Here is a 57,671-nt window from a genome sequence, read left to right on the forward strand (position 1 = left end):
CAAATAGACATCATAACCCTGGTATACCTTAAACGCGTTTGAATCAAAAGCTAATGGCGCATAAATCCCATTAATACTCCAACTCACAATACTCGGCGGATCACTGTTAATACTAACTTGATACGGATCGGTTTTCGTTCCAGTTCCTTTAAAATAGAGTGGGTCAAAAAATAATTTGCCGTCCTCATTCTGCGGACTGAACAAGCCATCCTGTTCCAGAGTCAGTGCATTTCCCGCTTTTTTCGACATACTCAAATGGATGACATGTTCATCTACCTCAAAGCCTGGCGTATTAAAAGATAATGGCGCATAAAGTCCATCATCATTCATACCCAAAATGTTTGCCCCCCCCGATTTAATTTTAACTTGATACGGTTCGTCTTTCGTTCCTGTTCCGGCAAATGCTTTCTTGTCAAAGAAAAGTTGTCCACCCGTATTCATGGGACTAAACAACCCATCATTTTCTAAAGTCAGTGTATTTTCTTTTTTACTGGATAATTGCACTCCAATTGCCATTGTCTTATGTGTCTTATCAACAATGGTTTCCGTAGTGATAATTGATTGGTCTTTTGCACGGATTTTATCCTCTACGGAAATGCCATCTTTTCCTTTCATCGAATCTGCAAAGGCTTGCTCTGATGTATCGCTTCCAGGAGGCTGTCTCGACTTCCAGAATTCATACGCAGATTCGCCAGGCTTACCTTCCATGAATTTTTCAAATGCACACTCCGACGTATCCGTGCCCAGAGGCTGATGTTCTTTCCAAAATTCATAAGCCGATTCGCCTGGTGCACCACGGCGCATAGGACGATTACCTAATGTGCGATCATTTTCACAACAGCTCATTTTTTCACCCTCAAAAGACCTATTTTTTAACAGTATATATCTTAACCAATGACTTTTATATTGTCTTTCCAATCCCCATAACATCTCAATTTTAGTCAGAGAAAGACGCATTTATTGTTATCTTAACGCGTCAATATGCGTCAAACAGCGTTAACGCATATTGACGCACATTAACATTAACGTTTTATAATGCGTATTGATGTACTATAATGCTTTGACATTCATTAAAGTCTGGGGGAGCTATGCCAGTTATTACCGTTGCAAATCCTAAAGGTGGTGCAGGAAAATCAACAACAACTTTGATTTTGGCAACAACACTTGCAGCAGCGGGTGCCAGTGTGACGATTCTCGACTGTGATCCAAATAAGCCGATTAAAGATTGGCGTGAAGGTCTTTCCAAAAATCCTGTACATGTGGATTTTGAAGTCACTGAGAGTAACGTAACAACTAAACTTGATAAGTATCGCAAAGAGAGGCAGTTTGTATTTGTTGATCTTGAGGGAACGGCAAGTCGTTTAATGTCCCGCGCATTCGCACGTTCCAATCTGGTATTGATACCCATACAGGCAAGTCCACCGGATGCCCTAATGGCCGCTAAAGCAATTCATCTCATTCAGGAAGAAGAGCAGGCGTTTGAAAAAGAAATTCCCTATCGTGTTTTATTCACGCGAACATCGCCAATCATTACAACACGCCTGGAAAAAGCGATTGTCAAACAGCTTATTGAAGGGGGAATTCCTCAATTCACCGCACATCTTAATGAACGTGCCGCTTTCAAATCATTATTCTTTAATCGATTGGATTTAACTGAGCTTGATGAAAAAGAAGTCAATGGTCTTGATCAGGCACGAAATAATGCAACATGCGTAGTTGAAGAACTTATTACCTATATCATTGAGCGACAGGAAAACGTAGCATGACGACTAAAAATTTTGGGTTTAAAAATTTATCGACAATTAAACCGGACGATACACCAAGTTCTGATATCGCTGATCATGAAATTGATGTTGTAGGTGACCGTAGCGGTTTTGTAAGCCGAGAAGCTGTACAAAAAGTGGTTCGTAGAGCGGTAACAGAGCCTTCTGCAAATCTCAATATTCGCCCACCCGTTTCAACGTATAACAGGTTTGTTCTTTGGGCTATGGAAAATCGCATGAGTTACCCGGAGGCATTGAAAGCCCTGATGGACAAAGCCGGTATTTAACTTGCGTTAACGCAAGTTGACGCATCTTAATATTTTATAATTTAACTGGATGCGTTATTTTCATGTTTTCGATGATTTATCACCCGAAAATGGTGTCGAAACGATATAATCAGATAAGCCTGTTTTGCCTGCTCCACGATATGTTGTGGTATCTCAGCTCCCGCATGAGCGCCCCCAGGTGCACAACAGGCATAGAACACACTAACGCCTAATAATTTTCCTAAATCCGTCACTGATATGTTGAGTTTTTGCCACTCATGAAAAAGTTGATCACCCTCGTCATAAGGAGTGATGTCTAATGCTTCAAAATAAATATCCTGCATCGTGGTTTGGAATTCGCCGCGACAAAACTGAATACATTGTCTCGTGTCATCTTTATTTCCTATAACAACAATATCCTTTTTACGGGCCTCAAAAATAAGTTTATCCCAGTCGTTATCCTTCAGGTGTTTCACCTTACCAAGCGGATAATAAAGTTCCAATCCCAGTGTTCCCTCATACATTTCTATGGGAAGAGGAATGGGAGAATACGTCACCTTTGGTACAGAAGACAATGCTTTTTCCATGTCGGTCAGAATGGTTTCAACAGTATAGTGTCTCATCTCTATTCCTTAATACGTTTATTATTGGAACAAGTATAGCAGCCTGCATTCTCATCGGACACGTTGGCTTTTTATTATAAATAAGAGGGGGCTTCTTTTGACATCAGGAGATAGTATTTGACATAGGGGGCATAGGTATATTTTAAAAAATGATGAGAATCTTGTGAGGTTACCCCACCGGCCGCCATGCGTCACGGCCACCGAATTTCCCATAAGGGGGACTTCCCTGACAGCTAAAACGTATTTCTTTCACCAGATGAAACACATTTTAAGTAGTTGATAATTAAACTAAATTTAGTTGGCGAATGACAACACAGCGCAGTGTGACGGGCTTTATTATCTATGTAGTAATGAAAAGTTCCCTTTTTTATTCAGTTGATCAGACACAAAAAAACCCCGCATAGCGCGAGGCAGTTAATAACTGATACATTTTCAACCTATCAAAAAGTATACTTTTTGATAGCTCCTAAGAAGTGCTCTCAAAAGTCCTACTATAAATGATTTATCAAATACCCTAAAAGATAATGATAGCCTATTCCCTTTCTGTCCTGCATTTTAGACACAAAAAAGCCCCGCGTAGCGCGAGGCATCTAATACTGATTACTTATGATTACTTTATATCCTCAATCTCAGGAATAGGCTTATCTTTCATCGCATCTAGTTCTAGTAACAAGTCGAGGCGTTTGGTCGGGTCAAGCTGTAAGAATAGCGATTTTATTAATTTATATTGCCTTGCATGATGTAACAGGGTGAATCCTTCCGCTATATCACTCATTTTAGTTACTTCTAGAAACGTTTTCGCCTTGATCTCGTCCTCGTCGTCGCGTGTATCCGTACCTTTATCGCCGCTTTTCGCTTTATCATAGCGACTTTTCGCTGCGTTAAACATACGCCTTATATTGTTGAAGACAACTTCAGCATCGACGCGCTCATCTATATTATTGTTATCAATCGCCGTTTCTTCCAGTTCGCCCGTATCAAACATGTCTTTAATTTCTTGCTTAAAGAATGGCAAAACTGTTTCTAATACTGAGCCTTTCTGTACAATTTGGGTAACATAGAAGATGAAAACTTGTGCTTTTAAAGTATGATCGGCTTTGGTAACTCTATAGACTTCATTAATCAGCGTCTTACGATCACTTAATCCGTTAAGTTTCTGTTCATCGTGTTTCGTCATGGCTTCCTTTTCTTTTTTCATTTCAGCAATAGCAGCGGCGGCAATACTGGCGTTAACAGTATTTTTCTTCTGAGTCTTAACGGTATTATTTAACATAATAAGTCCTCTCTATAAATGGCAACATCGCCTATATGTAATCAATATAGGTCAATTATTAACCTATGTCAAATTCTCGATACTAACAAACAAAATAAAGATACTGTACTAAAACACAGCTTTCGCTTCTCATAGTCGTCTGTGTGAGGAAAAACGATTTCATTATTCAGAAAAATAAATTCCAAAAATACAATCATTTCACTCGGTTAATGGGGTATTTTTCTTTTTTTGCGATCACATATGTAAGGTGCCGTTATTTTGCCGAGGAGAATTAGATGTTTTTCACACACCGTGAAAATGAATAATAATTCTTTTCAAATGAATTAAAATTCAAACGTATTATTGTGATATGCTAATACACACAAAAGATTTTTTGTTTGATCTCTGTGTGCGTGTCATAGAGCGCGTATGTCATATAGCATAGATGAATTCCCACCGTGTACAGAAACGCGCTGTACGCTATTTATAGAGTGATTCTTTCTGTACGTCTCAAGTAGCAAGGCGCGCTGTGGGAGCCGGAAGCAACCGAAACATTTAATTAGCAATTAATAACAAAATATTAACAATTTTCATTATTTATTTCCTTTTTTATCAAATAGTTACTAATTAGACATACTAGGTCTATTTTGTATTTTGATGTGGCGTCGCTTGTAACTTGTTGTTATTAAAGCGTGCGTAGGAAATAAAATCTGTGTAGACGTTTGCTAAACGTATCGGAGCATACTATGTCACGTAATACTTCTCTCTGCGTCTCTGACACAGATATTTTTATTTGAAAAAACTGCAATATAAATAGCATGAGGAAAGAAAAAAGAAGTATGTATATAATATTATTAATTAATTATAAATATATATATAAACGTCTTATTCAGCACTTCAAATATCGTGCTATTTTTTTACTGTTTTTTGCAAAAAACATCTATGAAAATATGAGAACTTAAAAAATCACTTTTTACACTTCCGCCAACTTTTACCCTTTTAATTTTGGGAGGATAATTTTTCGATTTTTAGCAAGTGTTATATTCTGTGCAATTTTTTAATACAAGACCATGATTTAAGACAATAAAAAAATGCTGCGACGCTTAAGGGGACCCATATAACACACTGATTTTATTAGGTAAAATATGACTGTGTTAGAGCAAAAATTTAATAATACACTCTAATTTTTCACGTAATTTTTATGCAAAACTTAAATAACAACCACGTCAATTGACATACCTCTATTTCTTGGAAAAATCGATTATTCCTGTTGACTAGCCACAAGGTTGAATCCATGAAATTCAGTGAACTCGATGTACAAATCCCCGAATCGCTTATCATCGAATTAAAGGACGCACCACTCAATAGATTTTTTTAAATACCATCAAAGATAAAATCCATTGCTGCCTTAATCCGGTCGCGGTACTGAGTAGCATCACAAAATTCAGTACCCAAGACACGAACAGGTATACTTGCCAGCTCATGAGTCATTACAGCATATTCTTTATCGTCTATAAGTCTGACAAGTGGGATCATTCGATCTGGGCGACTGTTATCTGGGTATTTTTCAATAGGCAGTAATGGAATAACAATTCTGCGGTTTAACTGCCCTATAATGTCGCTTGTTACATCCAGTAACAGAGGATAAACAGAGGTTCTTCCAGTATTACGATAAACGGTGAATTGCATAATTAAAATGTCCTGTATTCATTACTGAAACAACCATGCTCATCATGAAAACGGTTTAATGCCTCTAGAGCTTCTGCGTTATCTTCTTGCCATTTCCTCGCCTCATAATGACGTAATTCTGCATCCAGAGCAGCGGAAAGTGTTGCGCTAAAATTGATGCCGGCTTCACGCGCTCGACTCAGTAAGCCTCGTTCTATGGTCATTGTTATACTCTGGGTGTTTCTTTGTTTTGCTGTCATGATTGACCTCCGTCATTAACATAACGTGTAGCATACACGGAAATATACACGAATTACAATTCTAAAATTTTTTATTTTTTGTTGTGCAAATTACAATTAGTTGCAATACTTCTTTTTGTAACTTGCACAGCAATTCCTAGAGGTGACTCATGACAACAGAAACTATAGATCATTCAACCCTGTATCGTTTAGTTGAAGCGGGTGTGGTTCGAGAAGCTCAGGTTGTTAGTACGTTTGGTGGCTGGGTGGTGACAGTGAAATATGGCATGACAGAGTGTTCATTAGCTGCCCAGCGCAGTCGTCAGGTACGGCTGTTTAAAAAACTGGAAACGTTAGTCAATTACCTGAAAAGTTTAGGTATTGCACAGTTTAATGTTGATGCGTCCAACTACAGCTCGGAAAGCCAGAGCAAGAATGCGCGTCCAGACAGAGCCGTGGCGTTAAAACGGGCGCATGAAGCGGTTGCCTATGATGAATGGTTTAGGACGCAGGTACAAACGTCCATTGACGATCCGCGCTCAGCGGTAGTGCATGAGGATGCCAAACGTTATTTTGCGTCCCTAAAAGACAGTCTACGTAAGGGGTTATGATGCGCCTTGAGTGGAAACCTATGGCTTTGGCTGACAGGGAGCAGATTATGGATTATATCGCCCACGATAATCCACAGGCGGCTATTGCGCTCGATGATGAGTTTGAAGCTTCCGCAGAACGAGCTTGTCTGCAACCTGAAATGTATAGGCCTGGCAGGGTAAAAGATACACGGGAAATTGTGGTCAGGCCACATTATATTCTAGTATACCGTGTTAAACGGGATATATTGATGGTTTTACGCGTTCTCCATGCTGCGCAACAATGGCCGTCAGCGAAATAACCGAATTTTGGACGGTTCAGACATAAAATTTCAGAACAGTGATGAGACATAACGGTCTAAAAGGGGGGCTAATGTCACAAGGGGCGAGATTCGTAGAGAACAGTTATTTAAAAGAAACCACAGAGGATGTGCAGGCGCAGCTAAAAGAAACGCTGTGGTTTTATATGCAGGGCAATCTGGCGGAAACACGGGAACTATTACGTTGGGGGCCGACGAATCCCGCTTGTCCGCGTGTGTCGGATATTCGGGCATGGATGAAAATACTGGGGCTGAATACCGTCGGTATTGCGCGTCTATTGGGCGTCCAGCGAACAACCGTGGCAACGAACTATCTGGGGCCGCAATTGGATCGGCAGGTGGGGATAACTGCGCCGCGCCTTCTGCGTGCCGCGTTGCTGACAGGATACTTTAAACACAATCCTGATGCACCCCAGTATTATACGGCGATGAGCTTATTGGATGAGATAATCAAAAACGATGAGCTGAACACCATATGGTGCAAAATTGTGCAGGCTAAACGACAAGGCGCAAAACCCGAAGTCATTGATAAGCTGAGACAGACAGCCATTGCGACAATGTGTCCGCAATATCCCGTCAGTTTATCAGATGCAAGCAGTATGGCAGCACCGGATACGAAAATTCCGTCCAAAAAAGTGCGGCCATCACGGGAAGTTTATCGGATGGAGGCAGCGGATAAACGACGCCTGAATAAAGATTACTCACGTCATGTGATTGTTGATGAGAATTTTACGGGCGCGACATTAGATGGGATGTACAATGAAACCGTGTTCGTGAATTGTATCTTTAATAAAACCACGTTTGTGGGACAATTCTATGATGCAGAGTTTTATCAGTGTCAGGGCACAGAAATCTTACTCAACGGCCTGTTTGACCGAGCACAGTTCTACGAAGCACGCTTTGATGTGCTAGAGCTGAAAGGATCATTCACATTTAGTCGCTTGATATCCTCCTTTTTTGGTAATCCCAACGGTATAGAGGCAAAACCTGAGCAATTTGCAGGTGCTGAGGGCATTCTATCCTATGTAGACATTCCCCTGCCAGAGCACCGCACGATACAAGGCCGCGAAACGCTGTCAAAATGGGTACAGATTTTTCCGGCGGCAAAAGCATGGTCACGAACGACTCAGCCAGGCACACCAATGGGTGACGTCTTGCATGAGGCATACTTTACCGTGTGATTTAGAGGGATCGCACTGTGTAGCTATTAGCTACACAACCTGCTATACTGTTTGTATATCCATTTGCTACACAGGTGATTTATGAGAACACAACCGAAAGAAACCCCGATTAATATACGGGCAAAAGCGTTTCAGCGGGAGCTTATTGACCACGCAGCAAGCCTGAGTTCAAAGACGCGAACGGATTTTATCTTGGATGCCGCTTGTCGCGCAGCCGAAGAGTCCATACTAGAGCAGCGCCACTTTTTCGTTGACGACGAAAAATATCAAGCGTTCATGCAGATGTTGGAGAAACCCCTTGCTGAGAATGCGGGCTTTAAAAAACTGATGGAGTATAAAGCACCGTGGGAATAAGCGCACCGGAATTACTAACGGCTGAACATAATATCAATGATTTTTATTGTCAGCACGAAACATTAAATGAATGGCTTTCACGTCGGGCTTTAAAAAATAATAAGCTCGGTGCGAGCCGTACATTTGTTATTTGTAAGGAGGGTACAAAAGACGTTATCGGTTATTACTGTCTAAGCGCGGGTTCAATTAATCATATTGAATCGATACCCGCGCTTAAACGTAATATGCCTAATCCTATTCCTGTCGTGCTTCTCGGTCGTCTGGCGGTCGATGTGAAGTATCAAGGAAAAAAGTTAGGCGCATTACTTCTTCAGGATGCGTGGAAACGTGTTGCTAGCACAGCAGAACAAGTAGGCATTTCAGCAATAATCGTCCACGCACTTGATGAGAACGCCCGAACGTTTTATACCCGTCTTGGTTTTACCCAATCACCGTTAGAACCCTATACGTTGATGCTACCGCTAGGCAAACAAAAATAACGTATATTCTTTGGAAGAGAATATTACAATCCCCCTTTTCATTTCCCTAACTTAAACTAAAAATATAATGATAAAGTTTTAATATAATTTAATATTCTTAGATAAGAATTGATTATAAGAATTATTGAATACTGCGATAACTCGATGATAAAGTGATAAATAGTATCTATAATGCCTTATGTTAAATATGCTTATTATCCATAGAAATATAAAAAGGAGTTTTGAATGGCTTGGATTTATCATCAATATTCTGGCGACTTATATCATAATGATAAATTAGTTTATCGAGGTGGCTACAGTGGTAAAGGGTCACATAAAAATAACCCTATGTCAGAATCAGTCAGAGGCAAAGGCCCTATTCCCAGAGGACGATATACGATTGGGGGCTATACCAGCAGTAAAGGGCCAATGACTATCATTCTAGAACCGCATAACAGTAATAATATGTATGGAAGAAACCTTTTCCGTATTCATGGGGATAGCCGAGAAAATCCGGGACAAGCGTCGGAAGGTTGTATTATTGTCGGGCCAGACGCAAGACGGGAAATTATCAGTTCTGTCGATAGAGAATTAATTGTGGAATAAGTATGAAAAAATTCATTTTGTTAGTATTGTTATGCGTTCCGGGTCTGGCAGTATCTGCAACCAAAGAGACCTCTCAAAAAGCGTTAGATTATTGTGCGACCGTTGAATCCTGGGCGGCGCAAAAAGTGATTGATGCGGAATGGAAGAAAAACAAACAACTGGATCGTGCGAAAGCATCCTCCTCTCTGCTTAACAGAACAAAATTAGTCAGAGGAAAGAATGCAATTCAATTAGGTGAGTGGGGACAATTGTATACTCAAACCATTGAAGTCTCTATTCCCTATATTGGTAATCAAAAAAAATCGACTCAGTTTCTTGTTTCGTCAATTATCTCAGCTGAGGAATGTTCCCTCACCGAACCTGCTTATATAGATATCACACCAGGCCGTTATATTTTCAATTAAAAAATAATAGATAGCCCATGTTAATTATCATATGGGCTATTTTTATCTACTCTATTTGACATACACACCCTACCTGAGAAAATAACCTGACTGAATTAGATCAAACGATTATCGTTTGATTATCATCTACTTATCTTTAATAAATCAATTAATTGAGGAGTTACTTATGCGCTCAGGTATAGAACCCATCACGAAAAAGAAAATCAGAGATGACAGAATGCTGGCTTTTTTACCACATCATTTTGGTCATTATTTTATGAACGCAGAGACATATCTTTATAATTGGATGGATAGATATGCAGAGGATTATAACGGTGATTCTTATTCATATTATGAACTATCCAACAGCTCAATATTAATTTGTCCTGATAGTGGCTATTCGTTATGGTCAGAAAATGGTTCATCTTTTGAAGATTTATCACCAGAACAAGTTGGTATTACGGCAACACTATTTTTACTGAATCATTTCATTTTTAAGACCTACCAACAGGAACCGAAAATGTCAGAGCAATTTAGTCAAAAATACGAGGGTTTAATGGATTATGGTGCAGGATTAGGGCAAGAAATCTGGGTACCGATACGCAGTTTAATTGATTGATTGATCGTCCTGTCTGACAAAATATTCCTTTCATAAAATAAAAACAGCACCTATCTCATTAATTTTATGGGCGATATCACGCGTTCATTTGACATAGGTGCATATAAAAAGAGCATTGTACTCATCGAGAAAGAAATATTATTTATCTGTGAGGTATAGATATGACACCTTCTATTTTTGTAACGACAAAAAAATGTTTCGCGCAAGATCCAGCTAATGGTTTATGGTTTGATTTACTGGATTATTCGGATGAAGAAGACTTTTTAGAGAACGTTAAGGTTCTTTATAGGGAGCTGGATGAGGACGATACCTATTTTTTTTCCGATTGGACAGATATTCCCGAAGAAGTACTTAAAAAAGAGGGACATGTGAATTGGGAATATATAGATGTATTATCTGAATTAAGTGGCGATAGCCAAGACGCCTATTATGAATACTGTAAGAATCTTTTTTATATTTTTGATAAAGATACATTTGAAGACGCATATATTACCACGCTTGCGCCATCTGAATCTGAGTGCGATTTTATTATGCAGTATGCAAGTGATTTTTTAGATGATGAGGATATCCCCCAGGTATGCAGGTTATATTTTAATTGGGATTCCTATACACAGGATCGGTTTATAGATACCTACACATGCTATGATCAACACGTTTTTTATCAAATATAATTAACGTATGCTGATAATAGGAGAAAAGCGATGGCAAAATTTATTACTTTGCCAGCCGGTCAGGTTGTGAATACGGCAAATATTGTTTATATAACGAATGTAATGAAAGTACAGCGTGATGTATCAGGTAATATTGTCACGATGACCCTAAAAGAAATTGAGAATGCCCCAGAGCAGCACTGGTATGCGTTTCGCGTAAATATGATCGATTATCATATCTGGGTATTCGGACAAAATGTTACCTCTGAACTTTCCGCTCAGAACGTTCGGAATAGTATCACCACGCAATTAATCACCGTCTAGGAATAATGCCTATGTCAGAGCTTCAATTTGAAACGAGAACGTCGGCTGTTGTCTCTACCGCACACTTATCACAGTCAGACATAGAATTACTCACACAGTACAGTCAGAATGCCCCCGACGAAGGGGATATGGTTGTACGTATCCATAAGGAGGGAGTAGAAATCTGTCTGGCAACAGACGTACATTTAGAGTGTATGGAGAATATAGCGAGTACGCTGGACTTATCTGATGGTTTTCTCAATAATCTCCAACGAGTAAAAGAGACGTTGCCAGACCTTTATTCTATCGTGTTTGATCAAGATGCTTTCTTAGTTTCCGGTTTAATCGAATTTGAGTGGTAGTCCAAAAGTTGGGTGATGAATTACTCATTCCTATTCAGACTTTTTTAGCTCCATCACAATGGGGCTATTTTTTTGTCCTTCATTTGACATACAAACCGTACTTGAGAAAATAGAGATATCTTTTCAAGAGGAGAAAACTATGTCAGTTTCCTATAAAGAATCGAAACCTCGCTGTCTTGTCTGTAAAGGGCACGGATGTTTTATTTGTGATGAAACGGGTTTAATATCCGAATTAAGTTACTATAACGGATCAGTGTTGGCGAAAACTGTATTCAGTACATCTGATGTAGATGGCTTTATTATGGCTATCTGTGCAAAAATTGATGAGGTTATACAAAGTGGGATAAAGGTATGTTCCTTAGAAAAACAGCCACTTGATCAATTTATATGGCAATTAAAAAAGGAAATTATTGAGGATATCAATGACGACAATGTATCACATTCCGATATCGCTGCATGGTGGATGCTGAATAAAGAAGCATTACCCACAAAAGAAGCAATAGAAGAATGTTACCTTTTAATTGAACTACGCACAGAGTGTGATATGGGTGAAGCGTGGTGTGAGGAGCGTAGATTTATTAGAGATGATTATTTTGACGATTATTGCATTGAAGAATTATATGATGTGGGGTATCTCACCTATCAGAATGCAAATATTAACAAACCTTCATGGTTGGAACAGTTTATCGACCAGAAAAAATTAACGGATGCTATACAAAACGATTATCGTTTTATTCTTTTATCAAACGGAAAGGAATATTGGATTTATAATCAGTAGATATTTACAAACTCAAAACTGGAGATTCATATCATGAAAACACAAGATAAACATTCCCGCCGTAAGCAGTGGGGTATTCAGATATGAAATCACCCGCTTCGCATCGTTCAATTCTTATTTTCTCGTCGCAAGCGACGGGGAATTAAACCCTGAGAGATTAAAAAGAGAATTAAAATATGAAAATGAAACTGGAGCATTATCAAGAATTAAAACGGCTATATGTTGATACAATAAAATCCGTTACTTCACCTGATGAAATCAATTTATCTGATACTTATGATCGTTATTTAGAACAGGTAGATGCACCGAATGAACAGTGTAAGAATATTCGTTTACGTTGGCATTTTTATTTCATCGCAATAAATAAACCAGGAATTTATTCTGACTATTATCAAAACGGACGAAGTGGATTTAGAGGAATATTGTATTCTTATTTGAATGACGATAACATTGATACTGCACTGAAAAAAATAGTAACAGAACTGAATTTTGAACAGAGTTAATAATATTTAACGTCCGTTTATTTTACATACAAATCCTATTGATCAATAATAAAAAGGAAACAAAAAGAAAACACAAGGAAAATATATGGCAATTAAAACCTTTGTAGAAGTCACACAAGAGCAGGTTGTAAATTGGCATCAATATTTCCAGAGCATATTCTGTTCAGATCGGCATATGTAAAGGCATACCGTTATGCAACACACATTAAAAGAAGCTTATACTACACAGGAAAAGGCACGTCATGTTGCACAAAGAATGGCAAGTACAGCAGGCGTACCTATTTGGATTTATCATCGAAAGCACAAATGGTTTGTCAGTGGTATGGTGAATTTGCACGGACACAATCCGATCATTCCAACGATCAAAGAATTCAGGCGCAAACACCCGATTTATACTTACTGGAAACGAACCGATATCCCTACAGTCCATTACGTCAGCTTATATGCCGGAAAGTATTATATGCTTGTGGATAATGTGATTACCACAGTCCCGTTTTATACGCTAGTCTATTTATTATCACAAGGAAGTATGTTAGTGATATCACGGACAGATGAGGATAATACAGCAAAAGAAGTGACGTATTATTTGCGCCGTTATCTGACAGATCAGGTCTTATACCGTTCTGTCGGTTTTCGTGTCTTTATCGTTCTTGCTGATAAGGATTGGGATATTCTGAAAACAAAGATGTATAACGCTGCGTTGATTTATGACGCGCTATGGAAGCCACCGGTTGGTATAACACAGGAGGAATCATGGCACGTACCCCCGAATCAAAAGTTAAGAAACAGGTCGATAGTTTACTAGCTCGTGTGGGTGCGTATGTTCTTACACCCACAACAGGCGGCTTTGGTCGCAGTGGTCATGCAGACAGAATATGTTGTGTGCCTGATGTGCAGGGCGGTCTAGGGTCATTTTTAGCTGTTGAAGTCAAAGCGGGAAAAAATAAACCCACGGCACTTCAATGCCGACGATTACTCTCGACACTCGATGCAGGCGGTTATGCCGCTGTCGTGAATGAAACCAACCTGCCTGTATTTCATACGTGGCTGCGTGCCATTCATAACGGAACCCTTGATGGGCCACGATACCTGTTGCCGAATGGGGTCACATTGTCTATTAATACAAAAGTTGGAAAATGAAAAACAACACGTTATGAATATGGTGTACGTCAGCAAATAGAACCGCTAAAAAGAGAATTGATAATGCACTTTGGTTCGGTCTGTTCAGGTATAGAGGCTACGAGTGTTGCATGGGAGCCATTAGGAATAATACCCGCATGGTTTAGTGAGACAGATGCCTTTCCTAGTGCCGTATTGCAGTATCGTTGGCCGCACATAACTAATCTTGGTGATATGATCTGTGTGGCGGATAAGATCATGAATCAAAGTATAAATGCACCCGATATTCTTGTCGGAGGTACACCCTGTCAGGCATTCAGTATTGCCGGATTACGGGGCGGCCTCATTGATAAACGGGGGCAATTAACCTTATCCTTTGTGGAGATAGCTAATGTCCTTGATCACGTCAGAGCGTCAAATACAGAATCCCCAGTTATCATTGTCTGGGAAAATGTTCCTGGCGTATTATCCAGCAAAGATAATGCTTTTGGATACTTTCTTGCTGGACTTGCCGGAGAAAACGTCCCCCTACAGCCGTCAGGGAAAAAATGGACGAACGCGGGTTTGGTGTCTGGTCCACAACGAACCGTCGCCTGGCGAGTGTTGGACGCGCAATATTTCGGTGTCGCCCAACGCCGTCGTCGCGTGTTTGTTGTCGCAAGTGCTAGAAGAGATGTCGATCCCGCCGAAATACTTTTTGAGTCCTACAGCGTGTGCGGGAATTTTGACGCGAGCCAAACGACGCAACAAAGTCTTACCCAAAGCGTTGGAAGAAGCACTCTTGGTAGTCACTGGGACTCTCTCACCTACCCGCATCCGACCTTAAACCAGAGCCATAATGAGGGCGGTATAGGAATGAGCAACCAGGAAATTTTTTCACAAAGAGGAGGCGGCCTGATATCAACATACAGAATGCTGGCCTTTGGCGCGTATAAAAAAGACGAGATGTCTTCGACTCTGAAATCCAGAGACTATAAAGATGCGACGGATTTGATAACCACACCCGATACCGTGCGTCGTTTAACCCCTATGGAATGTGAACGCTTGCAAGGTTTGCCAGATAATCATACGCAAATTCCGTGGAAGGGTAAGTCTGCGATGGATTGCCCTGATGGACATCGTTATCGTGTAATCGGCAATGCAATGGCCGTTCCCGTAATGAGCTGGATTGGGAAACGTATTTTAATGCAGATGAGGTAACACGATGAGAAAATTGGCTTCGGTCGTTATGTCCTGACCTCAGACAATGCGATATATACGTTAAATGAAAAGCGAGTTTATTAAAAGGTATTCTCAACAGTAAAGAAGATAATGGTGTCTTTCATAACCGTCATGAAATAAATCGAGGTGGTTGAATGAAATACGTGCATGTAACTCTTCCCTGTGAAGAACAGGAATGGTCATATAATGCAGATGAGGATTTGAATGAAGAACAACTCGTTCGTTACATTGCGAATTTACAGGAAAAAATAGAACGGTATTATGATGATACGCTCGCACATTATGATAAAGAGAATTTACAAATGGCCGAGCACCATTTGCAATGTTTAAAAGAGCTTTATGACCGACGTCAAGACACAGTAAGTCCCTCCTTTATGTCAAAATCAGGTGACTGGGTACTGATTTTTTGTCTTATCGGGATGCTTTATCTTATTATCAGGCCACTACTTGGAATTGGAATGTAGCATAATGTTATACACATACGATTATGGAATTATGCAGAACGACAGATTCAGTGATAAGGAAAAGCAGCAATCCTGTAACAACCTAACTCGTGCGCTGACTTCTGATTTTGATCGTATTCCGAAAGTCTTTCTGGATTTTGAAACGTTTTATGATCCCGCCAATAAGTATTCGTTATCAGCAAAAGGCATGACCTATGAGAAGTATGTTCGTGATCCCCGTTTTCAGGCCATACTTTGCTCCTTTATTATTCCTGATACCGGCGAACGGTACTGGATACCGAACCATAAAGGTGCAGTAAGAAAAGAACTGAATGCCCTCATGTTACACAACTGTAACGTCATCGCACACAATCTCCCATTTGATGGTTTTATTCTGTCAGATTACTACGGTATAGAACCCCGTGAGTTTACCTGTACCATGACGATGGCGCGGCCATTACATGGCGCAAAAGCGGCAAACAGTCTGGCCCAATTAGCAAAACGGTATTCTCTGCCTAATAAGAAAGAGGAAGTTCACCAGGTGATGGGAATGCGTCTGGAACATTTCACTGCAACAGGATTACAGCGGTATGGGGACTATGGCCTTCGAGATGTAGATCTTTTGCCGCCACTCTACGGTCTTTTCCGTTGGCACTATTCTGAGATGGATATGGTCACCATGTCCGACACGATACGGGCCGGTTGTGTCTGTCAGTTTGATTTGGATAAGGCGTTGTTGTGTGAGTATATCCCGCGCCTGATACAGTTACAAGAAGACAAACTGGCGAAAATTTCCGCAGCATTTTCACAGGATGTTGAGACGTTTCGTAAACGCTTATCGTCGAACCCACAATTTGCAGAGGTACTGATGCAGTTGGGTGTGGATGTTCCTATGAAAGACAGTAAGACCGCAAAGAATGCGGACGGGACACAGAAAAAGACATATGCTTTTGCCAAAACGGACATGGGATTTAAGGCGCTGTTAACATCGGGCGATCCGTTTATTGAGGCCGTCTGTGAAGCCCGTATGGGCGAAAAATCCACGATTGGGATCACACGGGCCAAAAATCTATTAGATATTGCGCATCGAGGAAAGATGCCGGTTCCCCTGAAAGCGTTTGGTGCAACAACTGGGCGTTGGGTCGGCTATCAGGACATTAATGTCCAGAACTTCCCCAAACGTGGCGGCGATCTGACGCTGCGAAAATCCCTGCGGGCACCGAAAGGCTATTCGGTCGTGACCTGCGACTTATCGCAGATTGAAGCCAGACGGATGGCTGACCATGCCGGACAGGACGATTTGCTGTTACAGTTTGCCCGCAATGAAGATCCCTATTCGGACTTTGCAACGATGTTATATGGTTATGAAGTCTCAAAAATGAATGGCCGAAAGCAAGAACGCAACGTCGGTAAAGAGGGGATTCTTTCTCTGCAATATGGGTCATGGTTCGAATCGTTTTATTTACGGCTACGCACCGCCTATGATTTAGATGTCACCAAAGAATTCTGCCATGACGCCGTTCTACTTTATCGTGATCGTTATAAAAATATCGTTCAGTTCTGGACGCAGTGCCAGAATGCCTTAGACGTGATGCTTTATGGTGGCACCTATCGTTTCGGTTATGAACAAAATTATACGGCCATGAAAAACAGGATTATCTTGCCGGATGGCTGGACACTCCGTTATGACGATCTTCGTGTCGCCGGCAAAGATGAGCTTAACCGCGACATCATTTTGTATACCGACGCCGAGAAACGGGAAACCCGCAAGATTTATCGCGGCATCATTGCGAATAATGTCACACAAGGTAGTTCTACCCGCATTCTGCAGGGAATGATGATGAACCTGCGAAATGACGGCCTTTTTTGGTGTTTAACCGTACATGATGAATTAGTTTTTCTCCTGCCAAACGAAGACCTTTCCTATTGTTGTGAACAAATCCAATACCGGATGAGACAGCGCCCCGATTGGGCACAACGGACACCGATTGATTGTGAGCTGACCGCTGGCTCAACCTATGGTGATCAATATGACGAAGATATCTGGCTGGCCTCTGGTTTTAATCAGGTTAATGCCGACGCTATTTTGAAAGAACGCTACTAAACGAAATAAGGATGAACCATGCAGCCAAAAATAAAACGCGATACGTTATTTCTCATTGCCGATGTCGAGACATTATCTAATTTAGCGGGCGATAAACCCTTAGTTTGGGAGGTGGGTCTTGCCTTAGTTCGTGGTGACGGACTCATACTGGGATCGTGGGGGTCACTGGTCAATGTGCATGATATGGTAGGACGGGGATTTAAACAGACACCTAGCACGCTGGCGTGGCTCATGAGTCAAGAAGCCGAAGTGCGTTTCAGATTTAAACAAGCGTGTGAATATGACACCCCCACACTGATTGATGTCATGCAGGAAATGACTACCTGGATTAAAAACACCATCAGTGCACATATGAACCAGGGTGAAATCCGTTTCCCTGTTCGTAATCTTTATTTACTGGGACGGGGCGCTGCGTTTGACTGTCCGATTATGGAAGTTTTATATCGTGAAGTGAATAGCGAATCTGTGCCCCTACCGTGGCTGTTCTATAACGGGGCGTGTCTGCGTACTTTTGAAATGATCTTTCCTGTGCGCGTACCTAACATCGGCACAGCACACCGTGCGGAGCACGATGCTCTTTGGGAAGCGCAATGTTTATCACGACAGCTAGCTGTGTACTGGCAGTTTGCAGGTCAGATTAATGCCGCCTGTTATCAGATGGATACGCAAGCGCAGCCACTCACGCCCTCAGAACTCATCCCGTTAGGAAATATTCTGACGGAAGATGACAACAAACTTACTCTGTATGCGAAACCCGATACTCCCAGCGCCATACCCTTACCAAATGCCAATCAATGGATAGATGAATACGCTCATACCCAAAATGATGAACCCTGTTTACATCAAAACTGTCCTGATTGTCATGGCATGTTTGTGAAATCCAACGGTGAACAGTGCGTGCATACCATGATCTGCCGCTGTCCCAACTGTCAAAAGGAGTGTATGTAAAATGGCAAATGTCATTATTACCGTGACTGACCTGCCTAATGGTCAAGTAGATATCAATTATAATTTTGGCGACGATTTTATTGCCCCCCAATGTGAGGAAGATTTAGAAAAACTGACGGATGCCCAGCAATTCAGTATTCTCGTCACGCAATTTGTCACGGGCTGGATCGTGGATTCGGAAGCCAGAAAGCAAGCAGATTCACAACCGCTGATACAGGTTCCCGGAGCGAAGATCAATGGGTAAGGTGATATTTTCAGAAAAAGAAAAAGACAGCTTAATAGCACATCCACTGGATCATGATGTTGAGTGGCCGAATAAAATTCACAAGCCTGTCGGTGGCGGCAAATTTTTGTCTCTGGCCTTATCATTTTCAAAACTGAGTCAGTATCAGCAATGTCCCCGACGATTTTATGAACAACACCTGACGCATAATATTCCCTATACTGACACTCCGGCCACCTTGTGGGGAACACGGGTACATCTGGCGCATGAAAATTATCTGTTAAAAGGCCAACTGATGGATGCGGTGGTGAAAGAAAAAATCGGCACAGGTGTGGCGGATATGTTAAAGAAAAAATTTAATACCTTAGTGGCCGAGCAGCGTGTTGGCATTCCTCTGTTCGGTGAACAGGAATGGGCGATTAAAGCTAACGGTAAGGTAGCCAGTTGGTTTGATACGTCAGCCGTTTTTATGCGGGGGAAAACCGATTTAGGTATGGGAAGTCTAAAAAAGCTCTACCTGTATGATTATAAAACAGGAAAAGACCATTATCCTAAAATCGATCAACTGGATTTAATGAGTGTCATGGCAAAAGCGCAGCCGACTATGCAACATTATACGCAATTTGATAGTGCCCTGATATTCTTAGAAGCAGGTAGTGTTAAAAACCATACAACACATCTTCATGAAGAAGGACACGAAATACAAATGCGTAAATTTCTACGGGAATCTTTACGTATTATTGATTCTTACGAACGTGATTATTGGCCGGAACAGAAATCGCCGTTGTGTGCCTATTGTCCGGTGATTACCTGTCCGTTTAATGCCACAGGCCAGATGTAAGCGACAGTTAACATACGAGCAGATATACTCATGACAATGAAAGAAAATCCAGATATTACGTTTCTGACGGTAAGGGGTGATGCCTTACTGGTGTTACTCCGCAATTTGTATGAGCGACGAAAAGAAGAACAGGTAATGATGGAAACCATTCTGACGATGATGGAATCATTAGATAGCAGCGTTCAGTTTGCGGGAGAAGGCACCGCAAATGCAAATGTCAGATTGGTTAGTATACTTAAGCAACTGAAACCCAAAGAAACCGCAGGACTATCTGACGAAGAGATAATGAAACTTGTCGGAGGACAATGGAATGAAACACACACTTAAGGCGAAAGATTTACAGGCATTAATGACCTATAATCCTGAAACGGGGGGTCTTTTTTGGAAAGCACGTAGACCTGAACTCTATCGGAAATACAGTCAGGCGGGTCAGGATATGGCGAAGCGTTCCTGTACATGGTTTAACCAACGCTATGCGGGTGAACACGTCGGTATCACGATGAACGGCAATAACACGTATGTTCGAATCGCTATTGGTAGCGGCGCTGGAAACATACGAAAAAATATTCTGGATCTTATTTGGGTTATCGTGACCGGCAAAGAACCGAATGGTCTTGTCCGCTTACTGGATGACAATTGCGCACGTACCGTAGATAATATTGTCTGTCTTTCCCCCCATATTGCACAACTCTTTCGTAATCCACGTGCGGGTATTTACCGTAATCGTGAAGAGAAAACGTTTTACTGGCGCATTTATCAGGGAAAAGGGCTTGACCAGCAAGGTGGCTATCAAACTATCCAAGAGGCCCGCGAAGCCCGGGATAATAAACTCAAAGAATTAGGTTTATGGCAGGAAACATTATTGAATGATGTATATTCGTAAGGTTGAATGATGGCAACGTTGCAACTCTACCAGCAACGGGCGCTCGTCATTCAGGGATCTGAACAAGAGCTAGAACGCGCACGCGTGTTAAATCCCGAAGAACTTATTGATCTGGGTCAAAATACCGTTGCCTATAAATGGAACTATCATAATGCAGCACTCCTGGCATTGGCCAATTTACCCGCTGTCAGTCCTATTTATCGGGATTATAATTGGCCTGCCCCTAATAATTTTCGTCCGTATCAGCACCAGATTGTGTGTGCTGATTTTTTATGTCTTAGAAAAAAAGCCTATTGTTTTGCCGGTACGGGAACGGGAAAAACGGCTATTGGTATCTGGGCCGCGCATTATCTGTATACCCTCGGATTAGTAAAAAAAATTCTGGTACTTTGCCGGGCTTCGATCTTATTGGATGCGTGGCAGCCAACCGCTGCTAAGTTACTGTTCGGCGTGGCGGATTTTACGGTGATTGAAGGAACGATAAAAAAGAAACAAGAGCAGGTCGCCTCGGCTGCGCCTTTTCACATTACGAATTACGAAGCTCTGGAAGGACTTCATGACAAATTTATTCAGAATAATTACGACCTGATTATTCTGGATGAGAGTACTAAAATAAAGAACAGGGAAACGGATTTATGGATGTTGGTCTATCCCCTTGTGCGTAATGCCACGTATGCGTGGCAAATGACAGGAACACCGACGCCAATGGGGCCAAAAGATGCGTTCGGCCAGATTTGTATGTTTGAGGGTTTTGGTAATACGGTGCCGAATATCTACTGGTGGGAAAATTTAACAACGTGGAAAGTCAACAAGTTCAAACGGCTTCCCCTGAATGGTTGGCAGAATACTGTTGCAAAGTACATGCAACCGGCGATCCGAATTCGTACACGGGATTGTCTTGATTTGCCACCGATTTCGTATGAATCGCGTTATTTGCCATTAACATCAGTACAAAATGCAGCGATTAAGATGTTACGCGTTCAGCAGATGGTTAATTTGGCAGGTGAAAATATCACGGGTGATAATCAGGCTATTCTGTTGAATAAAGTGGTACAGATTTGTTGTGGTGCGGTGCTCTCTGAAAATGGCAAAGTGGTTGAAATGAAACCCACTAAGAGGTTGAACGAATGTCTGGAAATTATTCACAGCGAAGAAGGAAAAGTAATTATTTTTGCGCCATTCCGCGCCGCCGTTGATATGATTGCCCGTTATCTGCATCGTAAAAATATTGCAGTGGGAATCATACACGGCGGGATCAGTAAGACAGCACGTCAAAAAATCTTCGACAGTTTTCAGAATGATGTGAAAGAAAAAATGCAAGTGATTGTGGGCGTACCCTCTGCATTTGCACACGGAGTCACATTAACGGAAGCGAGCCATACAATTTGGTTTGCACCGTATAGCAGTACCGAAGTGTATTTACAGGCTAATGCCCGAATGGAACGTAACGGACAGACGCGACATATGACGGTAACCGAAATTTGGGGTGATCAACGGGAAAAACAGCTTTATGACATAATTGCAGGACGCGCCGATGCTCAATTAACATTGCTAGATATTTACAGGAGTCTCTTAAAAGACAACCAGGGGGACTAACGATGAGTGATCCTTTTATCGGTATATCAACAGCGCAATTGGCCTCAGCCCATATTCAATTAATGCAACAGAAAGAAGCCATTGAAGCCATGCACAAGGCGGCAATGATAGGGGAAACAAAAAGCATTGATGACCAATTACGCGTCCTGTATTACGAAGTTCAAAAACGGATGCAAAATGAGAAAATTCATTCATTAGATACGGAATTAGGTAAGGTTCTCTTAAAAACGACGGTGGAATACAGTGTGCAGGATTTGGATGCCTGGGGAGATTTTATTGTTACCAATCAGGACTTATCTTTTTTCAGTAAGAACGTATCAAAACCACGCGTGGAAGCGTATAGAAAACAACATGGTGATGCCCTGCCACCTGGATTAAAGGCATTTACACGACAACACATACAATTCAAACCCGCGAAATAAGGAATTCCTTATGAATAATTCTATCGTGACCTTTGATCATAATTTACCCGCGCATTTGCGCGATGAGCACGACGGACTGAGTTCTCACTGGGATGACGTAGGGCTGTCCAGCTTTGCCCGTATTAAAATGAAAGGACACATATTGCAGGCGTTTATTGGCCCGAATCTGGTCGCACAGTCACAACCTCTGCAGCCTATGACCGTTGTCATGCTGCGGCCATCAAAGGTAGGACGCACATTTTATCGTGATACGTATGTTGAAGGCAGTAAAGAAACCCCCGATTGTTACTCTAACGATAATATTACGCCTGCTGCCGATGCGAAACGTAAGCAGTGTACGCGCTGTGATTTATGTCCACAAAATCTCCCCGGCTCTGGCATAAATGGCGAATCAAGAGCATGTCGTTACCGGCAATCAATTGCCGTTTGGACACCGGGGGAAAATGACAGTACGTGGGATACCATTTTTCAGGTGAATTTATCATCAACAGCTATCTTTGGAGAAAAACCCAATGCCGATGGTTATATGGGACTAAATGCTCTCGTAAACTGGTTTAGGAAACAGAAATTAGATCCATCGAAAGCCTGGATTCAGCTTTACGTCGATCCTTACTCAGAACATAAACGTATTGTGATGAAACCCAAAGGATACGTTGCCGATTCCGAAGAATACCAACAGGTACGAAAACTGATTGAATCTGATGAACTTGACCGTGTACTGCGGCTGGGTGTTCTGGATGCGGAACAAGCAGAACAACTGAGTACAGAAGGATTCGGACAAATGCCAGCCCATTTGCAAACACCAGCGGCCCATACGCCGGTGCGCAATACTGAATCGGTTAATACGGGACAGGAGACAGTAGATCCCTTTACAGGTGAAATTCTTTTCTATGACAATCCCATCACCGATAACGTACCCACTTACTGGCAGAGTACCGAGACGGAAACGATTGTCATGTTACAGCCGGGGACAAACTTACCCGTTGAAACAGGTGGTATAGAAGAAGTTACGTTAGCCGATTATCAACAGTATGAAGCGCGATTAGCGGAAGAACGCCGTGTTGCAGAGGAACGCCGTATCGCAGAAGAACAGCGCTTGGCCGAAGAGCGTCGTCAGTCGGAAGCGCTGGCAAGACGCACGGCGGAAGCCAATCGGCTGGAAAATGGCTCAGTCGCAGGTCGTACACGTAACCGAACACCTGTTACAGAAATGCAAAATACATCAGACGCTCAGGAAAATAATGTACGCACACGCAACCGAAGTGCCGTGAATACACCACAGGATACGTCAAGAACACAAGATAATACTGTACGTACACGCAGTAGGCGTAACGAATCAGCATCACAGGATACCGTTTCAAATCTAGATCAGTCCACTCAGACACGTACCCGAAATACCCCTGCGGACTCGTCAGCAGTACTAGGGCGTCGTCGTCACGACGCTCCGACACAAACCAGTTCGGCAGGAATGACACGGACGCGGGGTGCAGCGGTTACGCCCTCAGCAACAGAACAGGGATCTGCAGACGTTAACACCCCAACACAACAACGAGTCAGTCGTCGTGCATCTGTCGTCGAAGCAACAGATGCCGAAGAAACTTTCTCGAATGTTTCACCGGGATTACGTGCTGCACAACAACAAGCTGCGGAAGCACCTGATGATGAACAACCCAAGACTCGAAGTAAAGGTGGCCTATTATCCCCTGAAATGGAGGCGGCTTTGAACGCGGCGTTGTTACAAAATAACGATTAATAGTATCAGTGATCCAATAATGGCATTAAGGAGACGAGAATGTCAGAGATGTCAGAGGCTACGTTATCTTTGGAACTTACAGAACTTGCGGTAAAGTTGGGTATCAACAATAAAACGTTGGGTTATCTCTTACCCAATATGTCAGCGTCCCAGATTGGACGTCTTGTCAATACGTCAGCGTATCAGGCTAAATATACCGATGAAGTGCGTTTAGCGATTATGGTGTTAACGGAAATAGATGCCGTTGGCGCATTACCGTGCAGTCCTAAGACGGTCTATCCCAATATTCTTTTAGCCTTTGCTGAAAAAGTGCAAACAGCATTGAAATACCAGTACACGTTAGAAGAACTGAAAAATGACAGTACCTGGGCTAAGGATCTCAATGACGGCGGTGAACTTCCCTTCGACGATTCAAAACGCGACTGGGATGTAATTGGATTAAAAAACATTCAATCATTGATTAAAAATAGTATTAACCTATAAGGCACCGTATGGACTTCTTAACGTCGGTTGTTCCTCCAGAGGGTGAAACGGTTCTTGTAACCATTAAAAAGAATCCTCGGATGGCGACAGGTAAAGAAGTTCGTAACTACTGGATCAATATCCGAAATGGTAATGTTGCCAGATTTATTCAGCAGCATGAATCAGGAGAGACGGACTTATACTTTGCCATGTCTTCCTTTAACACAAAAGGAACGGAATATGCAGGACGTCGGGATGATCATGTACAGGAAGTTAAATCCCTATGGCTAGATATTGATGCAGGGAAAGAAAAATACGAGAAACACCCAAAGTGGGCCTATCCCAGTTTTGAAATGGCCCATGCTGCGTTTTCCCAATGGCTCGTTGACGCGGATATGTGGCAACCAAACTATGTTATTGCCAGTGGTGAAGGTTTACATATTTATTGGATACTGGATAAACCGGTGTCGCCGGAACAATGGCGCATACTGCATGGTGGTTTAGAACAACTCGTCCACACACACGGTTTAAAAATGGACGCCGGCGCAAGTATGCGCATTAGCGGTATTTTACGCGTTCCGGGGACACGACATACCAAAAGTGGTAATGCCGTCCGTATTATAGCCACCGAGTCCACACCCTATTCTCTTGCCGAAATGCAGGAAGTATTACCTTATGTACAACCACAATCGAATAGTCTGGGGGCGATGCCCGATTTTCTTCAAGATGAAAATGATTTTCAGGATGCGGTATGGGGTGTGCAAAAGAAATCATTTTCGTTTGCTCAGATCATCGCACGATGTGATATAGGCAGTACAAATCCCAAACCAGGAGGCTGTGACCAACTCGCCTTATGTTATGAACAACAAAGTACCACAGACGAACCGACATGGCGGGGTGCCTTATCCATTGCGATAAATTGCTTTGATGGTGAGGAGTGGATACATAAAATCTCAGATCAGTATCCAACTTACTCCGTTACAGAAACGGAATTTAAAGCGCAGTCCGTGATAGATAAACCTTACACCTGCGACATGTTCAGTCGTCTCAACCCGGATGTCTGTCGTGATTGCCCCCATTGGGGCAAAATTCGTTCACCCATTGTACTTGGCAAAGTCATTGAAGAAGCCTCCGAAGAAGAATTAAAGTCCATTATTAACCATATTCCGCAAGCACGTCAGGTAACGATACAGGACGGCCAACTCCCCTCAATTACATTACTTAGCAAACAGGTCGCGGAGATAACGGAACAGCCGTTACCATTCCACCGTGATTATAAAATTGCTTCAAACGCGATGGGTTCGGGGATCTGGAAACGGGCAAAAGAGGCAGATGGAAAAGAAATATTAATCTATAAATATCCGCTTTTGTTCCTTAACCGGGTTTATTCGCCGCAGAACGGCGAATCGTTTGTGATGCAGGTTACGATGCCACACGATCCGGCACGGGTATTTGAATTGCCTGTATCAGAGTTACCCAAAGATCAGAGTTTGCAGGGCTTATTAAGTAAACATGGTGTCACGGTCACCTCAAAAGGGCAATGGGGAAATCTTATGACCTTTTTACGTCGAACCGCAGAGCAGGCAGCCGATGTACGGGCCGCTGATAAGCAGCACCAACATTATGGCTGGACAGAAGACATGTCTGCTTTTCTGTTGGGTAATACAGAGTTTCGAGTGGATGGTTCTGTACGACCAATGATACTGGCGAATAATGGGGGCAGTATGGATAAAGCCTTTCGCATGAGTGAGGATGCGTCCGTAGCCGGTTTTCGTAAAGCGATGGATTTAATTAATGTGCCGGATATGGAGCTGACACAATTTTTAATGGGCGTGAGTTTTTCAGCCCCATTATTTAAATTAATGGGAGTCCAGGGTTGCCTTGTCCATAGTTATGCAACGAAATCAGGTGTCGGAAAAACAACGTCTGCCCGCTTGGCGGTATCTATTTGGGGGCGTCATCAAGTAGATGGAGGCAGTGGTATTGAAGGTCTGACACGCGACACAGCGGTTGCACTCTATCGGCGACTGGGTGAATTAAATGCCATCACAATGTTCATTGATGAAATCACCGAACGTCAGGGTAAAGAACTGACGGATTTTGTTTACTCCGTAACACAAGGCCGGGATAAGGACAGAGGATTACCCAATACGAACCGTTTACAGGAAAATAATGGTTCCTGGACTATGGCGGTTTTGTCAACAGGAAACTTATCACTGACACAACAACTGGTAAACATGAATGCACTGTCCGAGGCTTTAAACGCCCGTGTTATCGAACTCGACATGAGCAATCTACCAAGCCTATGGGGGAGGAACAACGAGAACAAAGACTTCGTTGAGCAAACATTTATGTTAGCCCGCACGATACATTCAGGTGCGACAGGGAGACTCTGGTTACGAAACCTCATGCGTAACATTGCTCTGGTGAAAAAGCTATGTGAAGACGTGAGTCGAGAATGTCAGGAGTTTTTTGATTTTACACAAAAAGAACGTTACTGGACATGGACAGTCTCACTGGGGATCGCGGGATTAATTATTGGTAAAGAGTTGGGTGCATGGGATTTTGATGTGGCTCGAGTAATGACCGCCGTGAAAGAACAGTTAGAGAGGATACGTGTCAACATCGAGCAGGATAAAATCACACCGACGAGTATCTTTGAACACTTTATTTCTGCCACATTTGAGAACCGTCTGGAAATCAGATCAGCGAATACCCCCATTATGTCGAACCAGCTACCCTCGAAAGAACTCGGCTTGCGTCAGGAAAATTACAGTCATAAGTTATTTATTAATAAAGGTTTTGCACGGCGCTGGTGTGAGAGTAATAACTATCCTTTTGACCTGTTTAAAGAGCACATGAAGCTATTGCGTGCACGAGATACCCGTAAGCATATGCTGGAAGGTGTCACAAGTATTCCGGTAAAATCAAAAAGGCCCAATGTTTGGGAACTTGATCTGAGAGGAGAAACAAATGACTAAACCATCGACACGAAAAAAATCAGTGATCCCGTCTGCCGATATCCTGCAGGAGGTCCCGATTGAGCCGAAGCAAAGCAAAGCTCCCCGGAATAAACAACCGTATGTCTCGTCTGATATATTGCAGAAGTCGGAACAGTTAGAAACACAGGCTGCAGTATTACGTTCTGCCACGGAAGATGTCGCCGTTGCGGTAAACTATCCGCCGTCATCCGTACCAGAGATACCGACAAAACCACCGGTTATGCCGGATGCGACCGTTCAACCCAAATCTTCGTTTAATGCTCAGGTTATGACGCAATTGCTGACCTCATTAGCACGACAACAGCCATTAAAGACTCCGCGTCTTGTGACCGCCGGAGTCGTGAATTATATGCACGTATTGAAAGATATTGATGCGGTTGAATTCGACCAAAAACTGGATGATCTCTATGCAATGTTACAATCGCGTGCAGTAGCCAGAAGTAAAAATGCCAAACGGCTGCAGAATATGACGTTGGCTATGCACATTTACCAGGAATTTACTGAGCTATGGCCCAGTGTGTAGTGATTAATTCACGCGACTTCTCACCGCAAGCGGTGAGGAGCGACCGATGAAAAAGGATAAACCACGATGAGTGTTGTGATCTACGACGCCCAAGAAAATCGTTTGTATGCTGATTCCCTTTGTGTTGATAACTATCATCGCATGACGGTTCAAAAAATTTTCACTTACAATCTGAATTGCGCAAATAATAACCGACCTAATGCGAGTGAAGTGCTATTTCATGAACACGGGTTGGCTGGTTTTGTCGGTAATCCATCAATAGGTTATGCGATTATTCATGCCTATATGTGTGGTGGAATGAATTTTTGTGAACAAACCCGCAAAGAATTGTTAGCACATTTACGAGACGATGATGATGCGGATACAGGAAATATATTAATTATGGGGTTCCGTGGTCATTTCTGCAATAACACCCGCTAAGCGATTTTCAGCCTGACGGAAATCACCTGTTTTCCGTTCAAGGGCTAGCGAGAGGAATATTCTCGCCCAAATACGGTGTTTTTGTATGTGACAAACACCATCGGATAGTCGAATGGTACGACAAACTGACTTCTGACGTTTTCCGTACATTTCAGATTCAGCATAACCTCGAATGTTTAGGATCGGATCTGGCTAACTCCTTGAATTTCTGTGAGCCAGCTTTTGTTACCGTGTATTGTTGCAGAAATTCCCACGGTGCCCCATTATCCCTGAAAAACAGAATTATATGTGGTTGACGTCAGGACTTTCTGTTCCTTTTTTTCCCGTACCAAAACAACGGATCGTGATTGGTGATGCACAAATAACATCACGGGTATACAGTAATCTTGATCATGGTATGTCACCAAAAGAAGCGATAGAAGATGCCTGTTGGGTGAGTGGAAAATTTGATGCTGCACATCTGGTTTCTGGGCCGGTGATTCATGTGACGACCTCTTCACAGAACTCAGAAATGCTTATTGATTTAAACGAGATACTCAGATGAACTATCTAAAAAACAAACTAAAACAGCATAAATATAATTAATTTCATTAGCTGTTAAAGCCTAGAAGAGGTATAAGATGCTGTCAGATAGAATAATGGCCTATCCATCGACGGAATAGGCCATTATTGCTAGTATAAATTGTATGATGATTTATGACCAATCGGTGGGAGGTCTATCAACACCAACCAGTTTGATTTCTCTTCGGTTCAAGACATTTATACCCACATCTTTGCTATTTTTAATCACAAACGATGTTTTTTTAATTAATTCATCAATATGGTTCTGCCATCCTTCAGGTGCTAAATTAGCAATATCCTCTAGTAGACACCCGGCTTCAACAATATCATTTAATTCCTTAGTCGCTTTGATTTCTTTGAGTAAACCAAGTACAGAAGGTGTGAAGATATAACCTTCTGCCTCATCAATAGAGATGAGTTTTTTATCCAGAGAATGCACTATACCTAAGATTAAAAGGCTAAAAAATTTTTCTGCATATCTCTCATCAAGACCATAATAAAGGATCATATTTACCCCCATGTACTCCATTTATTGATCACTTTTACATCAAAAACTTTACCACTTTCATGTTGGAAAAAATGAATAGATACCCGTTTAAGCGAGGAATTATAACCATTTTTATATACTTTATACCACTTACCCGGGTAAAGCACTCTTAGTTTATTTAATAATAACTTATTTTTAATAATAAATTTACCTGTCCCATTTTGAACTGCTTTAAATCCTTTAGGGTATTTTGGAGCATCCTTAATTGAATTATAAACATATTTAATATCACTGGGTTTTATGTCGCCAAGAACATCTAAATTAATCTTATCAAAGTTTTGATGCAGATGTACTAGTTGAACAGTGGGGTGAAGAGTATCGATTACATTCTCTTGTACCTGAAAGGTATGTCCGGAGAATGAAAAAGCCATTAATAAAAGACTGCATAAAATTTTCGAAATGCGTTTCATTACAGTTAAAATCCTAAGTATGATTAATCGGATTTAACTAAATAGCATAGATGGTATGATTTTTATACGGTACATTATCGTCGTTAATTCATGAATATATAAATGAATTTAATTGGTAAATCTACATATTCATAATTTAAATCACTTTTTAAGGGCTTAATAGATGAATTAAAATAAAATCGATAAGCAAAGTTTTACAAAACTTTAAATTGGGTGGATTATTGTCGATATACATGTGTTTCCTTTGGGAATGGGTAGATGGATTGGAATGTGGTTTGGCTTCATTTGACCAGATGTCCTCTGATAAGGAGCAAGATCCCCCCTTCCTTGCTAAGCCGTGAGCGATATCAGCAGGCTCCACGCCGTTGACGATAATAGTGGGTAATTGTTTTTAATATAGTGATGTTCATCATTGCCGGATCATAGAACGATGCATATACTGTAAATTAAATTCTATTACGGATAAATACAGAGGAATACAGAGGAATACAGAGGAATACACTATGCGAATAACCAATATCAATAGAAGAACCGAGTTCTGTAATGATTTGAACTATGAGATTCACGATATATTATCTCGCAAACTTAGCGAGGACGAGAAAAAAAAATCTCTCTGTTACAGTAACATACCACACAGAAATTAATAGAAAACACCATGCAATTAAGGTTTTGGTCACTCAGAAATTAGATAGAGGGCGTGAAAAATACAGATTTTATTTCAGTGACGTAGGAATTTCAGCTAGTAAAAATGATCATCCAATTTACGGAAAACTTGATTGAGCAATAATAGAAAGTTGTTCCCCGTAGGTACGGGGGTAGGTTTTTTAGTTTCTTATTACTCGCTAGCTGCATTTAAGTATTTCAATACCCATTCGCTCAATTTAAGCCCTTCACGTTGCGCTTGTTTTACATAGCGTGAATTTATTCGAATGGTTAAAACACTGTCTGCGGGAAGCGCTCTAGCGGCATTGAGGTTACCAATATTCCCATGAAACCCTTGCGGAGGATTTACCTGAATGTAAGCAAAACCATTAACGGACATCCTGATTGTTCCGTACACACTTTACGGTCAGGGGGTTGCGCTCACTGAAACGAAATCACCCGTTAAGCTCAAAACTCTTAACGTGGGATAATTTCCGAATTCCAAGCGGACCCCTATCATGACGCCGGATAGATTTAAGCAAGCCAACCTTCAAACATAAACAGCGTCCGTTCGATACGCCCAATTTCCTAGGGGTGAGGCTCACTTGATATTAAATCTGCTAAATCATCAAGCGTCAGCCCAAATTCATATAGCAATGATATGGCTTTTTCTTGATTTATTTGCTTTAGTCGCTGCTGCTTAAATTCCCTTGCTAGCCTGACTTTATTAAATTTTTTTATTTCTGAGTGATAGTGCTCAAAAATTTTCATTTTTTTCATAAATTGGAGTGGATTTCCATTCTGATCAGGAGAATTAGGGCAGTACATATCCAATACGTTGAGACTGGAGCGAAATTCGTTATAACCACAGTATAAAATATTATTTGAAATATTATGATAAACTTCTCCAGCAAGAGTGGATTCAAAATCTGGATTTAAGCCACCTATATTCATTTTTAAAACTGCCTCTACACAGAGTTGAATCGGAGTCCATTCAAATTTTTCTCTTAATTTGAATTTATGAGCTGACAATTTAATTAATTTGGCTTTTTCAGAAAATATATTGAGTGCAATGATGTTGTCACCAATCGTAGCATTGCTCGATACTACTTCTGGCGGTATGGCTCGATAACTTCCTCTTGAACATCCATCAATGATACTGATTTCAGATGATACAGGAGGAACCATGAAACGTTTGCTATTTATTGTTCGTGCATTGTGTGGTGTGGGTTCATAAATTAGCTTTTCACTCTCTGGTTTACCTTTTTGCCAGAAATAAGTAATGACATGAGTATTGTTTCCACATATTGAGCACTCTCCATGAGTGGGGCTTGATGAATCCAGCCAATAGTAGTTTGGAGTAGAGAAATAAATTGAGGTATCTTTACTACCCGATGTATTGATTTTTATGGTTTCTCCCAGCGTCTCTTTTTCAATAAAATATGTTACGGTATTGAAATACATACCAGCGCGGAGTCCTACGCCACCCGCGCTGACAAATTGGGTTTTGGTATATAATGCAATGGTGGCGCAGGGTACGCACATTTGTTGGCAATTATTCCGTTTGACGAAATGGTCTGTGTTATTTTTTATGCCAATTTCACTGGGTGAGTTTAACAACAATAGACCTATTGGTTTTAGATTACCGCTTTGTGCTCTTGAATCCTGCATAAATCGTTCAGATTCACTTAAGACCGACCAGGATTTATACGGATATTTCTTAATCCCGATAATGAGCAATAAAAAAGCAAAGTGAAATTCAAATCGGCTAAACGCCAGATGTGAGAGAGGTAAGTTTATTGCCTCATCTATTGTGATGCGGGTAAATTCCCCATTCTGCATTACAGGAACCCATTTATCATTCAATAAATCCATAATTACTCCTGAGCGTATTTTTTAGCGGCTTGGTGTAAATCAGAGAGGTAGGTTTCCTCATAAATGGAATTATTTACAGCATCAAATGCACCTTTTCTATAATGCTCATCCTCGTAGGTGTACTGAGAAACTATAGAGTCAATAACCTCAATAGTGGCATCGTCACCTGATATAAGGTCAGATTGAGCGAGTGCTATCGCCTCGTTTATTTCACGTTGTTTTTTCTCTAATGCCTCGATTAATCGATATGTCATGGGGGGGCGTGAATCGCCAGAGACATAGCGTCGAACTGCGCGAGAATCTACACCTAAAAGGCGAGACATGGGGGACTGCCATTGTTTACCGAAAACTTTTTCACCAATTGCAATTAATTTTTCTCGGTTATCCATGAATTAATCTCCATAAAAAATAGCCCCGCTTATGCAGGGCATTATGTTATTTAAACCAGATATTTTTCTACGATAGCATTAGCGCTTTCATCGTTTTCTGCATTGCGATACAGATCTTCGATTATTTCGTCTTCACGCTCGATATCGATAGCGTTAACCCAGCCGCAGTTAGTTAAATAGGTTTTAGCATCATTGATTGAATTGAACATATTTGAATCCTCTAGTGGTTTGTTGGATATTGGTCGGGCTAATTCCCTTACCATAACTACAGTATATAATGACCTATAAAGTAGGTCAATATAGATTAGTGAATAATCTACTTATGGGGTGACAATAAAGTTGTAAACTGAACGTGAAGAGCTAATTTTTGTCTACACTGTAAAATTACTCGTTTAATATTATACAGTTATAAACTTATAAATTATTTTTGATACAATTAGCACCTACATTTCAAATATAGGTATTGCTTTGATGTTCAGGGTTTTTAAAAACGCACTGATTTACCAGTTATCACGAGAGGTGCCCAATCTCACGGAAGAAGTGTTACTTAGCCTCGTCCCTAATTTTGTTTTTTCCCCTTGTGGCTTGCGTAATTTAAATATAACCACATGATTTAAAATAATTTATCTGAATTCGTGGAACTTTTCGCTGAATTGGGCACCAATACCTCTGCTAAGCTGTGAGCGGAGCGAACCCACAGCACGGAACATGCTGGTATTCGATAGTATAGCGTCTTAGATGATGATTTGGCCGCTTTGGTTTTGAGGTTAAATTGTAGTAAGATCTTATTTTCTATAGTTTTTTCTGAGTGGCGCGGCGTTAGCCGCTGTAAGCGAAGTCCTTTCTTCTTTTTGTTTCCTTTTGCATCAATTGTCACTGTTTTTCCTTTGAACGTAGTGAAAAGGACTAACTATCTCGCGTTGTGGCCTTTATTTAGAGGCCCAACGTGATGTTAATCCTTATTTATAAGGCTTTTTTGTTCAGAAATAAATTTCGAAATTAACTATATTCACGGGTAGTTGTTCGAAATTAAATGAGGATTTATTATCCAATCGGCGAGTGTTAAGACCGATGATCTCTTTTAAGAGAAAAAAATGACACAATCGTTGGGAGCGCTCATGTTTCACTTGAACAAAAAACGAGCTAATTATGGGTAAAATCAACGGAAAAACCGCGCCTGCGCACGGTTTCATTTAATATGGCAATTAAACAATCGGGTTAGGTGAGTATGACACCTTCCTGTTCAAGCAAGAGACGATAAAATTGTTCTGAATTTTCTGTTAAATGCGGGTGCTGTGTCTTTAATTTGTTCCGGGCAATGTAAACGGCCACCGGTGTTGTTGTGTATTGCCACTTAACAAACAAATTCCAGTAAGGTTGAGTGGGTTTATTTTTTTTCTGTAAGCGTGAGAGCGCCCCCTGAGTATAATTCAGTTCCGCTTCCAGATTCTCTGATTTAGGCTTATCCAAAACATCAATTGTGTCTTCAATATGTTTGATGGCTTTCGCTTTTTGTTCCAGTAAATCAGGAGCAACAACAGAGCGTTTTATGTTTTTTAGGAGCTTACACAAGGCGTGTTTATTTTTGATATCAATCCCCAGCCTTTCCATGCGTAATAAATGGCGCTGGTATTTTTTATTCAGATTTTCAAGCTGACCACTATTAACGGCCCAATTTTGAAAGTTGATCAGGCTTTGCCGGATGTCCTCACGAGGAATGCCTTTAGAGATGAAAAAATCAGGTGTCAGCCAGATGCGCACCGGTTTATTTTGTCCAGCGTCACGGTCTTTATCCCGATGAACAACAATATGCTTCATTTGTTCAAAGACCGATAATGCGTGTAAGGCAGTATCATACGCTTTACGCCCATTCTCATATTGATGCAGCACCCCCATTGCACTGGCGATAAATTCAAAGGGCACCATCACTTCAAACAGGTAATCATGGCCCGGGAAAAAATCGGCATGTGCCACTAATGCCAGTGCGAGCGATGTCATCGCCTCACGGCTTTCCGTGCGGGCACGGACACGCATCGGCTTACGTGTAAAATGGACATTATTGCGCTCAGAATAAGGTATATACCCTTTTTGTCGCAGGGTAATTAGGTCACTATCCCGCCACCAGTCGTGGCTTTTCAGTGTACGAGCGAGGCGCGCAGGCGTTCCCTTCGGAACCTGAATGTTTTGATTCGGTGTATTACGCCGGTGGATTTTGGACTGCCCTTTTCGCAGGGCATTGGACTCACCACGCAGGGTACGAATAGGATTATTAGAATCTGATAGGGTGTGTTGAACTTTATACACAACCCCTGCACTTATGGCGGCGATCAAAAAGTTGCAATAGAAGTCTCATCGTTCTATACTCCTATGCAGAAACCACAAAAGATTTCTGCTCTATGATGCCCCGTAACTCTGTCTTCTCCGCCAAGATAAGTCCAGATTATGGGGTTTCTGCTTTTTATCAGTCAGTTAATTGCATCCACTGACTTTGTTTAGTCACCTTTCGGCGTGACTGACCAGAAATTCTGATTTAAAAACACACATTAATGTCTGTTAACTCTAGCACTCTAACGCATAAGGATCAATTTATCCTTATCAGAGCCTGCCAATTTTACACATCATCCCTGCTTTTAAACGCACTCAGTACCCGATAAATGGTTGCTTCACCAAGTTCAAATTCCTTTGCCAACGTACCTATTGTGGTTCCAGACTGACGGCGCATATAAATGTCGTTTCGTATGGTATCGTTTAATTTTGCGGGACGCCCGAATTTAACACCTTTTTCTATCGCTTTGGCTATCCCTTCCGCCTGACGTTCACTGCGTAAATCATTTTCGAATTCTGCAATAGACGCCAGCATATTGAACATCAAACGACCTGCCGAAGTTCGGGTATCAATATTTTGATCCAGGACAACGAGATCAATATTTTCTTCCTGAAAGCGGGTAGCGATTTGTGACAAGTGCGTCACAGAACGGGCGAGACGGTCTAATTTTGTCACAACCAACGTATCCCCGTCACGCAGATAATTCATACATGCCTGAAACTGCGGGCGCTGCGCTGTCCGACCACTACGTTTTTCCTGATAAATCCGTTTGCAGTCAGCCTGGCCTAATTTTTCAAGTTGAATATCTAAACTTTGCCCTGTTGAACTGACCCGTGCATACCCGATCTTTGCCATAATCTATCATCGCTCTAAAGACATTTGATTACTTATCATAGTCTTTTTGCGACCGTATTTCATGCGCTATTAAAAATAAGTTGCACTTTTTGATAGACTGTTGAGCATCAAATAATACATTAAAACCCCTTTCCCTCATCATATCGTGATTAAGAAGGATAACATCTACTCAGCAAACGACGAACAGCAAAGACCGGGTGTGTCGAAGCGGATAAAGAATATTGAGTATCTTTGATCATCTCCAGAATTTTAATTCAATGTGTTTTCCCTGGCTAAACAAAAATAGTAATACTTGAAAATAAACGAGACAAGATTGTGATAATTATAAAAATATGTTTTCCCTGCAGATGTATTAATGTTAAATTTTAACTCCCAGTCTAACAGAGTAAAAAATACTCATATTAAGAATATAAGGATATAATTGTGATAAAGTTTGCTAGTTTTTCTACAGAAGATGCTATTAAAGATGATGCTGTTGGTATTTCCGTTAGGCAAATGATAAAAAAAGAAGGTCTAAACGCTTATGCTACGTTTATTAATGCCGGTAAGAAAGTCGGGTGTCATAACCACAGTATTGGAGATGAATGGTATATAATACTTTCTGGTGATGGGGAAATTTGGACAGGTGAAGTATTAGATAATGACGTTCACGATGTCCAAAAAAGGCAATTTTCTCAGGGGGATATTTTTTGTATTTATCCAAACACAGCACATCAACTTGTTGCTCATGAAAATGTAAAATTAATATTTTTATGCCCTGAGTCCCATCTATCTCATGATAGAATATGTTTTTCAGATATATGTGATTAATTATTTTTCAACAGTGATAGACATTGATTCCCTGAAAAAACTTTCAGGGATATAGTTAGCTATGTTATTTTCATAACAATAGTCAACTAAATCTTTCTTACATTTTACCCCTGTTTTTTGATACAAATTTTGGATATGATTAGTGATTGTTCTTTGGGACAAAAATAACCTTGCCGCGATATCTTTAGTGGAAACCCCCTGCAGAATATAAAATACTATTTCCCATTCCCTTTTACTAAAAAATTCTGATGGAGGTGAAAAAACTAATGATGTTTGTACATTTATTTTGTTTAGTCTTTCGAGTGTTATAGTATCAACAGGTCTTCCATGAAAAATGGTTCCCCAGCATACCCCATTTTCATCCATTAATGGATATTTATCAAAATACCACGGTTGAAGGTAGGCGAGATTTTGAAAAGGATGAACTTCAATAGAGGTAACCCTGTCTAATAATGTTTCTACTTTCCTGTCGTGTTTCTGAAATTCATCTTGAAAATTTGAAGTTGATGCCGGAAGTTCACCATCAAAACGACCTTCTACATTATAACTTTTAGGCAGGGAAAGTAATTCATGATATTTTTTATTAGCATATATAAATCTTGAAGTGTGATCTTTCGCACCCCAGGGGTCATTACTAATTCTCCAAAAATTAATTAGCGGCCTAATCAAATTTTCTACTGAGTTATTCATACGTTACCTTTTGAATATCATCCTGATTAACAATTCATTTTCATACTTATAATTTATATAAGAAACAATATTACTCTAGTTTTATGATCTCACGCTGTGAGATTAAAGGTTTAAATGATAATGTTCAATATTAAAATACGTTAAAGGTGTCGGATTAATTATGTACTTTTTCCCCTAAAAGGAATATAAATTTTGATAACTAACAATCCGATGACAGGATAAAAGGAAGTGTTCAAAAAGGGGAATTGTGCTTCAAATGGAAGGCTCTATTCAGCACTAAACGAACTCAGTAGATTCGTCTAATAATAATAATAAAGACTCCCAACGATAATTGCCCCCCACAGGACACCACGCCAAAAGGCACAACACGGACAGGTATATGCAGAGCCGACGAAAAACGAATATACATATCCGAGCGGGGAACGCCACCCACACAAGACGCGTTTCAGCAAAGGGATTTTAGTATTCATTAACAATATCCTGCAGTTCAATCAGCGCGTTGCCATAAATAAGACTGCTCTGATCATCATACTGGCGCATCAATTCTTGGTAATGCGCAATCGCCGCTTCATCACCGTCATAAAAGGCTTTGTCCAATGCCCCATTCAGTTGTGATCGTGTCAGTCCCTCAACGCGTAGATTACGGATTGCCTTTGCCCGCTGGTTTTCAATCTTAGCAATCGGATTGTTTTTCATCAGGACATTATATGAGCCATCATCATTCAGATTGTTAAGACGGCCCGCAGCGGTAGCCTGAGTAATTAATTCGCGGTATTTTTGTGTGACGGCATAGTTATTCGTTTTGTACCGATAGGAACTCGTCGCTGTTTGCAGAATACCATTATCTCCCCACCCAACGGGCCTAAGTGGCGGCGTTGTGATATTGCGTACCATGTTATAGATGCCACCGAACAATGATGAGAGAAGCGCATCCGTTCTGGCTGGGGAAATATCCACCATGCCATTAGATTTTTCATAGAAGAAACGTGTCATGTCTTTAAGGAATTCAGGTGTGGTGGTCTTGCCTCGTTCAACGTTCGCCGGATTTGTGATCTGTTTGCCATCCCAGTCTACGGGATACTTATTATCGACTTCTTGCCCGAACTCGTTCACTCCCATTCCTATCGTGATGAGCGGCTGCGCTGCTGTAGGCATCATCATGCGCGTGACAGTGTAACTATCCACATCACCGGCAGGCTGGACGGGCACAAAGGTTTCCGCCGCAGAACGGAGGAGCGAACCAATGGTTTCTCCCATGTCTATTTTGCCATGCCCTAACAAGACGAGGTTCTGTATAGATATCATAAATGGACGCACTTCATAAGGCATTTCACCGCAGACATCACCGAAACAGATCGATTTTTTGCGCAACTGACTACGGGCAAATTTTGAACCGCCATCCGTATCTTCATCATCGGGATCATCAAGCGCCGCCTGTGTGGCAGCGGCAGCCAGAATACCTAATCCCATGAGTCCGAAGCGACCCGCTTGTGTAGACATAATGCTGGATACTAATGGCAACGATTGCATTCCTGCATTCCAGAATGCAAAAAATGCCGGTAAGACTTTACCTGAACCGTGTCGGGTAAAGTTACCCGCCAGTTCACGGGAGCCTTTGGCCGCTTGTGTAATCAAGTCCTGATTATTCGCGGCCCAGGCATCCAGTTCTTTCTGTGTCATGTTCCGAAGGTCACGGCCAGACTTATATTCCAGAAAATTTAAAAAAGCGGAATAGCGAAAGACTTCATCACTGGCATGGACAGCACGAATAAAACGATAGTGCATATTTACGACTGCATTACCTAATCCCGTAATGCCTTGTTGTTGGAGAATATCTATGGGATTGATCGCCGTTTCCGTATTTAGACGCCTGCTAACCGCATCCAAACCATAATAAGCCCCCGCATTATTTCCGGCACCCACCTTTGCAAAGAGTTTTCGCATCGGATTATCCGTTTTCATGGTGACCCGATCCCGCATAATTTCGGGTAGCAGTCGGACAACATCGACAAGTGATTTTGTCGCTAGAGTATAATGGTTACTGGAAGACATATTCCGGTCAAATGCCCCGGAGAAATTCAGTAAGGTTAGAACCGTGTTCCATACCGGTGTTTTTAATAAAAAAGATGGACTGTAGGTTGTCATATTAGATGCTATGTAACCTGTTGTGGTACGAAGCATTGTTAATAAAGGAGCCATCTCCGGTTTCTGAATAGCCCGAAGCAAATCTTTACCAAAGCGGGTTTGGGTATCGACGACAATTTTGGCTTTCTTGTCACCTAAAAATACCCACACGCCATTTTTATCATTCCATTTCTGGTTTGCCACTGCAATCACATTGCCTGCGTCATCACGTTCCAGCTTGTGTGTTTCCAGTTTAAACAGATCTGCCATACCCGTACTGTTCACCATTTCGTAGAGTGCTCGCAAAGCATTATTACGGGCAACATTGGCATAACGGATTTGCATTTGATGCAGCATATTGGCAACCGGATCAGCCGCTTTAGTATAACGTCCCTGAAAGGCTTTATGGATTGACGGACGCTTTTCTCCGGTAGATAACAAGGGAACATAATTATAGGCTTGTTTCATACGGTAATAACTTTCCGTAGAAATCAATCCCGATTTACGTTCCTCATCCAGTAGCATCTGATTAATGTCCCGCATGGGTTTAAGTATTGACTCAATTTGTGCCTGCTTGTCTTCGGGCAATGTGGACAAGAATTCATAAGCCCCCTCAAGCCCTAAATATGTTTTCCCCTTGTTATCTGTCCAATGAAATGCCGTGGGGTTTTCATGAATGCGGGTAGGCACCCCCATTAAGACCAGCTCTTTTTTTATCTGATCCATTTCAATGGCCCGTTGTGCATAAGCATAATCATGGAAAACGTTATACGGAATGCCAATAGCCTGCAGACCATCAATGATGCCTTGTTCAATCGTATTCAGTTCTGCGCCCGGACGGCCTGTCACCGCACGAGCACGGGCCATTCCCTCAGACAGTTTTTCATATAAATTAAGCGGTTTTCCATCGGTTCCCCGATATCCGAGTCTGTCTGCAATTCGGTCTATCGCTTTCGCAGGACTGAAAACATCCACGTTGGTCGCCCAAAAATGACTCCACAGGCTGGATAGCTGGGTAGTGACTTCTTTGGCTATCGTTTGCGCAGTTTCATTACGTTTGCCGATAGAATCCAGAACCTTATTGCTCATATCAACAAATGCTTGACCGTAGAGATCTGACTGGCGAATTTCGCCCACAAGTGGCGCGGTGGGGTTTTCACTGATATCGCCTAGCCGTGCACCATAATTATCCGCCGCCCATTCTGATGCTTCGTTCGCAGTATCAACAATGTGCTCACGAAACGGCATATTTTCACCATCAATTGTGACCTTATACCGCCCATTGGGTAACATATTGATACGCCCCGCGTATTGCCAGTCTCCCGAATTTTCGAGCGGTATCCGCAAAATACCAGAGTTAAAGTTCTTACTGCCCGCAATGCCAAAATTCTTAAATTCGCCGGCAAGTTGTCCCGATACAGGCATAATATCTGCACCAACAATCAAACGGGTGAGGCCAATAATATCAGACAGATTATCGAATTCTTTGGGTTTCAAGCCCAAGAACCGGCGCACTGCATCAACCAATGAACCAAAGGCTTTGCGAAATTTAGGCATCGCATGTGTAGCAAGTGGGTTAGTTCGCAGATAAGCCTGCAGTTGCGGATTGGAAAAAGCTTCGGAAATAAACTCATCAATCGATCTTTGTGCATACTGCAGGCCATCGGGTAAATTTCGTTTCTTCGCAAATTCACTGTACATCATGATGAGATTCGAACGCGCTTTCACTTGTTCAGTACTGAGTTCGAGTATTCGCGTTTCATCATTTAAGACCTGATAGAGTGTATGATGGGTTGCTTCGTGAATCAGATAATAAGGTTGGTCAGCGACCTGATCCCGAATGTAGATGGTCGCATTAACAGGATCATAGGTCGCGTTAACTTCCGCATTACGGACAACGATAGGTTCTGCAGTCAGTTCAATATTAACCGGATAAGTTTTGCGTGAGGCTTTCAGCATATTAATCAACTGCTGTACAATCGGACTGGTATGCCCGTTGATTTTGACCGCTTCCAATGCGCCGAAAATATCGCCCATTTTCAGTCGAGTCAGCATGTCAATATTCGGCTGACTTAAGTATGACCCGACTTTAATCTCCCCCGCCGGTAAAGATCTCCCGAATGCTTCGGCTTTAAGTACCTTTTCTGCAAGACGCATTCCGGCCTGATAGGCTTTCGGGTGTACGGTTTCATAGGCCGCTAAGATATCATTGAGAATGGCCCGGTTACGATACAATACACCCGAAGTCATACCCTCGGCTTTCGCCTTTCGTTCGGCCAATAAGGCCACCATACCAGCGACATCATTCACAGCCGGCAAAGCCAGTCGTGTATCACGGTCATTGACCAATGCCCCCACATTTAACGGATCACGTACATCAAGATTCTTACGCAAGGTTTCTGTAAAGAGTTGTGCCCGTTGGGATAAGGCGGTAGTTGCTGTATGCGTTGCATCGGGACGCGCCTGTGATATTAAGGGATTTTGCCTTCGTTCCTGACGAGTAAGATTATTGGCTGCGGCGGCAGATTGTTCCTCTGCGAGTCCACGCATGATTTGGCGTTTGCGTTGGTTTAACCGTATTTTCGGTGTCTGCGAGAGAATTTCATCCGTATTAATGAGTGCGTCTTCCTCACGTTGTAGTCGTGCTTCTGTCCGTCGCAGATGATTGTAACTCCTGCTTTCACGTGGCCCTAAATCTTCCGGCGTCCGTATGGCTTCCAGATGCGCTAATACCTCGTCTTGCCTGTCCCGTAAATTAGGGACGGCCTGTAACTGCGCAGCCCGTGCTTCCTGACTGGCCTCCTGCAAACGTTGTTCGTAGGGCGGCAAAAATCTCGCCAATTCCAGCGACGGACTTTTTTTCTCCCCGGTCGCTTTCTCATATGCCTGTGCCAGATATTCATTGGCGTTTGTCCGCAACTGGGTGGCGCGTTTTTGTGCTTTGATGGTATTGACCGTTTCGGGCATCGCAGCAATCTGCTGGTCAATGGCATCAGCAAGGAGGGTTTGTTCTGCGGCCAGACGCGCAAGTTTATCACTGTCCGCTTTTGCCAGTTCGGCTGTGGTTACTTTTTGTCGTGCTATGGTCGCAAGTTCAATATCACGAAGCACTTTGGCTTGTGTCTGCGCTTTTTCCTGACGTAAATGATCGGTCAGACCCAATGCAGGATCATCCACGGGCATCACCGCAAGCATTTTCTGTAATGCTGTATTGGCCGCAATTCGTTCGGTACGGATTTGTGCCAATTTTTCATCCAGATCTTTGATACGTCCTGCGTCTTGTTCAGAATGTAACCGAGTCAACAATGTTTCTTCTGCAGCGCGTTTGATGCGGTCTGTCTGCTCTAAATGGTACAGGGTATTTGCCCGTTCTTCGGGTGATCGGTTCTTAGCCCAGTCAATAAAACTACCATCATATTCCGCCATTGTTAATGGTGTCGTTCGTTGTCCTTTATCTTCCAATAACAATTGGGGCGGCACTAATTCCATCACGGGCGCGGTTTCATTTTGCTGCTTCCGTAATGGATCATTATCGATAGCAAAAATTTTATGATAGCGCTCCAGATATGCCGGGTGCATATCCAATGACTTATTTCCGAATTCTTTCTGCAGGATAACCGCATCATCGTCGGCGGTCGGGCCATACTGTTCTTTATCCGCAATCGGATTATTGTCTATCAAATGACGATAGCGTTCTTCCAGACTGGCGCGTTCAGTTGCCTGCTGTTCTTTCTTCGCTTTACGAAACAGACGTGATCCACTGGCATCCATTGCCGTAAGACGTTCCTGCAGGTTAGCTTCCAGTGATTCATTCAATGCCTGTTCCTGCTGCGCAATATCTTTTCTTCCCGCCTCATCTGCCAACGGCCACGCTTCTGCCAGTTGGGCTTTCGATTCCGTCGCATTATTAAAGACCGTATCATCCCGTGCTATACGTCCCAGATTCGCGTTTTGTTCACGGGCGTGAAGTGCTCCTGGAATACCACCGGTAAAGGGCGCATAGACACCGGCAGAGGCCATTGCCTGAGTGACTTTTCTCCAGTTCACTAGGTTGGCATTAAATTGTCCGTTTTTATCAAACCCCATTGTGAGCGCCGCATCTAAACCTGACGACGGCATATTACTGGCGGCATCAACCGCTGCTGAACCAAAATAGGATTTTAAGATACCTTTCGCCCCCTTGAGATCGGCTGCTTTCCCAAACCGTAATAGTAAATTTTCAGGGTTAATTCCGTAGGTATAACCAAACTTAGACAACGCGGCATCCACCAAACCTTTGCCAAAGACCGCTGCACGTTGTTCCGCAGAGAGTTTATAACTGCTCTTTTCCCCAATATTTTGTGCTGTATGGCCTGCTCCCAATAAGGCATCTGCTGCCACCTGTGAACGTAACATCATTTTGGCGCGCTGCTTTACCGTCTGTTCAACGGCTTCTTTCCCTAACAGTTTTGCACCGCCTTTAGCACCTGTCCGTAACAGAAAACCACCACCTAATGAGGGTAAGATCAGAATGGCTGCATCTTCTACCAATCCCGTAGGATTGCTTGCCATATGGGCTACCGCTTCCCCGTAACGATCCTGTTCAAGCAGTTCATCACGGCGTTTCACATAATTCCTGCGTGACTGTGTTTCTGTCTTTTCACGCGTATCTTTGTCAAACTCATGCACACTTTCCGCTATCTCTGATGATAAGGTTGACGGGACGAGTACGTTTAATAATCCCGCGCCAGCATCTACCGTACCGGTAATTGCCTGTGCAACCGTTGAACCTACGCCCTGCCAGAATCCCGATGCCAGTTTACTATTTTTGATCTTGTCGTTATTGACGGTAAAAAGTGCTCCATTAATTTTACTGGCAGGTTGCGCTAACTGTGCTTCGGTAAACCGTCCAGGAAAACGTTCGTTCACTTCCTTATGAAGACTGTCCAACATTTCACGCTGCGTCTCCTGAGATTTATCACCAAAGTTTTTTGCCCGTAAGTATCCGGTAACATTGACGAAGTTATCTGTCGGAAAGAGATTCGGATCGTTCGTATAATCCGGCTTTGGTAAAGGACTCTTCTGCGTGTTGTCGACGCCCTCTTTCTGAGCCAAAAGAGTCGCTATCAACGCATTATTTTCTTCACTTAGCTGTCGGGCCAGTGGATTGGTAATCGTCTGAGGAGATTGTGTTGCAAGAACATTTCGCTTAATGAGACCAATATCCCCACTGCCATTGACTAAAGGAACTTTTAATGGGTTTATTGCCATCACGTTATCCCTTGCAATAAGCGATCAATCTCTGCTGCCGTCGCTGGACGCGTACCAAAAAGCCCCGCTAAGGGCACCGGTGGTTGTCCATCATCATCAGAACGGGCAACACGCTGTACTTCCGAAGTCATACCATCTGTGCTCCCATCGGCTTGCACAAATGGCGATGTGTCTTTTGGTAACTCATACCCAACACCGAGCATTTTTGACATGTCTCCTAAGTCAGAAAGATCTAAATCTAACCCGCTTTGCGCTGTCGTCGGTTGTGCCGTTGATAAGCCATACTGTTGCAGAGTTCGAGTAATCGCAGGTGAATAGTTCACCAACCCCAAATTCGGGTTTGTTGGCCTTCCCATAAACTGCCGAATTCTATCCACATAATTTCGCGTGATTTGTGGCAGACTGGCAAACGAACGTTGACCACTCATCAATTGTCTGAGACGCCCATCCCCCGCATTGTAGCCCACTGGGATTAAGTCCCACGGTACACCACGACGACGAGCATCCCGTATATACTCCGCAACCCCATTAATCGATTGTTGCGCATCTAGGGGATCACTAATGTTATAGGCTTTACGGTAATCGGGCGTCAGTTGCGCGATACCCAGCTCTCCAGACGCTCCTGGAGTATTCAAACCCTTAGCTAATCCCCACCTCGATTCCACACCCAGAATGCCCTGAATTAAATCGGCAGCCGGGCGTTCCAGACCATACTTCTGTACCGCCTGATTAACTTTAGGCGCGTAATATTCCATACGTGAAACGTATTGTGGATTCTTTTTCCAGTCCCCGTCTGTAAAAGCCATCATCCCCCCTTAACCGAGTCCGGCCTTATTGGGATCATTACCTCCCAGCCCGTAATCACTCTGAATTTTTTCTAAGAGTTGTTGTTGCATTTCCGACGGTAATTGCTCAAATGGCACCTGCGGCAGTTTTATGGACTGTGACTTTCCGCCCCGATTTAATTCCAGTTGGGCTTTATTGATATCCGTTAGCCACTTCATTATTTTGAGTTGATGCAACGGATCGTTCGCCAACGCCGGATTTCCTGCCGTTTTCGCCATCAACGCATCTAAGTGCGCCATTTGTTGTGTATAGGTCATATCCTGCTTATATGCCGCATCTGCTCCAATACTTGCTGCCGTCAGCATAGGCGGCATATTGGGCGATATTTTAGCAGCGACAACAGAACCATTGGGTAATCGGATAAGGGTACTCCCATCCGTGCCATAGCCATAGGCTTGCGGTGTGGTGGAAAGTAAGCCGTGGTTGACCATCCCCACATTCGGATCAAGATAGAGCTGCCCGTTAATCTGATTATTACCCAGCACACTGGCTTTCACCGTAGGATCTGCTAACACGCGGTCAAACACCCCATACGCATTTTTAGACGCCTCAGTCGCTGCCAAATTTGCATCTGCCCGCGCCAGGTAAGGATTCTGCGTTTTTCCTAATGTTTCCCCATACCGCTGTTGCCAGTAAGGGGACTCCTGCATCCCTCTGGCTTTTAACAGGTCTTCTTGCTGCACCAATTGTGCCGGCGTTGTTCCCATCAGATGGGCATAACTTTCTAAGCCACCAATACTGTTTTTTGGCACCCCATAAATCCCGTTTTCCGTCATATAAACGGGGTGTCCCCCATAATTTGTTGTCGGGTTATAGGCCACTTTTGTAGGAGCACGTATGCCTAATGCTTCTGCCATATGATCCGCACTCGGCTGACGTGCCGGTTCTGTGCCCTCTTTTCGAGGTAATGGCGTATTAATACCTGGGTATTCCCGCTGTGGCACGATCTGTGGCGATTCTTGTGCGGTTGCCAGAGGGGTATTGATACCAGGAAGAACAGGGGGTTCCCGTGTGACTGTGGGCGATGTTGGCGGTATACCATGTTCCTGAATAATGGGGTCTAACAACCGACTCAGTTCTTGTGTATCCGCAGACGAAGGGGGACTGTCCCCGACAACTGTATCTGTCAACCCATTACGCTGCAAAGCATTACCCAGCGCGGTTAAACCTTGTCCCAAAAGGCTATCTTTAAAAGGTCTATGATTGTCGGAAAGCTGGGACTGACCGATCATATACTGCGCATAACCTTTATTTTCGAAGTACGGTCTTTTCGGATCATAGACAAATCCCATTGTCTTTGCTTGATCAAACAGCGTTTGATCATGAGGACTAATATAAGGCGCAATGGGTGTCGTGTTTGCCATACGTCCCCCTATTGTAATTGCTTGTTACCAAAATATTGCTGGAATTGACGCGACATATCCAATGATGGTTCCTGATAAGTGCCGAGTAAACCCGGAATTGCTCCTCCATAGGCGGGGTCATTATTCTGACTCGCAGGTTGTTGTCGCATTTGTAAGCCCATCGGCTGATCTGTCTGCGTGAGTTGCCTGTGCAGTTCCAGATATTGCCGTTGAAGTTCCTGGTCATTCCACGGCCCCGGGTCTGCCGACATGCCGTCTCGTTCAATTAGCGTACTGAGTCCGCTTAAGTAACGACCTTGCTGAAATTTATTACCCGCATAATCCGCTTCAAAACCCGCTCTCTGACTTCTCAAACGCATTGGATCAAGATACACATTATTCTGGTAACGACGAAAGCCGTCGGCTAAATTAAGGCCAACCCCTAATGCGTTCGCCAGTCCCGCCCCCATTCCCAGGGAACCAAAACCGCCCAGCGAACCGCCCCAGCTATCGCCTCTTGGTACAAACCCGTAAGCCATATTAACCCCCTAATATTTGTGCAACCCCATCAAACTGATCACTCTGGAATGCGGTCGATGTCGTATCATCCTGCATCCCGTTTTTCACGGTCTTCTGCATGGTCTGTATCAACGTATCTACCGGTGACGTTTCTTCCGCGTCAGGCTTAGGTTGCCGCAATAAATAAGCGGTCATACGTGGGCTACGGGTATACGTCACTGTGGGGATCTCCCCAAAATGTCGGTGCATTTTACTCATACTGCTTCCTCTTTCGTTGATAGTGATGATGACTTCCCGCCATCATCACAGGCAGACGAACCACAAAAGCCAAAGAGCATAGGTAAAACGACCGCTAGCGCCGTGGCTAACATCTGCATGTCCCCCATATCCGCTTTTGCCGTAGCACGTAAGGACTGCGCAAGAAAACCATAGTTCTGGCCTGCGCCGGCTAAATAGTCCGCAGAAAGCTGTTTGCGATTCATTACATCCCGTTCGAAAACCGTCGTAGTGCGCTCCAGTACTTCAAACGTGCGATCAAAGGCTTTCGTTCGTTCTTCTTCAAATGCCAGTGTCGTTGCCATTGTTGTCGCCATGATTTCTGCACGTTTAATTCTGGCCCATACATCACAGTTCAACCCATAATGATAACGGTCAGCCGTTTGCTGGGCCTCCATATACGTTTTGTTAGCCAATATTTTTGCATTGGTTCGTGCACGGCGCAGTATGCCTTCATAATCCGCTTTATACCCACACAACGCAAAGGCACATAACGCATCATGTAACTTATCGTCACACGGTCGCAACTTATCCGCCCAGGTATTCAGGTCATAGCCTTTATCTCGGAAAAATTTCGTTAAATCTTCCCAGTTATTTTCCGCATCTTTTGCTTTACTAATCAGATCCTTGTTCGTTAGCATTCCCGTCAGCGTACCAACGAGCGAACCTATCGCCATCCACTTTCCATCATCGCGGCGAGGAGGGCGAGGAACCTGAATAATCGTATTGGTTGAGTTAGCTGTATTATTCGTACCGTCAACCGTATTCTTATCTACCGTAACCTGTTGTACAGACTCCGCTTTCTTGCCCGGATCGGATGCCATGATACCTCCTAAAGTTCTGTCATGTTTGCCGCTAATGCCAGTTCAGATACAACAGCCGTCGATTTCACTTCAATCTGCCAACGACGCACGAGGCCCTGTCCGTTAATTCTAAATGGTTTATCGCTCCAAACAGGGCGATCTATTCTTATCCGTTCATTTCCCTGCAGAATTAACGCCACTTTGGGTGCAACAATATACGGGATCGCCGCAGAAGCATCAGGGTACTTCTGCAGAAATTCGCCCGTATCGGCAGGCGTCAACAAACGTTTATATTCCCGCCAGACCAATGTAACCCAATCCATATAGTCATGTGGGACATCTTCGGCGTCACTGTGAACGACACCGACCCCCATTGATTCAGGATTTGTTGCTGAAAGAATGGCCGATTTCCAGGTGGCTTGCATGGCATAGTCATTCTGTTCCCAGTCAAACACCATCGAACCTAATGCCACGGCCATACTCGTTTCATCGCCAAAATATAATGCCTGTGCCCGATAACTGAGATACACCAAGTCTGTTTCTGCATACGCCTGATCATTTGTTCGCATGGGGAACATAATCGACTGACTCTGTACCTGATCCGTAAACGCAAAAATACGTTGGTCATAAAAACCCAGTACATAGTTCTGTGGTGACATTCTGAGCCACCATTCTTTATCCATCCAGTTCGCTGTTAACAAACCAACACCCGCGCCGGTGACAACCGCTATTCCCTCTTCACTGCAATAATAGACTGACTCCCCCACACACATCACACCTTTCACACTCAGACAGGGCATTCGCCGGTTAATACGCGTGATCGTTAGTTTATCGGGCAATTCCCCCGCAATCACAAAGGGAACTCCTTTTGTCAGTACCACAGCTTGATACGCGCCTGTCTTTGTTCGATAAGAAACAATACGAACAATCTCATCATCTACAACTAGAGTATTGGCTTCAGGAAACGCATGAGGTTGTTTATGTGCCGAAACATAAATATGACGCCCCGACCAAACTAAAATCGCCCCATAGCCAATATTGGCTACTCCCTCGGCACAGGGCACTGGATACCATGTCTGTGTCATTAACGGATTGCCACCGGCGAACAGATCAGGACAAAAAACAAAAGCCAGTGTCTTTGCCGATTGTTCACCTATCTGTGCCATTTCGGCTTCTTTATCTCCCACCAAAAGCATATACCAGCGGATCGTCGTGGCATTGACTGACGGTTTTTCTGTTGGCACCAACATGACCGACTCTGCATAGGGAACGAGGATCGGTTCTGAATAATCACTTGGCCCAGACTCTTCTCGGCACTCCGTCACCCAAGTATAACAAAAGGTCAGTACCTGTGGTGGCAGTTCCTGATTCGGACAGTCCTGTGCGGGTTCCTTCGGCAAAGCCTTTTGCCAACAATCTTCGGGGACGGGGATATCATCCCGACATTTTTGCCCTGTCAGTTGCACGTTAGGAGCCTTGATCGGACGTGGTATACCTAATGCCACTGGCCCCGCTTTGTCTGTTATCCATGAATAGCCGCTTCGCCACACCTGATTGTCTCTAACAAAAAGAAAGGATTGCGGGCCTGCGATATGAATGGGATCTTCGGCAATAGGTATCACCTGTTCGAAACCGAGCCATGCGTCACCAATTTTATATAGGGCTTTCACATTACCACTCATCGGTTTTCCTTCGATATCCACCGCATTATATAGGGGGCGAGGCGCACGTAAGGGAACAATGGCTCCCGAATGAAGTAAGCAATTTTCGGCAAAGGCGGCAAAACCCACACCCAGTTTATCTGACCGGATTTTAGGAATGACCCCCTGAAACTTTGTGATCCTCATTGGTAACTCCACAGGGTTTACGGACTAATTCTTTGATACCCGCACAATCAATAGACACCGTGTCTGTCTCGCAATCATAAACAAGCGGATACGCATAGTTCGGGCGTGACTCCCGTGCAATTGCCCGAATGGCATCCACGGAGCACACGGTATAAACAATCCGGCTTCCGACCGGGAAACACCCCTGACGATTTTGAAAACGGGATATGGTTAACGTATCTCCGTTTCGACCTGTCACAATCACTTCCTCACACCCCGGATCACACGGTGGGTTAATCAACGCATGAAATATCTGGCCTGCCTGCATTTCAGGAAAATGCCGCCCTTGTCCGCTACGAAGTTTGACGTTTCCTGATTGACAAAAGGATTCTCCCAATGTACCACTTCCCAACAGATCACACGGCAGCGCAAGATACTTATTCGGACATGACGGCATCGTGACTCCTAACTGGTCTGCTGTTTCAATAATTCAAGAATACCCGTTTCTGTCCAGACAAATGTAATACAGTCCCCGGCACAATACGGCATCCTTCCTCCCTCGATACCCCGTTCAACCGCGATAGTATCCGGGTACGGTTTTTCATCGTAATTTGTCGTATGATGATATTTTACGACTTCCGCACGACCGGGGCCTTTCAGGATTAAATACGTATGATTTCCAACCCCAACGGCATCAAGGTCACGTGTGTGTCCATTAGCAATATTCAGGGTATTCTCTGATGCCGTAATATATTGATCGAGTGTCCCTGAAAACGTCACGATTGCCCGGAACATGGCTTTGCCTCCCCATCGATGTGCGTAATGTGTCCTGCTGCGTCTACCGTAATAATGGTGTCACAAGACAACGCATAACAGCCGGGTGTTATACAACCCCCAATACCTTTATCGGTACACTGTGCGATCATTTCGCATAGCTGTGCGGGATTCCAGTCAAAATAAAGACAAGTGCCTGCCGGCCAGGATTGTGCAACTGTACTGTCTGTGCCCCGTTCTACATGCAGTTTATTGCCTGACGCCCCATTCACCAGAACCACTTCATGCTTACTGCCTATCCCCTTCATGGTCAAATAATAATGAGTGCCCGCTGCCGGCGTCATGGCACCGGCTAATCCCAATGCCACCATGAGAAATTGATCTGACGGCCCAATATTCATAGACAATGTAGTACTTAAGGCATACTTCGTTTTATCGATCATGGCAAGCTCCACAGGCAATAACCGGTGTGGTATCTTCCGGCCATACTTCTAAATCCGGCACATAACACTGTGTTTCATATTGGTTACACGCACTGCTGCATTCCTGCATCACTGCCGTCGTCGCATTCACGTTGGCGATCATAAACGGTTTATAAAAATAAAGCCGTTTATTGACTGCAACATGATTCACGATCAATTCGCTTTCATAATAGCCGGGTGGCGCTTTTAGGAACAAGTCGGGCCAACGGAAGCGTACTTCCCCTTTCGGTGTAACAGAGATAGCACACATCGCCCACTGCCACTGACAATGGCTTATCCGTCGCAAACGCATAATCATGGATTGGCGTACCCAGACATCATTACGTTCCTGCGTGTAAAAACGAAAATCAAAGAGCCGTTCTATTTCACCCGATTGAATACGTATCGCCTGACGCGCACTGAATGTATAACAGGGTTCCGGTTTACAGGTTTGTTCAGGACAGACTGGCCCCGGAGATTCACATCCCGGATCATAAACGGGTAAAGCACGGGGATCACAATCGATACCACACGCACTGTCCAAATGTGTTCCTGCCCGATTAATCGTATACGATTTCATAGGAGTCTCCTGGCTGATGTTCTGGTACGCCGGCGTACTCTTCCCGAGTGCATTTTGGGACGGGAATTAGAAAAGTTCATAATCCGTGACGCTTTCGTATCCGCAATGGCATCATGAAACTGACGGGCTGCAAGTTGTGCCACGGTGTAATCGACCATTTGTGACCCATACATACTGTGTAAGTATTGTCTGGCGCCATCCAGTATCGGCATACGAAAACGTGTTAAAAATTCTTCCGGGATCTGACAATTATCAATACCTGTTATCGCCCAGGAATAATGCACTAAAACACAGGCTCCCTCATGATAATCATCAAACAATTGCACCACATTGTACTGGCCGTCACGTGCCCAACGTGTCGTTGATTCGTCATTAACCGAAACGTTAATAATGCTACTGATAAGCTGGTCTGCAGGGAGATCCAGCCAGTACTCACGCACGCCTGTCTGATAGGGTATCTGTAGCGTATCCGTGAATATTTCCGTTTCGAGCATGAATGTTTTCATGGATTCCACTAAGGCCAGTTGCGCCTGTGCGGGGCCGACGCTTCGACACATCAACTGCAACGGTGCGACTAAATCACTGACGACTGCCATTGATTACCCCCAATAATAAGAGCGCATTCTGCCAGTGCACGTGCCCTTTTTCCGTATAGACTGTTGATGTTTTGTCGTAAGAATATGCATAAAACATCATAATCTCTTCCAGCGCGGGAAGCAGATCATCAGTCAGTGGAATATTCTCATCTTTGGTCACCGTCGGAATATGAATACAAAGTCCCCGCACTTTATAATGTTCATGTGGACTGACCGGATGGGCTTCATATTCGCCATCGGCACGATTTACTAAATATAATGGGCCGCCTTGTCCATTACATAAAGTTATATCCCATGCAGAAGGTGTTTCTTCCGTCGAGGCCAGATATCGGATACGTCGTCCAGCGCGGTTAGTCAGTGTATAGGGTGGCAGAAAAGCCGTACAGGGCGTGTGCAGCAAACCATCGGCAGGCAGGTCATACATGACCATCTCACCAAATTGCTGTGGATGGTAACGCCCGATAACCTGTAAACTGTAATTAACTGCTATAAGCAGATCCACTTCTTGCCAATGCGTGTACGCATATCCCGGCTCTTGGTCTTCAAGGCGACGGGATACACGTTCAATCACGCTATTCGTTGTCGCCATAATCGCTCCGAAAACTAAAAAACGTCTTTCGACATGTCGTTGAGATCTTGTATTACAACAGCATCATTTCCCATACGCGTTTCATCATAGAATGCTGACACAACTTCATTGCCGTTGCGGAATCCATGCGTTGGCAGCACAGGTTCGACAAAAAGACGTGCCCCTTGTACGGTTTCATGGAATCGGCGCTGCTGTATTTTTTCTTGATTAATCCGTAGTGCTTCCTGTAAATCGTCATGCGTATAGATATACGTAATATCCGGTACGTTCGCTAAGATCACGCGATCAATGGGACTTTCTGCATCAAAAGGCATGATATGACCATACGCATCAATAATGGCTAACGGCGTTGCCCCCGGTGATACGGGAGGTTTCATGCGATCACGAAGCGCTGTCACGTTCTTATCATTCCCGCGAACCTGTAATAATTGATTCGGGTTATGACGTATCTGTAATGCCGTACCCCCTCGCTGAAAATGGACTCGCTTACGCGGTGCTTTGGATTCAGTTAGTGTATCCTCTGGTATCTTATGAGACACAATATCCAATCCTTCATTGGCTTTTTGCTGCCGAGTTTGGGGTGTTTCATAGGCTAACATTTTCGGTGATTCACTGACTTTCTGCCGTCGGGTACGTTGTGTGATTTTTTCTGCCATGATCCGCTCCTGAAAATGAGGGGGAGTCTCATTCTCCCCTTCTGATACACCTTAATTAAGTGGCTGACACTCTGGGTCGGGAAAGATTGTTTCACAAGGCGTCGGTGCACAGTTACACGGATGCTCATCAAAGTATTCCGTAATATCCGCATAAATGCCTACACAAGCATCAAACGGTAAGTCCTCTTTAGATGGGTTTGTTGCCGCGTTAAAGGTATTGACCAGATAACCATTCGTGGTTGTTAGTAAGGGAACCGGTAAACCACTTCCTGTTCCGCCTGCAGAAGCGCCACGCGGAACCTGTATCGTTACCGTTTGTGACGGCACCGTGATCGTTCCTATAACCGTCTTACCATCTGTTGTGGTTAAATTACTTACCTGAATTTGCTGTTCTGGAATAACCACATCGACGGGCGTCGTGTTGGCTGTATCCAGTTCTACCGACATCTCATTTGGTAATTTCGTTCGTGGATCTGGCAAGTTACTGGTCGTTGGCACGTATCCCAGATAAAACCCTGGTTTTGCTAAATCAACCACTAACGGCTTACCTTCACCATCGACTACGTTCAGTTTATCTGCGCCCGTTACTTTTCCTGTTTTCGCCTCATACACAGACAGTTCCACAAACGGTGTTAATGTGCCTGCCCCCACACGTTTTACGTGATAGACAACGGCATTAATCAGCCAGCCTGTTCCCAATAAGTGTGTGGCAATTTCTGCACCATCGGGCATTTTAAAGTCTGATTTCTCGCTAAGTCCCGGAACTTCATATGCCCCAGTATAGGCAAAGTCTTGGGTATCAATATGTTTTTCTAGCTGATGATTTCGTTTCTTCTGATGCCCTGCCGGTTGTACGGGCAAAACATCATTGAATGTTGAAAACAGCGTATCATCAATCCGGCGAAGTACGTTGCCCCCGTCGAATAAGCCAAAGCGTTTCGCTGACATATCTCCTCCTTATTTCTTCAGGGTAACGTACATCACTGCCAGAGCTTCAGGGCGCATGAGTTTAAACCCATAAACCTGCAACCCCTGCCAATAGGTTGCAAAATCCGTGGCATCCGAATCGACCACACGGTTGTAATTGATTTGCGTGATCATCAAAATAGCATCTTTACGACCAAACAGTACGGTATAACACCGATCCCCAGTATCAGGATCGATATATGTTGGTGCTTCATGGGTAAACACAAACGTGTATCCCACCATATCGGGCCAAATTTCCCCATTCATTAAGACAATCGTTTTTGCCTGACCGGATTTTGACGCATCGTACAAAACAGAATCAGGACGATACATCATCGGTTGTAGCGCATACGGTGTGACAATAATAAAAGGGCCATTAACACCCTGCTCTGCTAATACCGCACGGCCATTGGCAAGTTGTTCACCGATATTAGTGGGTGATAAAACGACCGGATGGCCTAGCGTCCCTAAGTTATACTGTCCAGTACGTTTACCTGCGCACTGTCCCTTATTAAAAGGGGAAACCTGCCAGGGCGTCTGAATGAGAATTTCGCGGGATATCGACAAGTCCATTTTGTTCGATGCGTCGTCTTTCCAGGAATTAACCCAGGTATTAATATTATCGATTTGTCGCGTATCAATGTAATTGACTTTCAATGACCAGTATTTCGCCCGGTCAATCGTCATACGAAAGATATCCGTCGCTAACGTACTGTGTGTTAACGGCTGGTTCTTCTGATAATCGAAGATTTCCGCCTCTGGTTCACGGCGTAAAATAACTTCGTTACCTGTGGTACTGATTTCTTTCGGAATATCCACAGCCTGACTTGTCGTGATTTGCGCGGTTATGCCTTTCATTTTAAATCGTGCAATCAGCGCTTTCCCGATAATCGGATTCGTCAAGAAACTGTAATTCGGGTATCCTGACGCGGCTGGCACTACACCCATCTGTCGCATATGAACTCCTCAGTTTATGCTATGCCATTAATCAACAACATGCCCTTGCAACATTGCCAACTGGAACTGATCTTCTATCTTCTGATAGCGTTCCGCATCCATTTGGCCGGACATAAATGCTGCGTAAGCCTTATCGTATTCGCGCTGACTCAACACCTGTTTGCGTTGAACAGGCGGTGTGTTCCCCAGCGCGGTGCCCTGATAATTGACCGGCTGATGGGATTGCCCTTGACTGCTCTGATTGAGACCACTACGGAATGTCTGTAATAAATTGATCAATCGTTGTGCATCACCCTGTTTCCAGGCCATATCCACGAGTTTTCCATAAGAGTAACCTCCGACAGCTTCTGAATTACGAAATGCCGTAAAGGCGGGGTGCGCCGTTAAGGTCTCTACATCAGGCACCTGAGAACGAATGATAATGTTCATTTCCTGTTCCGGTGTCATACCTTGTGAGGCCGGGTTACTCTGTGATGCTTTCAGTTGATTAAGTTCACTTTGCAACCGAAATTGTTCCTGCGCGATACGCTGTAAATTTGGTGCCATACTCTTAAGTATCTTTTGCGTCTGTTCTGCTGCTTGTTTCCGAATATATTGTGCAGAGTCACCGTAGGTTTTTTCTTCTTCGGCAGAAATTTTAATATCATCAAGATTGACCTGTGGTATCAGTGACTGCAAAAATTGCTCTTGTTCTTTCTGTTGTTGTTCGGCTAGTTGCTGCTGTCTGACCTGTAAATCCTGCTGTTGCTGGTGTTGCAGACGCTGATTCTCTAGCTGTAGACGTTGTGCTTCAAACAGCTGTTGTTGTTGTTGATTGTGTTGCATCTGCGCTAACAACGCACTTAAATTCGGGTCGGTGATAACACCAGGTGTATTCGATTGCCCTGATGGTGGCGCGCCTGCAGTAGATGACAAGCCTTTAATATTACCCTGATCATCAAAAAGACTGATAACATCATACTCATTCTGACTTTGGGCATTCTGTTGTTCGGATGACTGTCCCTGAAAGCCGTTCTGTGCGGGTAGCGACGCTGAGGGTGTCCATGTCGGTGTATTATCCTGTGCCGCAGGAGACTGTCCCCACACCGGCTGATTTGTATCATCATTAAATAAACCTGGCAT

General features: G+C 43.2%; 65 protein-coding genes and 1 pseudogene. 34 read left to right on the forward strand and 32 right to left on the reverse strand.

Translation table 11 applies throughout. From position 1 onward, the window contains the following. On the reverse strand, positions 1–957 hold a 957-nt coding region (locus tag PSI23_RS10800; RefSeq protein WP_273555087.1), incomplete at its 3' end, for a hypothetical protein. 131 nt (positions 958–1,088) lie between these two features. On the opposite strand from PSI23_RS10800, the gene PSI23_RS10805 reads away from it, so the two are divergent. Both PSI23_RS10805 and PSI23_RS10810 read left to right on the forward strand, forming a co-directional pair. Beyond that, positions 1,089–1,766 (forward strand): nucleotide-binding protein, encoded by a 678-nt coding sequence (locus PSI23_RS10805; RefSeq protein ID WP_273555088.1) that lies wholly within the window; start codon positions 1,089–1,091, stop codon positions 1,764–1,766. Beyond that, a complete protein-coding gene (locus PSI23_RS10810; protein WP_273555089.1) occupies positions 1,763–2,050 on the forward strand; it encodes a hypothetical protein in 288 nt (95 codons plus the stop codon). Before PSI23_RS10805 ends, PSI23_RS10810 begins: the two co-directional genes overlap by 4 nt. 41 nt (positions 2,051–2,091) lie before the next feature. Here the strand turns inward: PSI23_RS10810 and PSI23_RS10815 are convergent, their stop codons facing one another. From PSI23_RS10815 to PSI23_RS10830, 4 genes are all read right to left on the reverse strand, one after another. Continuing rightward, the gene (locus tag PSI23_RS10815; protein WP_273555090.1) at positions 2,092–2,652 is read right to left on the reverse strand and encodes a hypothetical protein; all 561 of its coding nucleotides are present in this window, start codon (positions 2,650–2,652) and stop codon (positions 2,092–2,094) included. A gap of 610 nt (positions 2,653–3,262) precedes the next feature. Next, positions 3,263–3,925 carry a hypothetical protein gene (locus PSI23_RS10820; protein WP_273555091.1) on the reverse strand — a complete coding sequence of 221 codons (663 nt, stop codon included), beginning with the start codon at positions 3,923–3,925 and terminating at the stop codon, positions 3,263–3,265. A gap of 1,353 nt (positions 3,926–5,278) precedes the next feature. Further along, complete coding sequence (locus PSI23_RS10825; RefSeq protein WP_273555092.1) at positions 5,279–5,593, reverse strand: CcdB family protein; 315 nt, start codon at positions 5,591–5,593, stop codon at positions 5,279–5,281. Positions 5,594–5,595: 2 nt separating this feature from the next. Continuing rightward, positions 5,596–5,832 carry a type II toxin-antitoxin system CcdA family antitoxin gene (locus PSI23_RS10830; RefSeq protein ID WP_273555093.1) on the reverse strand — a complete coding sequence of 79 codons (237 nt, stop codon included), beginning with the start codon at positions 5,830–5,832 and terminating at the stop codon, positions 5,596–5,598. Between the two features lie 149 nt (positions 5,833–5,981). Between PSI23_RS10830 and PSI23_RS10835 the strand changes: the two genes are divergently transcribed. From PSI23_RS10835 to PSI23_RS10985, 31 genes and pseudogenes are all read left to right on the forward strand, one after another. Next, positions 5,982–6,422: a ParC-related protein gene (locus PSI23_RS10835; protein ID WP_273555094.1), complete on the forward strand. Its 441-nt coding sequence runs from the start codon at positions 5,982–5,984 to the stop codon at positions 6,420–6,422. After that, on the forward strand, positions 6,419–6,703 hold the full coding sequence (locus PSI23_RS10840; protein ID WP_273555095.1) for a type II toxin-antitoxin system RelE/ParE family toxin: 285 nt from the start codon (positions 6,419–6,421) through the stop codon (positions 6,701–6,703). Before PSI23_RS10835 ends, PSI23_RS10840 begins: the two co-directional genes overlap by 4 nt. A gap of 71 nt (positions 6,704–6,774) precedes the next feature. Further along, the gene (locus tag PSI23_RS10845) at positions 6,775–7,902 is read left to right on the forward strand and encodes a hypothetical protein (protein WP_273555096.1); all 1,128 of its coding nucleotides are present in this window, start codon (positions 6,775–6,777) and stop codon (positions 7,900–7,902) included. A gap of 81 nt (positions 7,903–7,983) precedes the next feature. After that, entirely contained in the window at positions 7,984–8,256 is a 273-nt protein-coding gene (locus PSI23_RS10850; RefSeq protein ID WP_273555097.1) for a type II toxin-antitoxin system TacA family antitoxin, read from the forward strand. Beyond that, complete coding sequence (locus PSI23_RS10855; RefSeq protein WP_273555098.1) at positions 8,247–8,735, forward strand: GNAT family N-acetyltransferase; 489 nt, start codon at positions 8,247–8,249, stop codon at positions 8,733–8,735. Before PSI23_RS10850 ends, PSI23_RS10855 begins: the two co-directional genes overlap by 10 nt. A gap of 225 nt (positions 8,736–8,960) precedes the next feature. Continuing rightward, on the forward strand, positions 8,961–9,320 hold the full coding sequence (locus tag PSI23_RS10860) for a tlde1 domain-containing protein (RefSeq protein ID WP_273555099.1): 360 nt from the start codon (positions 8,961–8,963) through the stop codon (positions 9,318–9,320). A gap of 2 nt (positions 9,321–9,322) precedes the next feature. Then, positions 9,323–9,724: a hypothetical protein gene (locus tag PSI23_RS10865; RefSeq protein ID WP_273555100.1), complete on the forward strand. Its 402-nt coding sequence runs from the start codon at positions 9,323–9,325 to the stop codon at positions 9,722–9,724. Between the two features lie 166 nt (positions 9,725–9,890). Then, positions 9,891–10,322, forward strand: coding sequence for an antirestriction protein (locus PSI23_RS10870; RefSeq protein WP_273555101.1), 432 nt, complete (start codon positions 9,891–9,893; stop codon positions 10,320–10,322). A gap of 161 nt (positions 10,323–10,483) precedes the next feature. Next, positions 10,484–10,993: an antirestriction protein ArdA gene (locus PSI23_RS10875; protein WP_273555102.1), complete on the forward strand. Its 510-nt coding sequence runs from the start codon at positions 10,484–10,486 to the stop codon at positions 10,991–10,993. 30 nt (positions 10,994–11,023) lie between these two features. Further along, positions 11,024–11,296 (forward strand): hypothetical protein, encoded by a 273-nt coding sequence (locus PSI23_RS10880; RefSeq protein WP_273555103.1) that lies wholly within the window; start codon positions 11,024–11,026, stop codon positions 11,294–11,296. Between the two features lie 11 nt (positions 11,297–11,307). Beyond that, positions 11,308–11,637, forward strand: coding sequence for a DUF5983 family protein (locus tag PSI23_RS10885; protein ID WP_273555104.1), 330 nt, complete (start codon positions 11,308–11,310; stop codon positions 11,635–11,637). A 139-nt stretch (positions 11,638–11,776) separates the two neighbouring features. Beyond that, the gene (locus PSI23_RS10890) at positions 11,777–12,415 is read left to right on the forward strand and encodes a hypothetical protein (protein WP_273555105.1); all 639 of its coding nucleotides are present in this window, start codon (positions 11,777–11,779) and stop codon (positions 12,413–12,415) included. Between the two features lie 176 nt (positions 12,416–12,591). Further along, positions 12,592–12,918, forward strand: a complete 327-nt coding sequence (locus PSI23_RS10895) for a hypothetical protein (protein WP_273555106.1) — start codon at positions 12,592–12,594, stop codon at positions 12,916–12,918. A 193-nt stretch (positions 12,919–13,111) separates the two neighbouring features. Further along, positions 13,112–13,723 carry a hypothetical protein gene (locus PSI23_RS10900; RefSeq protein WP_273555107.1) on the forward strand — a complete coding sequence of 204 codons (612 nt, stop codon included), beginning with the start codon at positions 13,112–13,114 and terminating at the stop codon, positions 13,721–13,723. Next, positions 13,672–14,058, forward strand: a complete 387-nt coding sequence (locus PSI23_RS10905) for a PDDEXK family nuclease (RefSeq protein ID WP_273555108.1) — start codon at positions 13,672–13,674, stop codon at positions 14,056–14,058. The genes PSI23_RS10900 and PSI23_RS10905 overlap by 52 nt, the downstream gene beginning before the upstream one ends. 63 nt (positions 14,059–14,121) lie before the next feature. Next, positions 14,122–15,219, forward strand: a pseudogene (locus tag PSI23_RS10910) (DNA cytosine methyltransferase); the annotation flags it as partial. A 173-nt stretch (positions 15,220–15,392) separates the two neighbouring features. Then, a complete protein-coding gene (locus tag PSI23_RS10915; protein ID WP_273555109.1) occupies positions 15,393–15,722 on the forward strand; it encodes a hypothetical protein in 330 nt (109 codons plus the stop codon). A 4-nt stretch (positions 15,723–15,726) separates the two neighbouring features. Continuing rightward, the gene (locus PSI23_RS10920) at positions 15,727–17,805 is read left to right on the forward strand and encodes a DNA polymerase (protein ID WP_273555110.1); all 2,079 of its coding nucleotides are present in this window, start codon (positions 15,727–15,729) and stop codon (positions 17,803–17,805) included. 18 nt (positions 17,806–17,823) lie between these two features. Then, positions 17,824–18,753 carry a 3'-5' exoribonuclease domain-containing protein gene (locus tag PSI23_RS10925; protein ID WP_273555111.1) on the forward strand — a complete coding sequence of 310 codons (930 nt, stop codon included), beginning with the start codon at positions 17,824–17,826 and terminating at the stop codon, positions 18,751–18,753. 1 nt (position 18,754) lies between these two features. Then, positions 18,755–18,997 (forward strand): hypothetical protein, encoded by a 243-nt coding sequence (locus PSI23_RS10930; protein WP_273555112.1) that lies wholly within the window; start codon positions 18,755–18,757, stop codon positions 18,995–18,997. After that, positions 18,990–19,817, forward strand: a complete 828-nt coding sequence (locus PSI23_RS10935; RefSeq protein ID WP_273555113.1) for a PD-(D/E)XK nuclease family protein — start codon at positions 18,990–18,992, stop codon at positions 19,815–19,817. Before PSI23_RS10930 ends, PSI23_RS10935 begins: the two co-directional genes overlap by 8 nt. Positions 19,818–19,847: 30 nt before the next feature. After that, positions 19,848–20,144, forward strand: coding sequence for a hypothetical protein (locus tag PSI23_RS10940; RefSeq protein ID WP_273555114.1), 297 nt, complete (start codon positions 19,848–19,850; stop codon positions 20,142–20,144). After that, on the forward strand, positions 20,128–20,700 hold the full coding sequence (locus PSI23_RS10945; RefSeq protein WP_273555115.1) for a hypothetical protein: 573 nt from the start codon (positions 20,128–20,130) through the stop codon (positions 20,698–20,700). Before PSI23_RS10940 ends, PSI23_RS10945 begins: the two co-directional genes overlap by 17 nt. Positions 20,701–20,709: 9 nt before the next feature. Next, positions 20,710–22,296, forward strand: coding sequence for a helicase-related protein (locus PSI23_RS10950; protein ID WP_273555116.1), 1,587 nt, complete (start codon positions 20,710–20,712; stop codon positions 22,294–22,296). Positions 22,297–22,298: 2 nt separating this feature from the next. Beyond that, complete coding sequence (locus PSI23_RS10955; RefSeq protein WP_273555117.1) at positions 22,299–22,718, forward strand: hypothetical protein; 420 nt, start codon at positions 22,299–22,301, stop codon at positions 22,716–22,718. A 10-nt stretch (positions 22,719–22,728) separates the two neighbouring features. Further along, a complete protein-coding gene (locus tag PSI23_RS10960; protein WP_273555118.1) occupies positions 22,729–24,471 on the forward strand; it encodes a hypothetical protein in 1,743 nt (580 codons plus the stop codon). A 39-nt stretch (positions 24,472–24,510) separates the two neighbouring features. Beyond that, the gene (locus tag PSI23_RS10965) at positions 24,511–24,954 is read left to right on the forward strand and encodes a hypothetical protein (protein ID WP_273555119.1); all 444 of its coding nucleotides are present in this window, start codon (positions 24,511–24,513) and stop codon (positions 24,952–24,954) included. Positions 24,955–24,962: 8 nt separating this feature from the next. Beyond that, the gene (locus PSI23_RS10970) at positions 24,963–27,914 is read left to right on the forward strand and encodes a DUF927 domain-containing protein (protein WP_273555120.1); all 2,952 of its coding nucleotides are present in this window, start codon (positions 24,963–24,965) and stop codon (positions 27,912–27,914) included. Next, positions 27,907–28,458: a hypothetical protein gene (locus PSI23_RS10975; RefSeq protein WP_273555121.1), complete on the forward strand. Its 552-nt coding sequence runs from the start codon at positions 27,907–27,909 to the stop codon at positions 28,456–28,458. Before PSI23_RS10970 ends, PSI23_RS10975 begins: the two co-directional genes overlap by 8 nt. A gap of 66 nt (positions 28,459–28,524) precedes the next feature. Beyond that, on the forward strand, positions 28,525–28,878 hold the full coding sequence (locus PSI23_RS10980) for a hypothetical protein (RefSeq protein WP_273555122.1): 354 nt from the start codon (positions 28,525–28,527) through the stop codon (positions 28,876–28,878). A gap of 286 nt (positions 28,879–29,164) precedes the next feature. After that, positions 29,165–29,422, forward strand: a complete 258-nt coding sequence (locus PSI23_RS10985; RefSeq protein WP_273555123.1) for a hypothetical protein — start codon at positions 29,165–29,167, stop codon at positions 29,420–29,422. A 150-nt stretch (positions 29,423–29,572) separates the two neighbouring features. On the opposite strand, the gene PSI23_RS10990 is transcribed toward PSI23_RS10985, so the two are convergent. The 9 genes from PSI23_RS10990 to PSI23_RS11030 all read right to left on the reverse strand — a co-directional run bounded on the left by PSI23_RS10990 (position 29,573) and on the right by PSI23_RS11030 (position 36,483). Next, on the reverse strand, positions 29,573–29,947 hold the full coding sequence (locus tag PSI23_RS10990; protein WP_273555124.1) for a DUF3969 family protein: 375 nt from the start codon (positions 29,945–29,947) through the stop codon (positions 29,573–29,575). A 2-nt stretch (positions 29,948–29,949) separates the two neighbouring features. Next, the gene (locus PSI23_RS10995) at positions 29,950–30,396 is read right to left on the reverse strand and encodes a hypothetical protein (protein WP_273555125.1); all 447 of its coding nucleotides are present in this window, start codon (positions 30,394–30,396) and stop codon (positions 29,950–29,952) included. 835 nt (positions 30,397–31,231) lie between these two features. Then, positions 31,232–31,438 (reverse strand): hypothetical protein, encoded by a 207-nt coding sequence (locus PSI23_RS11000; RefSeq protein WP_273555126.1) that lies wholly within the window; start codon positions 31,436–31,438, stop codon positions 31,232–31,234. A gap of 188 nt (positions 31,439–31,626) precedes the next feature. Next, the gene (locus PSI23_RS11005) at positions 31,627–32,913 is read right to left on the reverse strand and encodes a type I-E CRISPR-associated protein Cse1/CasA (protein WP_273555127.1); all 1,287 of its coding nucleotides are present in this window, start codon (positions 32,911–32,913) and stop codon (positions 31,627–31,629) included. A 2-nt stretch (positions 32,914–32,915) separates the two neighbouring features. After that, positions 32,916–33,302, reverse strand: coding sequence for a helix-turn-helix domain-containing protein (locus tag PSI23_RS11010; RefSeq protein ID WP_273555128.1), 387 nt, complete (start codon positions 33,300–33,302; stop codon positions 32,916–32,918). Positions 33,303–33,352: 50 nt separating this feature from the next. Further along, positions 33,353–33,511 carry a hypothetical protein gene (locus PSI23_RS11015; RefSeq protein ID WP_273555129.1) on the reverse strand — a complete coding sequence of 53 codons (159 nt, stop codon included), beginning with the start codon at positions 33,509–33,511 and terminating at the stop codon, positions 33,353–33,355. A gap of 404 nt (positions 33,512–33,915) precedes the next feature. Beyond that, entirely contained in the window at positions 33,916–34,179 is a 264-nt protein-coding gene (locus PSI23_RS11020) for a hypothetical protein (RefSeq protein ID WP_273555130.1), read from the reverse strand. Between the two features lie 341 nt (positions 34,180–34,520). Then, a complete protein-coding gene (locus PSI23_RS11025) occupies positions 34,521–35,606 on the reverse strand; it encodes a Replication protein (protein WP_273555131.1) in 1,086 nt (361 codons plus the stop codon). Between the two features lie 307 nt (positions 35,607–35,913). Beyond that, positions 35,914–36,483 carry a recombinase family protein gene (locus PSI23_RS11030; protein ID WP_273555132.1) on the reverse strand — a complete coding sequence of 190 codons (570 nt, stop codon included), beginning with the start codon at positions 36,481–36,483 and terminating at the stop codon, positions 35,914–35,916. Positions 36,484–36,906: 423 nt separating this feature from the next. On the opposite strand from PSI23_RS11030, the gene PSI23_RS11035 reads away from it, so the two are divergent. After that, on the forward strand, positions 36,907–37,293 hold the full coding sequence (locus PSI23_RS11035) for a cupin domain-containing protein (protein WP_273555133.1): 387 nt from the start codon (positions 36,907–36,909) through the stop codon (positions 37,291–37,293). Here PSI23_RS11035 and PSI23_RS11040 read toward each other — a convergent pair whose 3' ends face one another. From PSI23_RS11040 to PSI23_RS11125, 18 genes are all read right to left on the reverse strand, one after another. Continuing rightward, positions 37,294–37,983, reverse strand: a complete 690-nt coding sequence (locus PSI23_RS11040; protein ID WP_273555134.1) for a helix-turn-helix transcriptional regulator — start codon at positions 37,981–37,983, stop codon at positions 37,294–37,296. 459 nt (positions 37,984–38,442) lie between these two features. After that, the gene (locus tag PSI23_RS11045) at positions 38,443–45,357 is read right to left on the reverse strand and encodes an LPD38 domain-containing protein (protein WP_273555135.1); all 6,915 of its coding nucleotides are present in this window, start codon (positions 45,355–45,357) and stop codon (positions 38,443–38,445) included. Then, a complete protein-coding gene (locus PSI23_RS11050; RefSeq protein WP_273555136.1) occupies positions 45,357–46,163 on the reverse strand; it encodes a lytic transglycosylase domain-containing protein in 807 nt (268 codons plus the stop codon). The genes PSI23_RS11045 and PSI23_RS11050 overlap by 1 nt, the downstream gene beginning before the upstream one ends. Before the next feature lie 9 nt (positions 46,164–46,172). Next, positions 46,173–47,567 (reverse strand): hypothetical protein, encoded by a 1,395-nt coding sequence (locus tag PSI23_RS11055; RefSeq protein WP_273555137.1) that lies wholly within the window; start codon positions 47,565–47,567, stop codon positions 46,173–46,175. An 8-nt stretch (positions 47,568–47,575) separates the two neighbouring features. Further along, the gene (locus PSI23_RS11060; protein WP_273555138.1) at positions 47,576–48,085 is read right to left on the reverse strand and encodes a hypothetical protein; all 510 of its coding nucleotides are present in this window, start codon (positions 48,083–48,085) and stop codon (positions 47,576–47,578) included. Position 48,086: 1 nt separating this feature from the next. After that, positions 48,087–48,323 carry a hypothetical protein gene (locus PSI23_RS11065; protein WP_273555139.1) on the reverse strand — a complete coding sequence of 79 codons (237 nt, stop codon included), beginning with the start codon at positions 48,321–48,323 and terminating at the stop codon, positions 48,087–48,089. Next, positions 48,320–49,165, reverse strand: a complete 846-nt coding sequence (locus tag PSI23_RS11070; protein ID WP_273555140.1) for a hypothetical protein — start codon at positions 49,163–49,165, stop codon at positions 48,320–48,322. The genes PSI23_RS11065 and PSI23_RS11070 overlap by 4 nt, the downstream gene beginning before the upstream one ends. Positions 49,166–49,173: 8 nt before the next feature. Then, positions 49,174–50,991 (reverse strand): hypothetical protein, encoded by a 1,818-nt coding sequence (locus PSI23_RS11075; protein ID WP_273555141.1) that lies wholly within the window; start codon positions 50,989–50,991, stop codon positions 49,174–49,176. Continuing rightward, a complete protein-coding gene (locus PSI23_RS11080) occupies positions 50,957–51,427 on the reverse strand; it encodes a hypothetical protein (protein ID WP_273555142.1) in 471 nt (156 codons plus the stop codon). The genes PSI23_RS11075 and PSI23_RS11080 overlap by 35 nt, the downstream gene beginning before the upstream one ends. An 8-nt stretch (positions 51,428–51,435) precedes the next feature. After that, positions 51,436–51,765 carry a hypothetical protein gene (locus PSI23_RS11085; RefSeq protein WP_273555143.1) on the reverse strand — a complete coding sequence of 110 codons (330 nt, stop codon included), beginning with the start codon at positions 51,763–51,765 and terminating at the stop codon, positions 51,436–51,438. Further along, positions 51,747–52,187: a hypothetical protein gene (locus PSI23_RS11090; RefSeq protein ID WP_273555144.1), complete on the reverse strand. Its 441-nt coding sequence runs from the start codon at positions 52,185–52,187 to the stop codon at positions 51,747–51,749. Before PSI23_RS11090 ends, PSI23_RS11085 begins: the two co-directional genes overlap by 19 nt. Then, positions 52,177–52,785: a hypothetical protein gene (locus PSI23_RS11095; RefSeq protein ID WP_273555145.1), complete on the reverse strand. Its 609-nt coding sequence runs from the start codon at positions 52,783–52,785 to the stop codon at positions 52,177–52,179. Before PSI23_RS11095 ends, PSI23_RS11090 begins: the two co-directional genes overlap by 11 nt. Continuing rightward, positions 52,782–53,381: a hypothetical protein gene (locus PSI23_RS11100; RefSeq protein ID WP_273555146.1), complete on the reverse strand. Its 600-nt coding sequence runs from the start codon at positions 53,379–53,381 to the stop codon at positions 52,782–52,784. The genes PSI23_RS11095 and PSI23_RS11100 overlap by 4 nt, the downstream gene beginning before the upstream one ends. After that, positions 53,365–53,970, reverse strand: coding sequence for a hypothetical protein (locus PSI23_RS11105; protein WP_273555147.1), 606 nt, complete (start codon positions 53,968–53,970; stop codon positions 53,365–53,367). The genes PSI23_RS11100 and PSI23_RS11105 overlap by 17 nt, the downstream gene beginning before the upstream one ends. A gap of 14 nt (positions 53,971–53,984) precedes the next feature. Further along, positions 53,985–54,626 carry a hypothetical protein gene (locus PSI23_RS11110; RefSeq protein ID WP_273555148.1) on the reverse strand — a complete coding sequence of 214 codons (642 nt, stop codon included), beginning with the start codon at positions 54,624–54,626 and terminating at the stop codon, positions 53,985–53,987. 51 nt (positions 54,627–54,677) lie between these two features. Then, complete coding sequence (locus tag PSI23_RS11115; RefSeq protein WP_273555149.1) at positions 54,678–55,574, reverse strand: hypothetical protein; 897 nt, start codon at positions 55,572–55,574, stop codon at positions 54,678–54,680. A 9-nt stretch (positions 55,575–55,583) separates the two neighbouring features. Beyond that, a complete protein-coding gene (locus tag PSI23_RS11120; RefSeq protein ID WP_273555150.1) occupies positions 55,584–56,549 on the reverse strand; it encodes a hypothetical protein in 966 nt (321 codons plus the stop codon). A 27-nt stretch (positions 56,550–56,576) separates the two neighbouring features. Continuing rightward, entirely contained in the window at positions 56,577–57,671 is a 1,095-nt protein-coding gene (locus PSI23_RS11125; protein ID WP_273555151.1) for a hypothetical protein, read from the reverse strand.

The organism is Xenorhabdus yunnanensis, assembly GCF_028598805.1.
GTDB lineage: Bacteria > Pseudomonadota > Gammaproteobacteria > Enterobacterales > Enterobacteriaceae > Xenorhabdus > Xenorhabdus yunnanensis.

Excerpts from the sequence above, each read along its gene's own strand:
- PSI23_RS10805 (WP_273555088.1), top strand. The coding sequence starts at position 1,089 with ATGCCAGTTATTACCGTTGCAAATCCTAAAGGTGGTGCAGGAAAATCA.
- PSI23_RS10810 (WP_273555089.1), top strand. The coding sequence starts at position 1,763 with ATGACGACTAAAAATTTTGGGTTTAAAAATTTATCGACAATTAAACCG.
- PSI23_RS10815 (WP_273555090.1), bottom strand. The coding sequence starts at position 2,652 with ATGAGACACTATACTGTTGAAACCATTCTGACCGACATGGAAAAAGCA.
- PSI23_RS10820 (WP_273555091.1), bottom strand. The coding sequence starts at position 3,925 with ATGTTAAATAATACCGTTAAGACTCAGAAGAAAAATACTGTTAACGCC.
- PSI23_RS10825 (WP_273555092.1), bottom strand. The coding sequence starts at position 5,593 with ATGCAATTCACCGTTTATCGTAATACTGGAAGAACCTCTGTTTATCCT.
- PSI23_RS10830 (WP_273555093.1), bottom strand. The coding sequence starts at position 5,832 with ATGACAGCAAAACAAAGAAACACCCAGAGTATAACAATGACCATAGAA.
- PSI23_RS10835 (WP_273555094.1), top strand. The coding sequence starts at position 5,982 with ATGACAACAGAAACTATAGATCATTCAACCCTGTATCGTTTAGTTGAA.
- PSI23_RS10840 (WP_273555095.1), top strand. The coding sequence starts at position 6,419 with ATGATGCGCCTTGAGTGGAAACCTATGGCTTTGGCTGACAGGGAGCAG.
- PSI23_RS10845 (WP_273555096.1), top strand. The coding sequence starts at position 6,775 with ATGTCACAAGGGGCGAGATTCGTAGAGAACAGTTATTTAAAAGAAACC.
- PSI23_RS10850 (WP_273555097.1), top strand. The coding sequence starts at position 7,984 with ATGAGAACACAACCGAAAGAAACCCCGATTAATATACGGGCAAAAGCG.
- PSI23_RS10860 (WP_273555099.1), top strand. The coding sequence starts at position 8,961 with ATGGCTTGGATTTATCATCAATATTCTGGCGACTTATATCATAATGAT.
- PSI23_RS10865 (WP_273555100.1), top strand. The coding sequence starts at position 9,323 with ATGAAAAAATTCATTTTGTTAGTATTGTTATGCGTTCCGGGTCTGGCA.
- PSI23_RS10870 (WP_273555101.1), top strand. The coding sequence starts at position 9,891 with ATGCGCTCAGGTATAGAACCCATCACGAAAAAGAAAATCAGAGATGAC.
- PSI23_RS10875 (WP_273555102.1), top strand. The coding sequence starts at position 10,484 with ATGACACCTTCTATTTTTGTAACGACAAAAAAATGTTTCGCGCAAGAT.
- PSI23_RS10880 (WP_273555103.1), top strand. The coding sequence starts at position 11,024 with ATGGCAAAATTTATTACTTTGCCAGCCGGTCAGGTTGTGAATACGGCA.
- PSI23_RS10885 (WP_273555104.1), top strand. The coding sequence starts at position 11,308 with ATGTCAGAGCTTCAATTTGAAACGAGAACGTCGGCTGTTGTCTCTACC.
- PSI23_RS10890 (WP_273555105.1), top strand. The coding sequence starts at position 11,777 with ATGTCAGTTTCCTATAAAGAATCGAAACCTCGCTGTCTTGTCTGTAAA.
- PSI23_RS10895 (WP_273555106.1), top strand. The coding sequence starts at position 12,592 with ATGAAAATGAAACTGGAGCATTATCAAGAATTAAAACGGCTATATGTT.
- PSI23_RS10900 (WP_273555107.1), top strand. The coding sequence starts at position 13,112 with ATGCAACACACATTAAAAGAAGCTTATACTACACAGGAAAAGGCACGT.
- PSI23_RS10905 (WP_273555108.1), top strand. The coding sequence starts at position 13,672 with ATGGCACGTACCCCCGAATCAAAAGTTAAGAAACAGGTCGATAGTTTA.
- PSI23_RS10915 (WP_273555109.1), top strand. The coding sequence starts at position 15,393 with ATGAAATACGTGCATGTAACTCTTCCCTGTGAAGAACAGGAATGGTCA.
- PSI23_RS10920 (WP_273555110.1), top strand. The coding sequence starts at position 15,727 with ATGTTATACACATACGATTATGGAATTATGCAGAACGACAGATTCAGT.
- PSI23_RS10925 (WP_273555111.1), top strand. The coding sequence starts at position 17,824 with ATGCAGCCAAAAATAAAACGCGATACGTTATTTCTCATTGCCGATGTC.
- PSI23_RS10930 (WP_273555112.1), top strand. The coding sequence starts at position 18,755 with ATGGCAAATGTCATTATTACCGTGACTGACCTGCCTAATGGTCAAGTA.
- PSI23_RS10935 (WP_273555113.1), top strand. The coding sequence starts at position 18,990 with ATGGGTAAGGTGATATTTTCAGAAAAAGAAAAAGACAGCTTAATAGCA.
- PSI23_RS10940 (WP_273555114.1), top strand. The coding sequence starts at position 19,848 with ATGACAATGAAAGAAAATCCAGATATTACGTTTCTGACGGTAAGGGGT.
- PSI23_RS10945 (WP_273555115.1), top strand. The coding sequence starts at position 20,128 with ATGAAACACACACTTAAGGCGAAAGATTTACAGGCATTAATGACCTAT.
- PSI23_RS10950 (WP_273555116.1), top strand. The coding sequence starts at position 20,710 with ATGGCAACGTTGCAACTCTACCAGCAACGGGCGCTCGTCATTCAGGGA.
- PSI23_RS10955 (WP_273555117.1), top strand. The coding sequence starts at position 22,299 with ATGAGTGATCCTTTTATCGGTATATCAACAGCGCAATTGGCCTCAGCC.
- PSI23_RS10960 (WP_273555118.1), top strand. The coding sequence starts at position 22,729 with ATGAATAATTCTATCGTGACCTTTGATCATAATTTACCCGCGCATTTG.
- PSI23_RS10965 (WP_273555119.1), top strand. The coding sequence starts at position 24,511 with ATGTCAGAGATGTCAGAGGCTACGTTATCTTTGGAACTTACAGAACTT.
- PSI23_RS10970 (WP_273555120.1), top strand. The coding sequence starts at position 24,963 with ATGGACTTCTTAACGTCGGTTGTTCCTCCAGAGGGTGAAACGGTTCTT.
- PSI23_RS10975 (WP_273555121.1), top strand. The coding sequence starts at position 27,907 with ATGACTAAACCATCGACACGAAAAAAATCAGTGATCCCGTCTGCCGAT.
- PSI23_RS10980 (WP_273555122.1), top strand. The coding sequence starts at position 28,525 with ATGAGTGTTGTGATCTACGACGCCCAAGAAAATCGTTTGTATGCTGAT.
- PSI23_RS10985 (WP_273555123.1), top strand. The coding sequence starts at position 29,165 with ATGTGGTTGACGTCAGGACTTTCTGTTCCTTTTTTTCCCGTACCAAAA.
- PSI23_RS10990 (WP_273555124.1), bottom strand. The coding sequence starts at position 29,947 with ATGATCCTTTATTATGGTCTTGATGAGAGATATGCAGAAAAATTTTTT.
- PSI23_RS10995 (WP_273555125.1), bottom strand. The coding sequence starts at position 30,396 with ATGAAACGCATTTCGAAAATTTTATGCAGTCTTTTATTAATGGCTTTT.
- PSI23_RS11000 (WP_273555126.1), bottom strand. The coding sequence starts at position 31,438 with ATGTCCGTTAATGGTTTTGCTTACATTCAGGTAAATCCTCCGCAAGGG.
- PSI23_RS11005 (WP_273555127.1), bottom strand. The coding sequence starts at position 32,913 with ATGGATTTATTGAATGATAAATGGGTTCCTGTAATGCAGAATGGGGAA.
- PSI23_RS11010 (WP_273555128.1), bottom strand. The coding sequence starts at position 33,302 with ATGGATAACCGAGAAAAATTAATTGCAATTGGTGAAAAAGTTTTCGGT.
- PSI23_RS11015 (WP_273555129.1), bottom strand. The coding sequence starts at position 33,511 with ATGTTCAATTCAATCAATGATGCTAAAACCTATTTAACTAACTGCGGC.
- PSI23_RS11030 (WP_273555132.1), bottom strand. The coding sequence starts at position 36,483 with ATGGCAAAGATCGGGTATGCACGGGTCAGTTCAACAGGGCAAAGTTTA.
- PSI23_RS11040 (WP_273555134.1), bottom strand. The coding sequence starts at position 37,983 with ATGAATAACTCAGTAGAAAATTTGATTAGGCCGCTAATTAATTTTTGG.
- PSI23_RS11045 (WP_273555135.1), bottom strand. The coding sequence starts at position 45,357 with ATGGCAATAAACCCATTAAAAGTTCCTTTAGTCAATGGCAGTGGGGAT.
- PSI23_RS11050 (WP_273555136.1), bottom strand. The coding sequence starts at position 46,163 with ATGGCTTTTACAGACGGGGACTGGAAAAAGAATCCACAATACGTTTCA.
- PSI23_RS11055 (WP_273555137.1), bottom strand. The coding sequence starts at position 47,567 with ATGGCAAACACGACACCCATTGCGCCTTATATTAGTCCTCATGATCAA.
- PSI23_RS11060 (WP_273555138.1), bottom strand. The coding sequence starts at position 48,085 with ATGGCTTACGGGTTTGTACCAAGAGGCGATAGCTGGGGCGGTTCGCTG.
- PSI23_RS11065 (WP_273555139.1), bottom strand. The coding sequence starts at position 48,323 with ATGAGTAAAATGCACCGACATTTTGGGGAGATCCCCACAGTGACGTAT.
- PSI23_RS11070 (WP_273555140.1), bottom strand. The coding sequence starts at position 49,165 with ATGGCATCCGATCCGGGCAAGAAAGCGGAGTCTGTACAACAGGTTACG.
- PSI23_RS11075 (WP_273555141.1), bottom strand. The coding sequence starts at position 50,991 with ATGAGGATCACAAAGTTTCAGGGGGTCATTCCTAAAATCCGGTCAGAT.
- PSI23_RS11080 (WP_273555142.1), bottom strand. The coding sequence starts at position 51,427 with ATGCCGTCATGTCCGAATAAGTATCTTGCGCTGCCGTGTGATCTGTTG.
- PSI23_RS11085 (WP_273555143.1), bottom strand. The coding sequence starts at position 51,765 with ATGTTCCGGGCAATCGTGACGTTTTCAGGGACACTCGATCAATATATT.
- PSI23_RS11090 (WP_273555144.1), bottom strand. The coding sequence starts at position 52,187 with ATGATCGATAAAACGAAGTATGCCTTAAGTACTACATTGTCTATGAAT.
- PSI23_RS11095 (WP_273555145.1), bottom strand. The coding sequence starts at position 52,785 with ATGAAATCGTATACGATTAATCGGGCAGGAACACATTTGGACAGTGCG.
- PSI23_RS11100 (WP_273555146.1), bottom strand. The coding sequence starts at position 53,381 with ATGGCAGTCGTCAGTGATTTAGTCGCACCGTTGCAGTTGATGTGTCGA.
- PSI23_RS11105 (WP_273555147.1), bottom strand. The coding sequence starts at position 53,970 with ATGGCGACAACGAATAGCGTGATTGAACGTGTATCCCGTCGCCTTGAA.
- PSI23_RS11110 (WP_273555148.1), bottom strand. The coding sequence starts at position 54,626 with ATGGCAGAAAAAATCACACAACGTACCCGACGGCAGAAAGTCAGTGAA.
- PSI23_RS11115 (WP_273555149.1), bottom strand. The coding sequence starts at position 55,574 with ATGTCAGCGAAACGCTTTGGCTTATTCGACGGGGGCAACGTACTTCGC.
- PSI23_RS11120 (WP_273555150.1), bottom strand. The coding sequence starts at position 56,549 with ATGCGACAGATGGGTGTAGTGCCAGCCGCGTCAGGATACCCGAATTAC.
- PSI23_RS11125 (WP_273555151.1), bottom strand. The coding sequence starts at position 57,671 with ATGCCAGGTTTATTTAATGATGATACAAATCAGCCGGTGTGGGGACAG.